Source organism: Pseudomonas sp. F-14 TE3482 (genome assembly GCF_053629455.1).
In genome coordinates, this window is the sequence record NZ_JBRJII010000001.1 from 663,741 (window position 1) to 721,411 (window position 57,671).

At 59.3% G+C, this 57,671-nt stretch carries 37 protein-coding genes and 2 pseudogenes (2 of these 39 cut by a window edge); 13 read left to right on the forward strand and 26 right to left on the reverse strand.

Features of this window, described 5'->3' with window-relative positions; all coding sequences use genetic code 11:
• Both AB7M26_RS02890 and AB7M26_RS02895 read right to left on the reverse strand, forming a co-directional pair.
• Positions 1 to 456, reverse strand: the 5' end (the start) of a protein-coding gene (locus AB7M26_RS02890; RefSeq protein ID WP_429387836.1) for an O-antigen ligase family protein. The gene continues 756 nt to the left of window position 1, outside the view; the window shows 456 of its 1,212 coding nt (coding positions 1–456); the start codon lies at positions 454 to 456; its stop codon lies beyond the left edge, outside the window.
• Positions 457 to 461: 5 nt separating this feature from the next.
• On the reverse strand, positions 462 to 1,574 hold the full coding sequence (locus tag AB7M26_RS02895) for a capsular polysaccharide export protein, LipB/KpsS family (protein WP_429375571.1): 1,113 nt from the start codon (positions 1,572 to 1,574) through the stop codon (positions 462 to 464).
• A 282-nt stretch (positions 1,575 to 1,856) separates the two neighbouring features.
• Here AB7M26_RS02895 and AB7M26_RS02900 point away from each other — a divergent pair, with 282 nt between their 5' ends.
• Positions 1,857 to 2,489: a BUD32 family EKC/KEOPS complex subunit gene (locus tag AB7M26_RS02900; protein WP_429375573.1), complete on the forward strand. Its 633-nt coding sequence runs from the start codon at positions 1,857 to 1,859 to the stop codon at positions 2,487 to 2,489.
• 18 nt (positions 2,490 to 2,507) lie between these two features.
• On the opposite strand, the gene AB7M26_RS02905 is transcribed toward AB7M26_RS02900, so the two are convergent.
• The 11 genes from AB7M26_RS02905 to glnE form a co-directional block, all read right to left on the reverse strand.
• Positions 2,508 to 3,725: a capsule biosynthesis protein gene (locus tag AB7M26_RS02905; protein ID WP_429387840.1), complete on the reverse strand. Its 1,218-nt coding sequence runs from the start codon at positions 3,723 to 3,725 to the stop codon at positions 2,508 to 2,510.
• A gap of 65 nt (positions 3,726 to 3,790) precedes the next feature.
• A complete protein-coding gene (locus AB7M26_RS02910; protein WP_185022223.1) occupies positions 3,791 to 4,702 on the reverse strand; it encodes a glycosyltransferase family 2 protein in 912 nt (303 codons plus the stop codon).
• Positions 4,689 to 6,443, reverse strand: coding sequence for a carbamoyltransferase family protein (locus AB7M26_RS02915; protein WP_429375577.1), 1,755 nt, complete (start codon positions 6,441 to 6,443; stop codon positions 4,689 to 4,691). The genes AB7M26_RS02910 and AB7M26_RS02915 overlap by 14 nt, the downstream gene beginning before the upstream one ends.
• A gap of 360 nt (positions 6,444 to 6,803) precedes the next feature.
• Positions 6,804 to 8,255, reverse strand: coding sequence for a lipopolysaccharide kinase InaA family protein (locus tag AB7M26_RS02920; RefSeq protein ID WP_123500074.1), 1,452 nt, complete (start codon positions 8,253 to 8,255; stop codon positions 6,804 to 6,806).
• Positions 8,255 to 9,007: a lipopolysaccharide kinase InaA family protein gene (locus tag AB7M26_RS02925; RefSeq protein WP_123500072.1), complete on the reverse strand. Its 753-nt coding sequence runs from the start codon at positions 9,005 to 9,007 to the stop codon at positions 8,255 to 8,257. The genes AB7M26_RS02920 and AB7M26_RS02925 overlap by 1 nt, the downstream gene beginning before the upstream one ends.
• Positions 9,004 to 9,738, reverse strand: coding sequence for a lipopolysaccharide kinase InaA family protein (locus AB7M26_RS02930; RefSeq protein WP_123500070.1), 735 nt, complete (start codon positions 9,736 to 9,738; stop codon positions 9,004 to 9,006). The genes AB7M26_RS02925 and AB7M26_RS02930 overlap by 4 nt, the downstream gene beginning before the upstream one ends.
• Positions 9,738 to 10,544 (reverse strand): lipopolysaccharide core heptose(I) kinase RfaP, encoded by an 807-nt coding sequence (gene rfaP / locus AB7M26_RS02935; RefSeq protein WP_429387845.1) that lies wholly within the window; start codon positions 10,542 to 10,544, stop codon positions 9,738 to 9,740. The genes AB7M26_RS02930 and rfaP overlap by 1 nt, the downstream gene beginning before the upstream one ends.
• Entirely contained in the window at positions 10,544 to 11,665 is a 1,122-nt protein-coding gene (locus AB7M26_RS02940; protein WP_123500066.1) for a glycosyltransferase family 4 protein, read from the reverse strand. Before AB7M26_RS02940 ends, rfaP begins: the two co-directional genes overlap by 1 nt.
• Positions 11,665 to 12,726 carry a lipopolysaccharide heptosyltransferase I gene (gene waaC, locus AB7M26_RS02945; protein ID WP_008074629.1) on the reverse strand — a complete coding sequence of 354 codons (1,062 nt, stop codon included), beginning with the start codon at positions 12,724 to 12,726 and terminating at the stop codon, positions 11,665 to 11,667. The genes AB7M26_RS02940 and waaC overlap by 1 nt, the downstream gene beginning before the upstream one ends.
• A 1-nt stretch (position 12,727) precedes the next feature.
• A complete protein-coding gene (gene waaF, locus AB7M26_RS02950) occupies positions 12,728 to 13,762 on the reverse strand; it encodes a lipopolysaccharide heptosyltransferase II (protein ID WP_218397135.1) in 1,035 nt (344 codons plus the stop codon).
• A 307-nt stretch (positions 13,763 to 14,069) separates the two neighbouring features.
• Positions 14,070 to 17,009, reverse strand: coding sequence for a bifunctional [glutamate--ammonia ligase]-adenylyl-L-tyrosine phosphorylase/[glutamate--ammonia-ligase] adenylyltransferase (glnE, locus tag AB7M26_RS02955; RefSeq protein WP_429387852.1), 2,940 nt, complete (start codon positions 17,007 to 17,009; stop codon positions 14,070 to 14,072).
• A gap of 384 nt (positions 17,010 to 17,393) precedes the next feature.
• Between glnE and aceE the strand changes: the two genes are divergently transcribed.
• The 5 genes from aceE to msrA all read left to right on the forward strand — a co-directional run bounded on the left by aceE (position 17,394) and on the right by msrA (position 27,314).
• On the forward strand, positions 17,394 to 20,039 hold the full coding sequence (aceE, locus tag AB7M26_RS02960; RefSeq protein WP_123500060.1) for a pyruvate dehydrogenase (acetyl-transferring), homodimeric type: 2,646 nt from the start codon (positions 17,394 to 17,396) through the stop codon (positions 20,037 to 20,039).
• An 11-nt stretch (positions 20,040 to 20,050) separates the two neighbouring features.
• Positions 20,051 to 21,955, forward strand: a complete 1,905-nt coding sequence (gene aceF, locus AB7M26_RS02965) for a dihydrolipoyllysine-residue acetyltransferase (protein ID WP_429387855.1) — start codon at positions 20,051 to 20,053, stop codon at positions 21,953 to 21,955.
• A 284-nt stretch (positions 21,956 to 22,239) separates the two neighbouring features.
• A complete protein-coding gene (locus tag AB7M26_RS02970; RefSeq protein WP_429387858.1) occupies positions 22,240 to 23,634 on the forward strand; it encodes an alkaline phosphatase D family protein in 1,395 nt (464 codons plus the stop codon).
• A gap of 237 nt (positions 23,635 to 23,871) precedes the next feature.
• A complete protein-coding gene (locus AB7M26_RS02975) occupies positions 23,872 to 26,565 on the forward strand; it encodes a putative bifunctional diguanylate cyclase/phosphodiesterase (protein WP_123500054.1) in 2,694 nt (897 codons plus the stop codon).
• Positions 26,566 to 26,666: 101 nt separating this feature from the next.
• A complete protein-coding gene (gene msrA / locus AB7M26_RS02980) occupies positions 26,667 to 27,314 on the forward strand; it encodes a peptide-methionine (S)-S-oxide reductase MsrA (RefSeq protein WP_192346052.1) in 648 nt (215 codons plus the stop codon).
• Between the two features lie 140 nt (positions 27,315 to 27,454).
• On the opposite strand, the gene AB7M26_RS02985 is transcribed toward msrA, so the two are convergent.
• The 9 genes from AB7M26_RS02985 to putP form a co-directional block, all read right to left on the reverse strand.
• The gene (locus AB7M26_RS02985) at positions 27,455 to 28,294 is read right to left on the reverse strand and encodes a 23S rRNA (adenine(2030)-N(6))-methyltransferase RlmJ (protein WP_123500052.1); all 840 of its coding nucleotides are present in this window, start codon (positions 28,292 to 28,294) and stop codon (positions 27,455 to 27,457) included.
• A gap of 323 nt (positions 28,295 to 28,617) precedes the next feature.
• Positions 28,618 to 28,941 carry a hypothetical protein gene (locus tag AB7M26_RS02990; protein WP_429387862.1) on the reverse strand — a complete coding sequence of 108 codons (324 nt, stop codon included), beginning with the start codon at positions 28,939 to 28,941 and terminating at the stop codon, positions 28,618 to 28,620.
• A gap of 396 nt (positions 28,942 to 29,337) precedes the next feature.
• The gene (locus tag AB7M26_RS02995; RefSeq protein WP_429387865.1) at positions 29,338 to 29,754 is read right to left on the reverse strand and encodes a hypothetical protein; all 417 of its coding nucleotides are present in this window, start codon (positions 29,752 to 29,754) and stop codon (positions 29,338 to 29,340) included.
• A complete protein-coding gene (locus AB7M26_RS03000) occupies positions 29,754 to 29,951 on the reverse strand; it encodes a hypothetical protein (protein WP_026331923.1) in 198 nt (65 codons plus the stop codon). Before AB7M26_RS03000 ends, AB7M26_RS02995 begins: the two co-directional genes overlap by 1 nt.
• Before the next feature lie 446 nt (positions 29,952 to 30,397).
• Positions 30,398 to 30,694 (reverse strand): contact-dependent growth inhibition system immunity protein, encoded by a 297-nt coding sequence (locus AB7M26_RS03005; RefSeq protein WP_429387868.1) that lies wholly within the window; start codon positions 30,692 to 30,694, stop codon positions 30,398 to 30,400.
• Positions 30,684 to 35,339 carry an RHS repeat-associated core domain-containing protein gene (locus tag AB7M26_RS03010; protein WP_429387871.1) on the reverse strand — a complete coding sequence of 1,552 codons (4,656 nt, stop codon included), beginning with the start codon at positions 35,337 to 35,339 and terminating at the stop codon, positions 30,684 to 30,686. Before AB7M26_RS03010 ends, AB7M26_RS03005 begins: the two co-directional genes overlap by 11 nt.
• Positions 35,339 to 36,076 (reverse strand): DUF4123 domain-containing protein, encoded by a 738-nt coding sequence (locus tag AB7M26_RS03015; RefSeq protein WP_429387874.1) that lies wholly within the window; start codon positions 36,074 to 36,076, stop codon positions 35,339 to 35,341. Before AB7M26_RS03015 ends, AB7M26_RS03010 begins: the two co-directional genes overlap by 1 nt.
• Entirely contained in the window at positions 36,066 to 38,084 is a 2,019-nt protein-coding gene (locus tag AB7M26_RS03020) for a type VI secretion system Vgr family protein (RefSeq protein WP_429387876.1), read from the reverse strand. Before AB7M26_RS03020 ends, AB7M26_RS03015 begins: the two co-directional genes overlap by 11 nt.
• A 375-nt stretch (positions 38,085 to 38,459) precedes the next feature.
• Entirely contained in the window at positions 38,460 to 39,944 is a 1,485-nt protein-coding gene (putP, locus tag AB7M26_RS03025; RefSeq protein WP_123499875.1) for a sodium/proline symporter PutP, read from the reverse strand.
• A 460-nt stretch (positions 39,945 to 40,404) separates the two neighbouring features.
• Between putP and putA the strand changes: the two genes are divergently transcribed.
• Positions 40,405 to 44,358 carry a trifunctional transcriptional regulator/proline dehydrogenase/L-glutamate gamma-semialdehyde dehydrogenase gene (putA, locus tag AB7M26_RS03030; protein WP_123499877.1) on the forward strand — a complete coding sequence of 1,318 codons (3,954 nt, stop codon included), beginning with the start codon at positions 40,405 to 40,407 and terminating at the stop codon, positions 44,356 to 44,358.
• Between the two features lie 258 nt (positions 44,359 to 44,616).
• Positions 44,617 to 46,419, forward strand: coding sequence for an acyl-CoA dehydrogenase (locus AB7M26_RS03035; protein ID WP_123499879.1), 1,803 nt, complete (start codon positions 44,617 to 44,619; stop codon positions 46,417 to 46,419).
• 146 nt (positions 46,420 to 46,565) lie between these two features.
• Here AB7M26_RS03035 and AB7M26_RS03040 read toward each other — a convergent pair whose 3' ends face one another.
• From AB7M26_RS03040 to AB7M26_RS03055, 4 genes and pseudogenes are all read right to left on the reverse strand, one after another.
• Positions 46,566 to 47,411, reverse strand: a complete 846-nt coding sequence (locus AB7M26_RS03040) for a methyl-accepting chemotaxis protein (RefSeq protein WP_429375977.1) — start codon at positions 47,409 to 47,411, stop codon at positions 46,566 to 46,568.
• Between the two features lie 21 nt (positions 47,412 to 47,432).
• Positions 47,433 to 48,560: pseudogene (locus AB7M26_RS03045) on the reverse strand (HAMP domain-containing protein); the annotation flags it as partial.
• 55 nt (positions 48,561 to 48,615) lie between these two features.
• Positions 48,616 to 48,918, reverse strand: coding sequence for a cell division protein ZapA (locus AB7M26_RS03050; protein ID WP_007903196.1), 303 nt, complete (start codon positions 48,916 to 48,918; stop codon positions 48,616 to 48,618).
• Positions 48,915 to 49,145 (reverse strand): hypothetical protein, encoded by a 231-nt coding sequence (locus AB7M26_RS03055; RefSeq protein ID WP_007903194.1) that lies wholly within the window; start codon positions 49,143 to 49,145, stop codon positions 48,915 to 48,917. Before AB7M26_RS03055 ends, AB7M26_RS03050 begins: the two co-directional genes overlap by 4 nt.
• Before the next feature lie 290 nt (positions 49,146 to 49,435).
• On the opposite strand from AB7M26_RS03055, the pseudogene AB7M26_RS03060 reads away from it, so the two are divergent.
• The 5 genes and pseudogenes from AB7M26_RS03060 to selO form a co-directional block, all read left to right on the forward strand.
• Positions 49,436 to 50,191: pseudogene (locus tag AB7M26_RS03060) on the forward strand (MCP four helix bundle domain-containing protein); the annotation flags it as partial.
• Positions 50,183 to 51,046: a methyl-accepting chemotaxis protein gene (locus AB7M26_RS03065; protein ID WP_429375978.1), complete on the forward strand. Its 864-nt coding sequence runs from the start codon at positions 50,183 to 50,185 to the stop codon at positions 51,044 to 51,046. The pseudogene AB7M26_RS03060 and the gene AB7M26_RS03065, both read left to right, overlap by 9 nt.
• Before the next feature lie 285 nt (positions 51,047 to 51,331).
• Positions 51,332 to 53,074, forward strand: coding sequence for a potassium/proton antiporter (locus AB7M26_RS03070; protein WP_123499885.1), 1,743 nt, complete (start codon positions 51,332 to 51,334; stop codon positions 53,072 to 53,074).
• A gap of 34 nt (positions 53,075 to 53,108) precedes the next feature.
• On the forward strand, positions 53,109 to 56,459 hold the full coding sequence (gene mscK, locus AB7M26_RS03075; RefSeq protein WP_123499887.1) for a mechanosensitive channel MscK: 3,351 nt from the start codon (positions 53,109 to 53,111) through the stop codon (positions 56,457 to 56,459).
• Between the two features lie 48 nt (positions 56,460 to 56,507).
• A protein-coding gene (gene selO / locus AB7M26_RS03080) for a protein adenylyltransferase SelO (RefSeq protein WP_123499889.1) crosses the window boundary here: on the forward strand, positions 56,508 to 57,671 show its 5' portion. The gene runs 300 nt beyond the window's last position; the window shows 1,164 of its 1,464 coding nt (coding positions 1–1,164); the start codon lies at positions 56,508 to 56,510; its stop codon lies beyond the right edge, outside the window.

Below are 57,671 nucleotides of genomic sequence, written 5' to 3' on the forward strand. Positions count from 1 at the left end.
GCCAATGGCAATCAGCCTGCCGCTAAACGGCTGAGCGGACGTTTCATAAAAGTAGACCCAGGAAGCCGCGGCAAAAAAACCGCCGATAATCGATGCGTACAACAACATGGATTCCAACCGCCACTTGCGGTTCTGGGCAGCCAGTAGCACGCCTAAGAGGGCAAGGGACACGTAGAGCGTCACCTTGCTTTTGCCGACGACGTTAGCGCCCCCCTCAACCATCAGCACCAATAATGTCCAAGCCACGAAAATGGCGAAGAGGATGCACTCCGGTTGCTTGAGCATCATCCGAAAATCCCGATGGAACAGCGCCAACATGGCGGGTAACCAGAGCAGGAAAATTATCATTTGGTGATAAAGCTTATTGTCCGGCAGTACCCATGCCCCGCACAGCAGCACGAGTAGACCGATAGACGCCCACGCCGCCAGGGCATTCCTATCGATCAGTTTTTTCAATCCTGTCAACACTCGGCTTTACCCAGCATTCGATTGGCGACCCGCTGCAACTGGGCCTTGTCGGCGTTCTTCCAGCCACCCTTGATACAGTAGTGTTCAGAGAGGTAATGGAGAAAATTACGCCGCAACCGTTCATCGAGTGGCCATTGCGGGAAAGCGCGTGCCAGTTCCACCACTTGCTCGGCGTTATCGGCATGCATTACCAGCCCCTCGATATTGAAAAACGCCTGACCCAGGGTCAGCACGGGCTTACCCAAGAGGAGGCTTTCCAGGCCAACCGTCGAGTTCAGCGTGACCACAAACTGACTGGACTCGATCAACTGCTGAGTGGCGTTGCCATTGGCGAACAACAGACGCTCGTGAGTACGCTCATGCAACTCAGGATACGTTTCGCGACTGGATGGATGCTCCTTGAACACCACTGTCAATCCAGTCTCTTTGGCCAAGCGCTCGCCCAAGGCGAACATCTCGCGCATGTTCTTGATCCAGGGAGAAAACAGCCGAACCTGACTATCGCGGTCGTCCTGGAACGGAATAAAGACGAACTGCTCCGGCAGCACAATCGGTGCCGGGCCACTGGCACGAGGCTGGCGTGGAATCAACACGGGCGCTGCCTGATTTTCAGGAACCGGATAAGGATAGTTGAGATAAAAACCGGCCTCGCGCGGAACGGCGTTCAGGTAGTTCACGCCCCGCGGATCAACGGTTGTGGTATCGGGCAACAAACCGTTCTCGAAAAAGAACGTCTTACAACCCGGCGGCGCCAAGGCCGTCAGCAATCGGCAGTAACGATGGGAACCATTCCAGAACACCAGCGCGTCGGGGCGCTCACGATCAAGCAAAGCCTGGGCACGCAGCGCCATCCAAATCAGCTCAAGACGTAACAACAGACGATACAAGCGACCATCGTTTTTGTTCTTGACGCGTCGCTCCTCGCATTTTTCTTCGATCAGGCTCAGCCAGTCGATTCGCGAAAGCACTCTGGAAGTCTGCGACAACCTTGGCCAAGGCATCTGTGGTGGGGTAACGACTTTACCTTGTAGCTCGGTCTCGTTGAGTAACCGATTGAAATAGAGGCCTTGATGCTTGGCCAAGGAAATGAACAGCATTGTCGTCATAGGGTGTCCAGAAAATAGGCCGCATCCACCCGCCAAAGCGCAATATAACCACGTGCGACAAGTCCGCAGACATCAACACCCTGTTATTCGCCCGTCCGCGTATGGAAGTATAAAACCAAGAATCAGAAGCAAGCACTCTGTGGTATTGCGCCAGGCAACCCCGTGAACGGGCAACTGCCTCTTAAAAAGTGCGGCGATTGTACCACAGCGGTTTTTTGCAGCATGCGCACTGCGGTAACATAGCCGGCTGACCATCCCATCAGGCCAAACCTTGGAGCCTTGATGCAAACGCTCGACCATACCGCTTATCTCAACATGCGCGAGGGCGCCGACGTTCTCGAGGCCGATGGTAAAGGGGATAAAGTTTTGTGCCTGGCCGATGGCTCGATGCTCAAGCTGTTTCGCCGCAAACGCCTGCTGACATCTGCGCTTTGGGCGCCTTACGCCCGGCGCTTCGCCGACAACTGCCGAGCACTGCGCGAACGCAATATCGAATGCCCAACGGTACGCCAGGTTTATCGCATCCCCAGCATCGAGCGCGATGCCGTGCATTACGATCCTCTGCCAGGTCGCACGCTGCGTCAGTTGCTAGGCACCGGTAACAACGAATTTCTCCGGGCACAACTGGGTGAGTTCATTGCACGCCTGCATGAAGACGGCATCTACTTTCGTTCCGCGCACCTGGGCAATGTGGTATTGACGCCTGAAAACACGTTGGGGCTGATAGATATCGCCGACCTGCGCGCCTATCGCAAGCCGCTGCGCAAAGGCCTGCGCCTGCGCAATTTCAAGCATATGTTGCGCTATCGCCAGGATCGCGAGTGGCTACTCAAGGACAACCAGTTCCTTGAGCATTACCTGAACCACCAACGTGTGTGCAATGGACGGGAACTGAGCCTGGCGCTCACCCCTTAACCCTTCAAGCCATCAGTGTCAGCCGGCGGCAGACAGCCTGAAGGTCTCGAAGTCACGCGCAGGGTCTGCGCCTCGCAACAAGTTATCAACCAGTTGAATGGTCTTTGCCAACCCCTGAGAACCGTACACCAGGTGGTAATCGGCAAAGCGTCGGGCTTGGGCCACATGCCCCGGATAATCCTGCTCAAGCGCTTGTAGCTGGCGGGAAAACTCATGTTCATCGCGCACTTGAGGCCCAAAAAACAGCGAGTGAGAGAAAATATCCACATCGCCGCCCGCATTCACATGGATTACCGGCCGGCCCGCCAGCCCTGCCTCGATACCCGCATTGGACATGATATTGACGACAACGCTGGCCTGCGCCAGAGCGTCCGCCAGTGAACACTTGCTATCCAGCAAGTCGATGTTGGCTAACTGCGCAGCGGCATCGCTCCAGAATTGCGCCTTGCTGCGCGGATGACGCTTGAACAGCACGCGATAATGCGGATGCTGCTCGGCCCAGTCGCGCAGTAACTGATAGGTGCGCTGGTAGCCCGACTCTTTTTCCCGATCAGGGCCAACCCCCAGAATCAACAACGTATGAAGAGCAGGATCGGCAACTGGCAGATCATAGGTTTCATCGGCGAGGTAAGAACCGATCAACACCACCGTCGACTCACCGAATCGCAATGTTCTTTCCTGCAAGGCAACCAGCGAACTATGGCCAAAGACACCGTAATAATCGTAATCGTTCATCCCCAGTCGCCGTGAAGATTCCAGCGTCGTGGCATGAGCCAGTTGCAGCAGCCGGGCACCACGCGCAGCCAATGCCAAGCGCAGGAACGGCGCATGAAGACTACCGTTGCGTTCGTTGATCAGTACCTTGGGCGAATACGTCGTCACCAGCCACTGGGCATGGGCGGCGTACACCAGATAACGCAGCGGCACAGACTGCGGCGGCGCCAGGAGCATGCGCTGGGCGCAGGCGTCCGACGGAGAACGTAACGCTGCTTCAGTCAGGTGGTGCCCGCGCTTGCGCAAGCCCTCGATCAGAATATTCTTGCGTTGCAGCGCCATGGACTTTGGTGCCGAATGCAACAACAGCACCTCACAGGGTGCAGCAACCACCGAAGCACTCAAGCACGCCTTGGCGCGTATCCCGACCGCCACATCCACCAGCACATCGCGAACCAGACGCAAAAGACTGCCACAGCGACCATGACGCTCGCGCAGCAGCTTCCAGCGGTAACGGTCCAATTCACGCGCTTTCTGTGCCCAGCATCCCGCAGCCTGGAACACACTTGCCTCAGACGGCGGCACGTTCACTTGAACAACAACCGGATGGCCTTGCGGGTATAGGACCAGCGCGTGAGCGAGCGCAGATCGGCGCGCACGGCGCGGGCGTAAAAAGCCTTGGCGTTGACATAATCGCCGGCACTGTAGCAATCGCGGAACAACGACAGGCAGCGCTGAGCCAGGAAAGCCTGGCGCAGATCCTGCAGTTCTTGAGGCATTCGGGCCGAGGAAAATACCTCGTCAACCATCCCCACGCCTGCCGCCAGGCTTTGCTTGAGGTCATGGCGCATGCTGTCGCCATGCTTGTAGATCAACGCCAGCGGCTGATCGAGCACACTGCACGGAAAACGCGCCAGCACCTGAGCAAACACCGGAATGTCTTCAACGTTGCGCAAGTGCTCAGGATAGTTGCCTGGCGCAAACACTTCGCGATGCATCGCGCAGGCGCCGTTGGACAGCGATACCGTCTTGTCCAGCAAGTAGCCACGCACACGCTGGCGCGGGGTGGCTGGCAAGGGTTTTACGGCGTGCTGGACACGACGACCGTCGTCGAACACCGACCAGTGACCGCCAATGATCAAACGGCTGCCCGGATTACTGGAGATATGCCGGGTCAACGCAGCCAACGCACCAGGCGCCATCTCATCATCGGCATCGAGGAAGATCAGGTATTGCCCCCGAGCCTCCTCGATCCCGCGATTACGCACCGAAGACAAACCGCCATTGGGTTTGCGCAGAGCTCTGAAGCACCCCGCATGTTCAGTCAGGAGCTGCTCCAGAACTTGCGGCGTCGCGTCAGTGGACCCGTCATCGATTACCAGCAACTCAGCCTGGGCATCACCCAACTGCGCCAACACCGAATTCACCGCACGCGGCAGGGTTTTGGCGTAGTTATAAGCAGGAATAACGACACTGATCAGCACGTCAGTCAACCGCATACTCGTCCGCACCTTCTTTGACCACCAGAATGTCTTCCATGATCAGGTACTGCAGGTCGGAACCGAAGAACATGTTCAAGGCGTCGGTCGGCGAGCAGATCATCGGCTCGCCACGACGGTTGAGCGAGGTGTTCAGCGACACGCCGTTACCGGTCAGCACTTCCAGCGCCTTCATCATGTCGTAGTAGCGCGGGTTGTATTCGCGCTTGAGCACTTGGGCCCGGGAGGTGCCGTCTTCGTGGACGACTTCCGGCACGCGGGTTTTCCACTCTTCAGCCACTTCGAAGGTGAAGGTCATGAACGGCGCGGGGTGATCGATCTTGATCATTTGCGGCGCAACGGTGTCGAGCATCGACGGGCAGAAAGGCCTCCAGCGCTCGCGGAACTTGATCTGGTGGTTGATGCGGTCAGCCACACCGGTCGCACTTGGGCAACCGATGATCGAACGACCGCCCAAGGCCCGCGGACCGAACTCCATGCGGCCCTGGAACCAGGCCACCGGGTTGCCGTCGACCATGATTTTGGCGATCTGCTCCGGCATGTTCTCAAGCTTGCGCCACGCAGGCTTGTTGGGGTGACGGGCACAGGCCGCGAGCACGTCTTCGTTGCTGTAGGACGGGCCGAGGTAGACATGTTCCATCTTCTCGACCGGCACGCCACGGGCGTGGGACACGTAAGCCGCCGCGCCAACCGCGGTACCGGCATCGCCGGACGCAGGCTGAACGAACAACTCTTTGATGTCGTCGCGGGCAATGATTTTCTGGTTCAACTTGACGTTCAACGCACAGCCACCGGCGAAGGCCAGCTTGCCGGTTTCCTTGAGCACATCGCCCAGGTAGTGGTCGATCATCTGCAACGCCAGTTTCTCGAACAGCGCCTGCATGCTCGCGGCGTAGTGGATGTACGGCTCGTCGGCGATGTCGCCTTCGCGCTTGGGCCCCAGCCACTCGATCAGCTTCGGCGAGAAGTAGAAACCTTTGCCCTTCTCTTTATAGCGGCGCAGGCCGATGACGTTGGCGTAGTCGGTGTTGATCACCAACTCGCCGTTTTCGAACGAGGCCAGACGCGAGAAATCGTATTTGCTGGCGTCGCCGTACGGCGCCATGCCCATGACCTTGAACTCACCGTCGAGCATCTCGAAACCGAGGAACTCGGTGATTGCGCCGTACAGGCCGCCGAGGGAGTCCGGATCGAAGAATTCCTTGATCTTGTGGATCTTGCCGTTTTCGCCATAACCGAAGAAAGTCGTGGCGTACTCACCCTTGCCATCAATCCCGAGGATCGCGGTTTTCTCTTTGAAACCGGAGCAGTGATAGGCACTGGAGGCGTGGGCAAGGTGGTGCTCGACCGGCTCGATCTTGATTTTCTTCGGATCGAAGCCCAGTTGCTCGAGGCACCAGACAATCTTGTTGCGATAGCGCTTGTAGCGACGGTTGCCCATCAGAATCGCGTCGAGGGCGCGGTCCGGGGCGTACCAGTAACGCTTGGCGTAGTGCCAGCGAGCCTTGCCGAACAGGCTGATCGGCGCGAATGGAATCGCTACCACATCAACGTCGGATGGCTTGATGCCCGCTTGTTCGAGGCAGAACTTCGCCGATTCGTAAGGCATGCGGTTCTTTGCATGTTTATCGCGCACGAAGCGCTCTTCTTCAGCCGCAGCGACCAGCTTGCCGTCGATATACAGGGCTGCGGAAGGATCATGGCTAAGGGCGCCGGACAGGCCAAGAATCGTCAATGCCACAGGGGTCTAGCCTCTTTAGTCTGCATGCAGGCGCAATGCGCCTCAAAAATTAATGTGCCCTCGCAAGGGGCGAGAGACAGCTAAAGGGCGGGATTATAGCGTAAACGTGCCGGGAATGACCCTGCCCTTATCAGCACCGCGAAGATGACGTCGAGCCCACGCGCTCGCCTTCGCTTATCCGCGACCCGGACGCCCGTAAATCCTGATATTGCCGTCGGTTGCCTGCCGGTTGGCTGACAGTTCCGGCCTCTTCGCGAGCAAGCCCGCTCCCACATTAGGTTTATGTTGAACACAAATTTTGTGTACGACCGAGAACCACTGTGGGAGCGGGCTTGCTCGCGAAAGGGGTGAAGCCCCGATTCAGGCAGCGCTAGAGATATCTTTGGGCAATCGCTGATCAATCACCCGATACAACGCACTACTCTCGGGCCAATTGCGCATGAACCGCGCCCGATCCCGCGCATACGCCGGGGCAAAGCTACTGACCGAGCTATGCTGACACATCGAATCCAGGTCGATCAGCGCCCAGCGATCCTGCTGCCAGAACAGGTTATGGCCCTTGAAATCGCCATGGCTGATGCGCTCGCGAATCAGCTCGGCGAACAGGTGATCCAGGGCCTGCAGCTCGGCTTGCGGCGCTTCGCCGCTTTCCACGTAGGGTGCGAAGCGCTCGATGATGTCCGGCCCCGGCAAATATTCGGTCACCAGGTACGCCCGGCTGCGCAGCCAGAGAAAACGCTTCTCCAACAATGCCAGTGGCTTGGGCGTGGCGATGCCCAGGAAGGCCAGGCGATTGCCTTCACGCCATGAGTGCCAGGCGCGGCTCGGGCGCCAGAAACGTTTGAGCCAATGGGCAAAGCCCTTGATGTTGTAGCGTTTGACCAGCAATGTGCGACCCGCCACTTCGACCTTGCCGACGCTCGCGGCGCCGCCGGTCTTGTACAGATGGCCGTGATCGAGCAAGGCATCGGCCTGCTCCAGCACCGGCAACATCGCCGCCTCTTCTTCACGGCGAATCGCCCGCAAGCCGAACGCCCCGCGCTGGACGCAGAACAACGTGCATTCGCGGCCGACCTTGATCAGGAAATCCTTCAAACGCCAGCGACGGACCTTGTCGATCTGCTTCTGCAACGCTTCCATGGGCAAGGCATGCTCGCCGTTTCCCAGCAGGTAATACACCAGCAATTCTTCGGTGAAGGGTTCCAGCGATTTGGGCAACTGGGCGAAAAACACCCCGAGGTTTTCCAGGACTTTGTGCTGTGACAGTGGCTTGCCAGCCGTCTCGGCACAGATGCCGGCGCCATCGATCAAATACAACTGACCGCCATGACGCAGCAGGTTGTCCAGATGCAGGTCTTCCTGCCACAGGCCTTTGCTGTGCAGATGAGCGATCGCACCCAACGCCTCGGCCAGCACGGCTGATTGTTCATCCGCCAGCACTGGCAAGTGTTCGACCTGTTTCCAGGCGTCCCCCAGGCTCTCGGCGCCCTCAAGGAAATCGAACAACAACCAGCCGCCCTCGCCGTCCTTCAGGCCATCCGCCAATAACAACGGCGTGGTCAACCCCTGAGCAGCGAGTAAACGCACACCGTCCAGTTCACGCTGAAAATGCCGCGCCGCTTTACCGCCGACCAGCAATTTGGCCAGCACCGGCCGGCCGCGCCAGACGCCGGCGCCCACATAACGCTGCCCCGGCAACACCCGCAGCAGGCTCAGCAGCTGTAACTCCGCAGACCCCGCGGCATCGGCCAGTGGAATGTTCAGCGGCAGGCTCGGGCTGCGGCCGGCGTTTTTCAGTTCGGACAAACGCATCAACGCGCCTCCTTGTGACTGCGCCGCGCACTCAGGCGCGATACCCAACTGTCCACCAGCGAACTGTTCAAGGGTTGATCCAGATAAGCCGCCAACAACTCGCGCAGTTGACTTTCGCTCCATTCCGACGCCCGACGCAGCAACGGCTCCAGGTCCTTGACCCGATCACGTTGGCCAAACAGCAATGGCCGGGTTTTTTCCAGGTCGATCAACTGAGCCTGGTAACCGTCACCGGTGGCCTGGAGAAAAATATGCTTGGGATAGAAGCACCCGTGCAGTTGACGCACCTCATGCAGGCGTCGCGCCAGTTGCCCACAGGCTTTCAGAATTGCCGTGTGCTGCACCGCGCTCAGGTCGGACCAGCGCTGCAACAGTGAATCCAGATCATCCCAACCGTCCAGCGCACGGGTCAGCAGAATCGCCCGGACTTCGCCGCCGACTTTGCGCTCACCGAAGAACGCCGCCTGCAACGCCGGAATGCCCAGCTTCTGATAACGCCTGATGGTGCGAAACTCACGGGCAAAACTCGGCTCACCAAAGGGAGAATGCAATGTACGCGTCAGGTAGTTGCACTGGCGCTTGAGGTAGTAACCATGACCTTCCAGCTCTAGCCGAAATACACTGCTCCAGCCACCACCGACGGTATTGGGTTCATCCACCGCCTCAAGCTGTTTGGCCCAGAGTGCGTCGAAGGTGCCGAGGCCATGACGCTCAAGCAGCGCACGGTCTTCAGCAGCCAGAAAATCAGTCATTCGCGGCCCTCGAAAAATCTCACCACGTGCCGAATCCGTTTCTTGTCGGCGGCATCGAGCCGGGTGCTTTGGCGGTATTGCAGATAGAAGCGCAGGCGCTGGGTGGCCGACAGATGATACTTGGCCACTTTGTCCAGACACGCCAGGTCCTTGGTGATCCGGTACTTGAGCCAGAAGCCGCGCCAGAAATCACCGTTGGGGCAGTCGATCAGAAACAGCCGCGCCTCATCGTCGATCAGCAGGTTGCGCCATTTCAAATCATTGTGGGTAAAACGATGATGGTGCATGGTCCGGGTATAGCCCGCCAGCTGCCGACTGATGTTGTCGACCCAGGCGCGGTCCGCCAGTTTCGGATCATGCCGACCTGCCAGGGCCGACAAGTCTTCGGTATTGGGCAGCTCGCGCGTGATCATCGCCCCACGGTCGTATGCCACGCCGCGCCGTTCCAGCCCCCAGGCCACTACTTCGGCGGTGGGAATGCCCCATTTGGCGAAACGCTTGAGGTTCTGCCACTCGGCCTTCACCCGTGGCTTGCCCAGGTAACGGCGCAGGCCTTTACCTGCACCTGTGTAGCGCTTGACGTAATAATTGACGCCATTGCGCTGGACGCGAATGACCTCGGACAGTGGATCACGGGTCAGTCGCTCGCCTTCGAGCGCGAACACCGCGTCAAGACTGCCGAAGTCTTCTGCCAGATTGCTGTAAGCAGGTTCCAGTGTCCAACCCGACATCAGAGCGCATCCCCGTATCGCTGCTTACGCTCGTAGAGCTTGTTGGCCTTGCCTTCGAGCCATGCCAGCAGTCCCGCTTCTTCAGCCAGAATCTGGCGCAGGGGCTGTTGGAAGTACCCCTTGAGGAAACGCAGTTTGTCGCGACGGGTCAGGCCAATGTCGAGCGCCGAAAAATACAGCGCCGCCAGGTCCTTGTTACGCCAGCGTTGGGTAATCGTCGGACGGGTCTGGGCACGGTGCAGATCGATCACCGACAGCTTGAAGTCGTCGGCTGTCACTGGCTTATCGGTGTGCAGCAGGAAGTGACAGATGTAGCAGTCGCGGTGGTTAACCCCGGCGCGGTGCATCATGCCGGTCATGCGCGCGACTTCGGCGATCAAGGCGCGCTTGAGTTTTGGCTCGGGCGGTTGCTTGACCCAGTCGACGCTGAAATCTTCGAGGCTGACGGTGGGCGCCAGCTCTTGCGTGACGATGAACGAATGCTGGTCCGCCGGATTGTTGCCTTTTTCGCCGTAAGCCACAGCGGTCATGGTCGGCACGCCAACTTCTTGCAGGCGCTGAATGGCCTTCCACTCCTGGCCCGCGCCAAGCACTGGCAGCTTGGCGGTCAGCAGGTTTTTGAAAATCTCGCCCCAGCCGATGCCACGGTGGATTTTCACGAAGAACCCGTGACCGTCCACTTCAGTTCGCAGTGTCCGGCGCGCTTCAAGCTCGCGGTACACCTCGCCCTTGAGGCCCTCGACTTCGGCGAACGGATCGCGCCCGGCCCAGAGGCTCTTGAACGGTTCAGCCAGCATCAACTTCATTAAGCGTGCTCCGCCAGAATCACATCGGCCGCGTGCTGCGGCATGCTGTAGAGGTCGGCCGTCTCGGCGAAAGCCAGACCGTTGCGGCTCCACGCCGCCCGTGCATTTGCGTCATTCAACATGCCGGTCAGGTATTGCGTCAGTTGCGCCTGATCGAAGGGTTCGTCCAGCACCAGGCCTGCGTCGGCCTCGGCGATGTAATGGGCATAGCCGCACACCGCGCTCACCAGCACCGGCAAGCCGGCCACCACCGCTTCAAGCAGCACAGTCCCGGTGTTTTCGTTGTACGCCGGGTGGATCAACAGATCGGCACCGAGCAGGAAACGCGGGATATCGCTGCGCCCCTTGAGGAACTGCACGTTGTCGCCGAGCCCCAATGTGGCGCTCTGCAACTGGAATACTTTGGGGTCGTCCTGGCCAATTACAAACAGCCGGGTGCGCTTTCTCAGTTCGGCGGGCAAGGCGGCCAGCGCCTTGAGACTGCGGTCCACGCCTTTGGTCTTGAACCCGGAGCCGATCTGCACCAGCAACAGTTCATCATCTTTCAGGTTGAATTCGCGACGAAACCCGGCACGGATCTCGGCGGCATTGGTCGGCGCGCGACGGTCCAGAGAAATACCCGGCGGCAGTAAATGGAAACGCGCAAGCGGCGTGTCGTAATGCTTGATGAACAGTGGCTGCTGGACTTCGGAAATCATCAGCACTTCGGTTTTGGCGTCCTTGGCGAACACCGCGCGCTCGTACTCGGCGAAGTGCCGGTAGCGGCCCCAACGACGGTACAGCGAGTTGCGCAGGGTTTGGGCCTTGTCTTCGAAGCAGCCGTCGGCAGCGTAGTAAACGTCCAGGCCGGGCATCTTGTTGAAGCCGATCAGGCGGTCCACCGGACGTTTGACCAGATCGGCCTCCATCCACTCAGTGAGCTTCTCGTTGCGTCGATGATTGAAGAACGCCTTGACCGGCGCCACCAACACTTCGAAACCTGGTGGAATGTCGCCTTCCCAGATCAGCGTATAGACGCGAATCTGATGGCCGCGTTGCTGACACTCCAGGGCGATGCGCATGAAGTCGCGCTGCAAACCGCCAAAGGGAAAGTACTTGTACAGGACAAATGCCAATTGCATCAGCGCAGCTCCTCAGCCAGTAACAACGTGCTCAGTCGGCTCGCGACACGCTCGGGATTCAGACGCGTGAAGCACAGGGGCCATTCGCGTTTCAGGTCGAACCGACGGGCATCGTCGGCCGTCGGTTGATAGGTGCATTTCTTTTGCAGGCACGGTGCGCAGGGGAAGTCGCTGGCCATGTGAATCTGCGACTTGCCGTACGCGCCGGTCAGGCCCGGGTTGGTCGGGCCGAACAGCGACAGGGTCGGCACGTCCAGCGCCGCAGCGAGGTGACCGAGACCGGTGTCCACCGCTACGCAGGCTTGCGCTCCGGCCAGGACTTTGCCGACACCCGCCAGGTTCAGTTTGGGCAGCACCTCGACATGCCTCATATCTTTGGCGATGCGCTCGGCGCGGGCCTTTTCGACCGGATTACCCCACGGCAGCTTCACCGCCACGCCGAGGTAACCCACCCGCTCGGCCAACTCACGCCAATAGGCTTCGGGCCAGTGCTTGGTGTCCCAAGTGGTGCCATGAAGAAACACCACGTACGGATTCTTGCGCGGCAATTCCACCAGTCGTTCGACGTTCAGGCCATAGTCGCCCAGCCCCTTAGGCAGGTCGTAACCCAGTGCCACTGCGAACAGCTGGCGCACTCGCTCTACCGCGTGCTGCCCACGGGCCACGGCCAGACGTCGGGAATAGAAGCGCGCAGCGATGGGTTCGCGGGCCGAGTTTTTGTCCAGCCCGGCCACTGGTGCTTTGGCGTAGCGAGTCAGCAACGCGCTTTTCAGCAAGCCCTGGGCATCGATCACCAAGTCATATTTGGTCGCGCGAATGCTTTGCTTGAAGCGCTTCCACTCGCCACTCTTGATGGTCTGCCAGATGTTCTTGCGCCAGCGACGGATCGCCACCGGAATCACCTTGCCCACGGCCGGGTGCCAGGTCGGAATCTCGGCGAAGCCTTCTTCCACCACCCAGTCGAACGTGATGCCGGGGATCGCCCGCGCCGCGTCGGTCAACGCTGGCAACGCGTGAATCACATCGCCCAGCGAAGAAGTCTTGATCAACAGTACCCGCAAACTATTTGACCTCGACCACAGTGCCCAGCAACCGCTGCAAGGCTTCATTCACCGCTTTGGGCATGAGTTGGCGCAAGCAATTGTAATGACCGAAACGGCAGGTGCGATCGAAGCACGGACTGCATTCGATGCCCAGGCGCACGATCTCGACGTGCTCGGCCAACGGTGGTGTGAAACCCGGCGACGTCGAGCCGTACACCGCCACCAACGGGCGGTTCAGCGCGGCAGCCACGTGCATCAGACCGGAGTCATTGGAGACCACCGCATCGGCGCAGGACAGCAGATCGATGGCCTCGGCCAGGGACGTGTCGCCACTGAGGTTCACCGACTCTTCACGCAAACCCGGAATCAGCCGCGCACGAATGTCTTCGCCCACCGCATGATCGTTTTTCGAGCCGAACAGCCAGACCTGCCAGCCTTCACGGATCTTCGCTTCGGCGACCTTGGCGTAGTGCTCGGACGGCCAGCGCTTGGACTCGCCGAACTCGGCGCCAGGGCACAGCGCCAACACCGGACGGTCGAGGGCCAGACCGAACTTGGCCAGCGCGCCGTCGCGGGTCACCGGGTCGATCTGCAGACTCGGCCGTGGATACGGTTTCGGCAACTCGACGCCGGGCTCAAAGGCCAGGGCCATGAAGCGTTCGATCATCAGCGGGTAACGTTCTTTGTCGAGCGTGCGCACGTCATTGAGCAGGCCGTAGCGGAATTCGCCACGCCAGCCGGTGCGTTTCGGGATACCGGCAAAAAAGGGCACCAGCGCCGACTTCAAGGAATTGGGCAGCAGGATGGCCTGGTCGTACTGACCGGCCAGGGATTTACCGATGCGCCGACGCGTCGCCAGCTCCAGCACGCCGTGGCCGAGCGGGAAGCTCAAGGCCTGGCGTACTTCGGGCATGCGCTCGAGAATCGGCCGGCTCCACTCGGGGGCCAGCACGTCGATTTCGCACTGCGGGTGGCGCTGCTTGAGACACTGAAAAAGTGTCTGCGCCATCACCATGTCACCGACCCAACTGGGCCCAACGATCAGAATTTTCATGTGGTTTCCAAAAACGAGCCGGGGAGGCATACGCCTCCCCGCCTCGAGAATCCAGCACCTTCGGGGTGAACCGTCAGGTCATTTGGACGAGCCGATTGGGGCTCGTCGGATCAATTTAATACACATTCATGTCAGTCAGCATAAACCTCTGTGGCGAGGGAGCTTGCTCCCGCTGGGCTGCGCAGCAGCCCCAAAACTTGCCACCGCATTCTCACTGACAGACCGCACAAGCTGGTTCGGGAGCGCTTCGCACTCCAGCAGGAGCAAGCTCCCTCGCCACAAAAGCCCGCATCCACAATTTCGTTGCTCAGCTTAACCCCAGTTCGCGCCAAATCCGCATTACCTGCTGTCGTTCATCCACGAACTGGTCGCCCGGTATTACACCGGCGTCCTTCTGCAAGGCCTCCCGGTGAGCGGCGGAGCGGAAGGCCTTATAGGCTTCACGCAACAGGCTGGCGTCTTCGGCGGGCATCAGCCCGACCTCCTCCAACCCTTCCAGAATGCGGATATTGTCGGTATAGCGCAGCAATGACGGATGCGCTTCAGACCATGCCAGAGCCGCGTATTGCACCATAAATTCAATATCGACGATACCTCCGGCATCCTGCTTGAGATCGAACGGCGCCGTGGCGTCAAAGGCATTTGCCGCGGTGCCCGCCGCCGTGCTCTTGCTGCCGAGATTATCGCGCATCTTGGCGCGCATTTCGCTGACCTCCTGGCGCAAGGTCGGCAGGTCCCGCGGCTTGGCCAATACTGCGGCGCGAACCTTCTCAAAGGCCTGGCCGACATCCTGACTGCCCACCAGCACCCGTGCCCGCACCAGCGCCTGGTGTTCCCAGGTCCAGGCTTCGTTTTCCTGATATCGGGCAAACGCCCCCAGGGAACTCACCAGCAAACCGGATGCACCGGACGGCCGCAGGCGCATGTCCACTTCATACAGCTGGCCGGAGTTGGTCTGCGCCGTCAGCAAATGAATGATGCGCTGCCCGAGCCGGGTAAAAAACTGTGCGCCGTCGATAGGCTTCGGCCCGTCGGTTTCCGCCTGCGGATCGCCGTCGTGGATGAACACCAGATCCAGGTCCGAACTATGCCCCAGCTCCAGACCGCCGACTTTCCCATAACCGACAATGATGAAACCAGGGTCGCACAAGCTGCCGTCGGTGCGCAGCGGCGTGCCGTACTTGGCCACGGTCTGACGCCAGGCCAGGGCCAGTACTTGCTCGAGGATCGCTTCGGCAAGCCAGGTCAGGTAATCACTGACCTTCATCAAGGGCAGGCTGCCGGCGATTTCCGAGGCGGCGACGCGCAAGCGGTGCGCCAGTTTGAAATGCCGCAGGGCTTCCATTTGTTGCTCGAGGTCATCTTCGGGAATCCGCGTCAGACGCTCGCGCAATTCAGCGGCCAATTCCGGCGCCAGCGGCGGCTTGAACAACCGGCCTTCGTTGAGCAATTCGTCGAGCAGCAGCGGAAAGCGCGTGATCTGCTCGGCAATCCATGGGCTCGCGGCACACAGCGTCAGCAGGCGGCGCAGGGCCCCGGGGTTCTCGGTCAACAACACCAGATAGGCGGAACGACGCGCGACAGCTTCCACCAGCGGCAGCACCCGCTCCAGCACCAGATCGGGATTGGCATGTTCCACAGCCTGAGCCAGCAAGCGCGGAATAAAAGCATCGAGGCGTTCCCGCCCCAGGCGCTGCATGGCGCGCAATTGAGGGCTGCCGCGCAGACTGGCCAAGGCTTTCAGCGCCTTGGAGGCGTCGGCGAAACCACCCTCTTCCAACTGACGGCACGCGGCCTCCTCATCCTGCGCCTCCTCCCACAGCGGCAGCCATTCCCCGCCGACCACCACTTCGCTCTCGGCGCCGTCCTCTTCATCAGGATCGGCGATCACCTGAGCAAAGTGCCAGGCCACCCGGCCACGCCAGTACATCAGCTGTTCATGGAACGCCGTCCAGTTGGCAAACCCGAGCATGAAGGCAATGCGCGCCTGATCCTGTTCGCCATCCGGCAGCATCTGGGTCTGGCGGTCGGCAATGGCCTGGATCGCGTGCTCGGTGTAACGCAGAAATTCGTAGGCTTCGCGCAATTCGCTGACCACCGCCGCTGGCAGGTAACCCTGACCTTCGAGGGTGCTCAGTACTTTTAATAGAGGACGCTGCTGCAGGCTCAGGTCGCGGCCACCGTGAATCAACTGGAAGGCCTGAGCGATAAATTCGACTTCACGAATGCCGCCGGAACCGAGTTTGATGTTGTCGGCCATGCCCTTACGCCGGACTTCCTGCTGAATCAGCTGCTTCATGGTGCGCAGCGCTTCGATCGCCGAGAAGTCCAGGTAACGCCGGTAAACGAACGGACGCAGCATCTCTTGCAGTTGCGCCCCTGCCACTTGATCGCCGGCCACCACGCGCGACTTGATCATCGCGTAGCGTTCCCAGTCGCGGCCCTGATCCTGGTAGTACTGTTCCAGCGCATTGAAGCTCAGCACCAGAGCGCCGGACGAACCGTAAGGCCGCAAACGCATGTCGACGCGGAACACGAAACCGTCGACGGTCATCGGGTCCAGGGCCTTGATCAGACGCTGGCCGAGGCGAATGAAAAATTCCTGGTTATCCAGCGACCGCTTCACACCCACGGTTTCGCCGCCCTCGGGGTAGGCGAAGATCAGGTCGATGTCCGACGACAGATTCAGCTCCACGGCACCGAGCTTGCCCATACCGAGGATGACCATCTGTTGCGGCTCGCCGCTGCGCCGCCCGGTAGGCGTGCCGAATTGCTGGCAATGGCGCTGATACAACCACCGATAGGCCTGATCGATGCTGGCATCGGCCATGTCCGAGAGGTCGCGGCAGGTCTGGATCAGATCAGCCTGGCGGGTCAGGTCGCGCCAGATGATCCGCACTTGGTGGCGTGCGCGCTGACGACGCAAGGCGCGGCCGAGCTGGTCGTCGGTTTCGGCAGCGCTCACTGCCGTCGCAATCTGTGCGCACAATTCGCCCGGCGCAAAGACGCGGTCCAGTTCGCCGGACTGCACCAGCTCCAGCAACATCAAAGGGTCACGCACACTCTGTTCGATGACAAAGTCGCTGGCCGCGGTGACGCGGGCAAATTGCGCCCAACGCTCAGGCGTCCAGGCAGACAGGCCATGATCGTCGGGAAGAAGCGCGACGGCCGTACGGAATGACTGCTCGGCACGGGTGACAAAGGGCAGGAGTACGCCGGGCAGTTCGGCAAGCGAAGGGAGGCTCATGGTCTATCCTTGATCGGCGTGTGAAGGGCTGCATGTAGTGATTTGTGCAAATGCGCTACCTGACCGACTGTCGAACAAAGGTTAGAAATAGCTGAAATTTGTTTATTTTTGGCAGCGATCATCAAGCCTTCACCTTTTCTGGTTGGCAAAAGACCAACCTTAACGATTATTCTCACAACGCAGCCGGAGGCCACAAGCCGATCTTCTGTAGTTTTACTACTCGTCTATACATTCGAAAGGCTGAAATGCCCGATGATTTGTAGTAAAACTACACGCCGCCGGAACATACCTCTCGGCAATCCAAGAATTTATATCGTCTGCCCACAAGGCCAGTCGCAAACTCAGGCAACCGATTCTGGAAGCCTTTCCGCCCTGGAGCAAGCCATGCAAGACCTCGATCCCGTCGAAACCCAGGAATGGCTGGACGCCCTGGAATCGGTTCTCGACAAAGAAGGCGAAGACCGTGCTCACTATCTGATGACCCGTATGGGCGAACTCGCGACCCGTAGCGGCTCGCAGCTCCCTTACGCCATCACCACGCCTTACCGCAACACGATCCCCGTTACCCACGAAGCACGCATGCCTGGCGACCTGTTCATGGAACGCCGCATTCGCTCGTTGGTACGCTGGAACGCGATGGCCATGGTAATGCGTACGAACCTGAAAGATTCTGACCTGGGTGGTCACATCTCCAGCTTCGCCTCCAGTGCGACCCTGTATGACATCGGCTTCAACTACTTCTTCCAGGCTCCGAGCGACGAACACGGCGGCGACCTGATCTACTTCCAGGGCCACACCTCGCCAGGCGTCTACGCCCGCGCATTCATGGAAGGCCGCATCACCGAAGACCAGATGAACAACTTCCGCCAGGAAGTCGACGGTCAGGGCCTGTCGTCCTACCCGCACCCTTGGCTGATGCCTGACTTCTGGCAGTTCCCGACCGTATCCATGGGTCTGGGTCCGATCCAGGCGATCTACCAGGCTCGCTTCATGAAGTACCTGGAACACCGTGGCTTCATCCAGCCGGGCAAACAGAAAGTCTGGTGCTTCCTGGGCGACGGCGAGTGCGACGAGCCGGAATCCCTGGGCGCGATCTCCCTGGCCGGCCGCGAGAAGCTGGACAACCTGATCTTCGTCATCAACTGCAACCTGCAGCGCCTCGACGGCCCGGTTCGCGGCAACGGCAAGATCATCCAGGAACTCGAAGGCGTGTTCCGCGGTGCTCAGTGGAACGTGACCAAAGTCATCTGGGGCCGTTTCTGGGACCCACTGCTGGCCAAAGACGTCGACGGTATCCTGCAACGCCGCATGGACGAAGTCATCGACGGCGAGTACCAGAACTACAAAGCCAAAGACGGCGCGTTCGTGCGTGAACACTTCTTCAACACGCCAGAACTCAAGGCGATGGTTGCAGACTTGTCCGACGACGAGATCTGGAAGCTCAACCGTGGCGGCCACGACCCGTACAAGGTCTACGCGGCGTACCACGAAGCGGTCAACCACAAAGAACAACCGACCGTCATCCTGGCCAAAACCATCAAGGGTTATGGCACCGGTGCCGGCGAAGCGAAAAACACTGCGCACAACACCAAGAAAGTCGATGTCGACAGCCTGAAGTTGTTCCGTGATCGTTTCGATATCCCGGTCAAAGACGACGAACTCGAAAACCTGCCGTTCTTCAAACCGGAAGAAGGCAGCGCCGAAGCCCGTTACCTGAGCGAGCGCCGTACCGCACTGGGCGGTTTCGTGCCTCAGCGTCGCGCCAAGAGCTTCAACATTCCGACCCCGCCACTGGACACCCTCAAGGCGATCCTGGACGGCTCGGGCGACCGTGAAATTTCCACCACCATGGCCTTCGTGCGGATCCTCGCGCAACTGGTCAAGGACAAGGAAATCGGTCCGCGCATCGTACCGATCATCCCGGACGAAGCCCGTACCTTCGGTATGGAAGGCATGTTCCGTCAGCTGGGCATCTACTCGTCCGTCGGCCAGCTCTACGAGCCAGTCGATAAAGACCAGGTGATGTTCTACAAGGAAGACCAGAAAGGTCAGATCCTCGAAGAAGGCATCAACGAAGCGGGCGCCATGAGTTCCTTCATCGCTGCCGGTACTTCGTACTCCAGCCACAACCAGCCAATGCTGCCGTTCTACATCTTCTACTCGATGTTCGGCTTCCAGCGTATCGGCGACCTGGCCTGGGCCGCTGGCGACAGCCGCACCCGTGGCTTCCTGATCGGCGGCACCGCCGGCCGGACCACGCTGAACGGCGAAGGCCTGCAACACGAAGACGGTCACAGCCACATCCTGGCTGCCACCATCCCGAACTGCCGCACCTACGATCCAACCTACGGCTACGAGCTGGCGGTGATCATTCAGGACGGCATGAAGAAGATGACCGAAGAGCAACAGGACGTCTTCTACTACATCACCGTAATGAACGAATCCTACCAGCAGCCCGCCATGCCGGCCGGTGCCGAAGAAGGCATCAAGAAAGGCATGTACCTGCTTGAGGAAGACACCCGCGAAGCGGCGCACCACGTTCAGCTGATGGGCTCCGGCACCATCCTGCGTGAAGTCCGTGAAGCGGCGAAGATCCTGCGTGAACAGTTCAACGTCGGCGCTGACGTGTGGAGCGTTACCAGCTTCAACGAACTGCGTCGCGATGGCCTGGCCGTTGAGCGCACCAACCGTCTGCACCCGGGCCAGAAGCCTAAGCTGAGCTATGTGGAAGAGTGCCTGAACGGCCGTAAAGGTCCGGTCATCGCCTCTACCGACTACATGAAGCTGTTCGCTGAGCAAATTCGTCAGTGGGTCCCGTCCAAGGAATTCAAAGTCCTGGGCACCGATGGTTTCGGCCGCAGTGACAGCCGCAAGAAGCTGCGTCACTTCTTCGAAGTCGACCGTCATTTCGTGGTGTTGGCAGCCCTGGAAGCCTTGGCTGACCGTGGCGATATCGAACCTAAAGTGGTGGCTGAAGCCATCGCCAAGTTCGGTATCAACCCGGAAAAACGCAACCCACTGGACTGCTGAGGAGACACTCTGTGAGCGAACTCATTCGCGTACCTGACATCGGCAGCGGTGAAGGTGAAGTAATTGAACTGTTTGTGAAGGTCGGCGACCGTATCGAAGCCGACCAGAGCATCCTGACACTTGAGTCGGACAAGGCGAGCATGGAAGTGCCTGCGCCGAAGGCCGGTATCATCAAGAGCCTGAAAGTGAAGCTGGGCGATCGCCTGAAAGAAGGCGACGAACTGCTGGAACTGGAAGTCGAAGGTGCCGCCGCGCCGGCTCCTGCGGCTGCCGCTGCGCCTGCTGCCAAGGCTGAAGCTGCGCCTGCTGCTGCCAAAGCGCCGGCCGCTCCAGCCGCAGCGCCTGCTGCTGCCAGCGTTCAGCAAGTGCACGTGCCGGACATCGGTTCGTCGGGCAAGGCCCAGATCATCGAGATCCAGGTCAAGGTCGGCGACACCGTCGCGGCTGATCAGTCGCTGATCACCCTGGAATCCGACAAGGCCAGCATGGAAATTCCATCGCCTGCCGCTGGCGTGGTCAAGGCCATCAGCGTCAAGCTCAACGACGAAGTCGGCACCGGCGACCTGATTCTGGATCTGGAAGTGGCGGGTGCTGCTGCACCGGCCGCTGCGGCTCCGGCGGCTCCGGTTGCCGACACCGTTCAGGACATTCACGTCCCGGACATCGGTTCGGCGGGCAAGGCCAAGATCATTGAAGTACTGGTCAAGGCTGGCGACACCGTCACTGCCGACCAGTCGCTGATCACCCTGGAATCCGACAAGGCGAGCATGGAAATTCCATCGCCTGCCGCTGGCGTGGTGGAAAGCGTTGCCATCAAGCTGGATGACGAAGTCGGTACCGGCGACCTGATCCTGAAGCTGAAAGTCAAAGGCGCGGCACCTGCTGCGGCTCCGGCTCCAACCGCTGCTGCTCCGAGCGCTCCTGCCGCCGCACCTGCTACTCAGGCCTCGGTCGCACCTGCTGCTGCGCCTGCCGCTGCTCCAGCCAAGCCTGGTGCAAAAGTTCACGCCGGCCCTGCCGTGCGTCAACTGGCCCGCGAATTCGGCGTCGAGCTGAGCGCCGTTGGCGCCAGCGGCCCGCACGGTCGCATCCTGAAAGAAGACGTGCAGGTTTACGTCAAGGCCATGATGCAGAAGGCCAAGGAAGCACCGGCCGCTGCTGCTGGCGCAACCGGCGGCGCGGGCATCCCGCCGATTCCGGTCGTGGACTTCAGCCGTTTCGGCGAAATCGAAGAAGTGCCGATGACTCGCCTGATGCAAATCGGCGCGTCGAGCCTGCATCGCAGCTGGCTGAACATTCCGCACGTGACTCAGTTCGATTCGGCTGATATCACCGAGCTGGAAGCGTTCCGTATCGCTCAGAAAGCCGTTGCAGAGAAGGCTGGCGTCAAGCTGACCATCCTGCCGCTGCTGCTCAAATCCTGCGCGCACCTGCTCAAGGAACTGCCGGACTTCAACAGTTCGCTGGCGCCAAGCGGCAAGGCGATCATCCGCAAGAAGTACGTGAACATCGGCTTCGCGGTCGACACCCCTGAAGGCCTGCTGGTACCGGTCATCAAGAACGTCGACCAGAAGAGCCTGTTGCAACTGGCAGCCGAAGCCGCTGCGCTGGCCGCCAAAGCCCGCGACAAAAAGCTCACCGCTGACGACATGCAAGGCGCCTGCTTCACCATTTCCAGCCTCGGCCACATTGGCGGCACCGGCTTCACGCCGATCGTCAACGCGCCGGAAGTGGCGATCCTCGGTGTTTCCAAGGCAACCATCCAGCCAGTCTGGGACGGCAAAGCCTTCCAGCCGAAACTGATGCTGCCGCTGTCACTGTCCTACGATCACCGTGTGATCAACGGCGCCGCTGCTGCACGCTTCACCAAGCGTCTGAGCGACCTGCTGGCGGACATCCGCACCATCCTGCTGTAACACCGGCCGGCCCTCCTTTACCGGAGGGCCTGTCGCGTTCCATGTTTTCCGAGCGCCACGCTCGTACCTCAACCCCGCCAATTTGGCGGGGCTTTTTTTGCCCTGAAGAAAGCCCTCCTCTGCACCTTATTCCTACATCCATGGCTTACGCCGCCTACAACTCGAGTCCACTTCCGCCCGATATTTTTTGCGAGCCAATAACTAGTCTTAGTTAGGAGAGTTTTATAATAGAAACTTCGATAACTTATTCCGCTTAGTTAGCATTACTTCGAATGGATTCGAACATGTTCAAACCGACTATTGGCCCTATTGTTGGCCACACTACAACTAATCACACCCGTATTTTCTTGCGCGGCGAATTGCAGAATGACGCCTTGGTATTTGCAGGTATTCGTTATCGACGCGCCGGTGAGGAACATTGGTCCAAGGGCGTATTTGCAAAACTGACCATCTTGCGCGACATGTCCGATGTGATTGCCCTCAACGATCTCATCACTGATACCGCCTATGAATACCAGGCGGGCTGGTTCAGCCCCATGAGCCCGGTGCATACCGTGGAGACGATCCAGGAACTGCCACTGCAATGGCCGCGGGAGATCTACCGCTTTCGCACGCAATCCAGCAAAACCACCACGCCACGGGCCTATATCGCAGGCTCATGTCGTTACCTGCGAATGACCGCCGGCATTGCGTTCGCTCCACATTTGGGCGATCGGATCTTTGCCTCGATCACAAGCCTGGCGGAACGCGCCGAGCCGCCGATCAGCGCCATGCTGATGACTGGCGACCAAATCTACGTTGATGACCTGAACCTCGTGGCCCCCGACCGGGAATACAAGGACATCCTCAGCAAATACCGTACGGCTTTTTCTCAACCGCATATCTCCAGGTTAATGTCCGGCGTACCGACTTACATGATCCTCGACGACCATGAAATTGAAGACAACTGGCCCGCCAATGAAAGCAAGGCCGATGCCTACTTATACGAAAACGCCATGGCGGCGTATGAGTTATATCAAGCCAGCCACAGCCCTGCTTATGAGTTGCTTGCCAACGGGCAAGTAAGCAAGAAACTGAAACAGTATTGGTATCAATTCTCCGATGGCGATATCGAATGGTTTATCACCGACAGCCGAACCCGACGCAATCTGTCGGCCAGCGACCGGCGCATCCTTGATGAAGAACAGGAACAGGCGCTGCTCAAATGGCTGACCAACAGCACGGCCCGGGTCAAATTCGTGGTCACCAGCGTCATGTTCTACCCCGACCGCAAACTTAACGGCGATGACGCCTGGAAAGCCTTCCCGGAACAACGACTACGGCTGCTGGAGACGATTCGTACACGCGGCATCAAAAACGTCTTGTTCATTTCCGGCGATGTCCACGGCTCACTGACCAGTCGCCTGACTCACAGCGCCGCCCCGGATTTTGAAGTTCACACCATCGTGTCTTCACCGCTGTGCAACAGCAAACTGCTGCCGTATGCCAAGGCATCGACCTTCATCCTCGACCAGGCGTTGGCCCGAACGGCCGCGGGAGATTATCGACATGAGCTTACAAGTGAAGTGATCAGCCAGGATAACTTCGCGCATCTGGTCGTCGATGCTGAACAGGTCCGCGTCAATTATCACGATCGGGATGGCAAGCAACTGCAGTCGATAACCATAAAATTGCGTTGATTGCGGAAAAGATCGCAGCCCTGCAGGAGCTGCCGAAGGCTGCGATCTTTTGACTCACAACATTACTTTTAGGCCCCTCGCTGGAGAAATCTTCGCGCCTGCCGACATATTCTTATAGCACTTGGCCTTCATGTCTCTTGTCAGTCGGTGTCGCAATGATGCAACCTTGCCGTAGACAACAGTAAAGAGGGCGAGAGCCCGGCGCGATCAGCATATTCGAAGCGAGTTTCCCTCCATATGAAGAGCCAACCCGATGCCGCCAGCCGTATGGTGGCCGAGGTAGTGACGCAGTTGCCAGTGCCCTCGCGGCTCGGCATGCTGCGTTTCGAACGGCTGAATGAACCGAGCTGGGCGCTGCTGTTTCTCGACCCTAATTGCGAACGACAGTTCGGCTTGCCGGCAGTGGAGCTCTGCGCCCTGGTCGGCTCGCCTTACGCCAGCCTGATGGAGCCCGAAGCGCGCTATCAACTGCATGACACGATCCAGCAGCAACTCACCGAAAGCCCGCATTACCTGATCCGCTACACTTTGCACACCGCCGCAGGCGTACTCAGCCTGCTGGAACTGGGCGAAGCTTACAAACAACACAATCGACACCTGCTGCGCGGCTATCTGATGGTCGTGGACGGCCTGTTCATCGATGAGCCGCTGCTGCCGGTACTGGATCTGGAAACCCAGAACTCACGCCTGCAAATCGCCCTGGAACTCAATCAGCGCGCCCAGCAGGAACAACTGCAGCACCTGGACCGGGTGCGTGCCCAGCAAGATCTGATTCTGCTGCTGACCCGCCAGCGCTACAGCACCAACAATTCCCTGCAAGAAGCCGCCGAGCTGATCACCCGCAGCGCCTGCGACATCTATGAAATCGACTGCGCCAGCCTGTGGAACCTCGATGGCTCACTACTGACGCCGATTTCAGCCTATCACCGCGCCACTCGCAATCACCGACTGCCGGAGCCGATCGATGCCAGTGGTTTCCCCGATTACCTCGAAGCCTTGCACACCGGCCGTGCCATCGACGCCCACAACGCCATGCGCGACCCGCGCACCCGGGAAATAGCCGAAAGCCTGCGCCCGCGCGACGTCAATGCCATGCTCGACGCCAGTATCCGCGTCGATGGCCAAGTGGTCGGCGTGCTCTGCCTGGAGCAGATCGGTGCGACGCGCGCCTGGCAGTCGGACGAAATCGCCTTTGCCGGTGAGCTGGCCGATCAGTTCGCCCAGGTCATCAATAACCACAACCGCCGCACCGCCACCAGCGCCCTGCACCTGTTCCAACGTGCGGTAGAGCAAAGCGCCAACGCCTTTCTGCTGGTCAATTGCGACGGCGTGGTGGAATACGTCAACCCGAGCTTCACGGCGATCACCCAGTACACCACCGAGGAAGTCCACGGCCAGCGGCTGTCGGAACTGCCGGCGCTGGAAAACCTCAGCGAACTGTTGTTCGACGCGCCGTCGGCGCTGGCCAAGAGCAACAGCTGGCAGGGCGAGTTCAAGAGCCGACGCAAAAACCTCGAACCCTACTGGGGCCAGCTGTCGATTTCCAAGGTCTACGGCGACAACCGTGAGCTGACGCACTACATCGGCATCTACGAAGACATCACCCAGACCAAGCTCGCCCAGCAGCGCATCGAGCGCCTGGCTTACACCGACAATCTGACCAACCTCGGCAACCGCCCGGCGTTCATCCGCAACCTTGATGAACGCTTCGCCCGAGACAGCGACACGCCGATCAGCCTGCTGCTGGTGGACATCGACAACTTCAAACGCATCAACGACAGCCTCGGCCACCAGACCGGCGACAAACTGCTGATCAGCCTGGCCCGGCGCCTACGCAACAGCCTGAGCCCGAGCGGCAGTCTGGCGCGTTTCGCCAGCAACGAATTCGCAGTGCTGCTGGACGACACTGACCTCTTGGCTGGCCAACAGGTCGCCAACCAATTGCTGGCGACCCTCGACAAACCGATGTTCGTCGATAACCAGCTGATCAGCGTCACCGGCTCCGTGGGCCTGGCCTGCGCGCCGCTGCACGGCCGTGATCCCCAGACGCTGATGCGCAACGCCGGCCTGGCGCTGCACAAGGCCAAGGCCAACGGCAAACATCAGGTGCAAGTGTTCACCGAAGCGCTGAATGCCGAGGCCAGCTACAAGCTGTTCGTCGAGAACAACCTGCGCCGCGCCCTGACCCAGAACGAGCTGGATGTGTTCTACCAGCCCAAGCTGTGCCTGCGCAGCGGTCGCTTGCTGGGCATGGAAGCGCTGCTGCGCTGGAACCATCCGGAAAAAGGCATGATCCGCCCGGACCAGTTCATCAGCGTTGCCGAAGAAACCGGGCTGATCATCCCGATCGGCAAATGGATCGCCCGCCAGGCCTGCCGCATGAGCAAAGACCTGACCGCCGCCGGCCTCGGCAACCTGCAAGTGGCGATCAACCTGTCGCCCAAACAGTTCTCCGACCCGGACCTGGTGGCGTCCATCGCCAACATCCTCAAGGAAGAAGAACTGCCGGCGAATTTGCTGGAACTGGAGCTGACCGAAGGCCTGCTGCTGGAAGCCACCGAAGACACCCACTTGCAGCTCGATCAGCTCAAGCGTCTGGGCCTGACCCTGGCCATGGACGACTTCGGCACCGGTTACTCGTCGCTCAGTTACTTGAAAAAATTCCCGATCGACATCATCAAGATCGATCGAAGCTTCATCCACGAAATCCCGGACAACCAGGACGACATGGAAATCACCTCCGCGGTGATCGCCATGGCCCACAACCTGAAACTCAAGGTCGTGGCTGAAGGCATCGAGACGGCCGAGCAGTTGGCCTTCCTGCGCCGCCACCGCTGCGACGTCGGCCAGGGCTACCTGTTCGACCGACCGATCCCCGGTTCCGAGCTGATCGAAAAGCTCAAACGTTACCCGCGCGGCCCGATCGCCTGACAGCACACCGCTCCCACATTTTGGGTAGTGATTAACTTGGCATCATTGGGCACACTGGCAGTCTGTTTATTTACATCTCAACCTGACTGAGAGGACTGATCATGGTTCTGCGCTCGGAAATCCTGGTGAACAAAAACGTGCTCCCAACTAAAGAACAAGCTCTGCCTGGCCGCGAAACCCCAATGACCGTGCCGGAAAAACACTTCGTCCACGACGCCCCGCTGCTGGGCCCGTTCGCAATGGACGTGGATTTCGCGATCTTCGGCCTGGGCTGCTTCTGGGGCGCGGAGCGCAAGTTCTGGCAGCGCGAAGGCGTGGTCAGTACAGCGGTGGGTTACGCCGGCGGCTTTACCCCGAACCCGACGTATGAAGAGGTCTGTTCGGGCCTGACCGGCCACAGCGAAGTGGTACTGGTGGTCTACGAGCCGGCAAAAGTCAGCTACGAAGCGTTGCTGAAGATGTTCTGGGAACTGCACAACCCGACCCAGGGCATGCGCCAGGGCAACGACATCGGCACCCAGTACCGCTCGGTGATCTATGCCACCAACCCGGCACAATTGGCCGCCGCCAAGCACAGCGAGCAAGTGTTCCAGGCCGAGTTGACCAAGGCTGGCAAAGGCACCATCACCACCGAAATCGAAGAAGCGCCGACGTTCTACTTCGCCGAGGCGTATCACCAGCAGTACCTGGCGAAAAACCCTGAAGGGTATTGCGGGATTGGCGGTACAGGCGTGACCTGCCCGATCTGATTTTCGGGCCCTAAAAGCATCGCGGGCAAGCCCGCTCCCACAGGTTTTATGTTTGACCACATTTTTGTGATCGACATTAATCCCTGTGGGAGCGGGCTTGCCCGCGATGGCGTCCTGTCAGACGCCACTTATGCAATTGATTAACTCTCGGCAATCAACCAATCCATCTGCCACCCACCCTGGGTCTGCCCAAGCTTCTTGGACAACCACGGCAGCAACTCGCGTAATTCCTCTTCAAGCCCCCACGGCGGATTGGCAATCGCCAACCCCGAACCATTCAGGCTATTGGGCGTATCCAGCGGATGCACCAACAACTCAACTCGCAACAACTTCGGCGCGCCCGTACCCGCCAAATCCTGATAGAACCGACGCAACATGCGCTGATCCTTCACCGGGTACCAGATCGCCGCCACCGTCTGGCGCATCCGGCCAATCGCCTCTTTCAGCGACGCCGCACAGCGCTGCATCTCATCAAGCTGCTCGAACGGCGGATCAATCAACATCACCGCCCGCTTCTCCTGCACCGGCAACATCGCACGCGGCACATGCCAGCCTTCGCCCAAATGCACCTTCACCCGACGGTCACCGGCCATGTTGTCCTTGAGCAGCAAGCCATCTTCGGGGTGCTTCTCATTGAGCATCACCCGATCCTGCGGCCGCGTCAGCCGCCGCGCCAACTCCGGCGACCCCGGGTAATAGCGCAACTGGCCATCCGGGTTCATGTCATGCAGCACCTTCATGTAATCGGCAGTCAACGCCGGCAAATCCGGCTGATCCCACAACCGCGCGATCCCTTCCAGGTACTCGCCGGTACGACTGGCCTGATCGCCCTGCAGGTCATACAGACCAATACCGGCGTGAGTGTCGAGATAGGCAAACGGCTGCTCCTTGCGCGACATCAAGGCGATGAGGCGGGTCAAAGTCAGGTGTTTGAACACATCGGCGTGATTGCCGGCATGGAAGGCGTGACGATAATTCATGATTGCTCCTGCGAAGGCCGGGAAGTTTACCTTGTACCGAGGCGAACGTCAGGGCTTCGCAGCCGAGCGGACAATCTGCGCGGCAATCATCCCAACGCAAGAGCAAGGACGTGATCACACCCCCTGTAGGAGCTGCCGAAGGCTGCGATCTTTTGATCTTGCTCTTGCTCTTGCTCTTGTGGCGGGGGGCTCGCCCCCGTTCGACTGCGCAGCAGTCGCCAAACCAAACACCGCGGTCTGTCTGGCAAAACCGGATCGCAGGTTCTGGGGCCGCTCCGCAGCCCAACGGGAGCAAGCTCCCACGCCACAAAAGCCGCTCGGCTCTAGTCCGAAGGCCGAGCCCGCAACCGCCGCCCAATCACATCCAGCACATCACACCCATCCCGCAACGGAATGGCACACAGCAACGCAAAATCACTGAGAATGAAGGATTCGCACTCGACTGAACCGCGCATCGACATGTTCTCCAGCACCTGCGTGACGGCGCGAATTCGATAGTTGGCAGCGTCGTATAAAACATCGAGCGGCGCGTGGGTATCGACGAACAGCGTGGGCATGTCGGTGCAGTTGCTGGTGAGCGCCATGAAGCGGCTGTTGGGGTGGGGGATTGGTTTTTCGTAGGGAGGATCGGGGTGAAGTGTTTTCATTTTCAAATTCCAGAGGCAGTAAATAGGAACTGCCATCAGCCTTCCTACAGGCTGGGGTGGCAGCTATGCGCGGGGTAGGAATATCGAGGCCTTTGGAAAACTCGACCACGCCGAAGCGTGCCCGCGCACAACCGCCGCAACTGATCTTACGGACGCACGTTAACGGCCGCAAACCAAGCTTCGACGCCAATACATTTCCAACGACTTTGAAGGGTTCCTACACCCTGCCACTGAGTTTTCAGTGACTGCCAAAGACTATCGTTGGAAAACATCTCGCACCAGTTCATGGAAACCGATACGAGTTGAAGGAAACTTCCGACGACCTTGCCCAGAAATTTCGCAGCCGTAACCATCATGCCCGACCCAGACAATCTATTAGCGACTTTATGCTAGCTTTCACCAAGTTAAAAAATCCTCCAGACTTGCTTTATACAGATCATCAACCCACGCTTCGGATAACTTGAGGTACACATCTTCAAAAAACGCCCTAGGATTTTCCATTTCATCCCACCCAGGAGGGAGCGAGGAGGGAGACATCGGATCATGTTCCAAAATTTCAGAAAAAACACTCGAGTCACCCTCAAGAGCCTCTCCCAACACAAAGAACAAAACAAACTTGTGCCGATAACTCAACGCAGCGAAGCGCTTGACAATAAACCGGGATATTAAAAACTCCCTATCTGAAGGACACTCAGGATCGTACGCCGACAACTCAACCCCAAGACTCTCCTCGCGATCATATATATCGAATCCACCGAGAAAGTGCTCTACACTCGGATTATATGGAACGTTAAGATACGGATGCATCAGCATTAGATTTTCTCTATCGGATAAAGCGCTATAGGCTTCAATGTCTCAAAATCGAATTTCATCTCAAAGGCATTCATCTGAGGAATGAAACGCGGATTTTCTGGGTCTAAAGGATTAGGTTCATATCCTTGACCTACATTTTCAGCCTCCATTCTTACTACCAAATTTCCTTTACTATCCTCCCCAGTAAAACGAGACATTTTTCTAGCCTCCCTTGTCATCGCTTCATTATAAGCATTCAGCTGTGCTCTATGGCTTATAAACCTAGAGCTTGGAACGGCTCTCCAACTCTTACTTTCACCACGAAGTTCGCAGCTAGTGGTTTGTTGCTGAACAGCAGAACCCGAATTCTCGGCCCGACTCTTATACGCAGCTCGCACTATAGCGATACACTTTCCAATAACTATAAATAATGTCATTTTTCAAAACCGACCATAACGAAATACAATGAAGTTGTAAAACATTAACAAACTCACTTACTCCCTTTTCTTTCACCCCAATGAGAGAAAAGCATAAAGGGACGGAGTTTTTTTGTTACTCAAACCCCCTTCAAACAGCGACAACCCTCGAAAATTGGAAAATATAAGTCCACCCCCTTTGCTCAATGAAAGTACACAGTAAAAAACCGTGCGCCTTGGGATATTTTTTACTCATCAAAAATATCAACAAGGTGACTCAACCATACCTCTCCCGAATCCCATTCGTGCCAGTAGCAGTAGCAGCAGCTCATCTTTTTGAGCAGAAACTCTCGCAACTCTATCTCGGTCATATGCCTCTCGAGCAGAGCAGCAATTTCATTTTCCACAACCGAAATTGTTTCGGCTGTTGAGTCAGACAGAAAAGATCTAACAACATCATCCGCCGTGTGAAATTCACACATCCAGTCCTCATGAAAATAGGCTCCCAAGAACTGGTAGAGCTGCGAAAACGAATTATCGATCACTTGCATACCCCGTAAATATAATGTAGCCGGACGGCGATTCGTTAGTTCTCTTAAGTATTAATTTTACAACAGATAAAGACTCAAGTTCTCCACTGCGCCGAACAACTCCAACACCTACCGGCGCCGACATTGGTTGTGTAATAACGAGCCTGCGCGCATTACCTCTCATAAAATCATCTATTAGTTCTTTATTTCTATCCATGACGCTTGAAACTGTGGCCTCTGCGACAGTTTGATTAGGAAATGTCGATGCGATTGGTATATGTGGCTCTGCCTCGAGCCTTTCTCGCAACTGGGCTTCGGTCCGACCAATATGTTTCTCCATGAGATGACCTCCCTGAGCTTCGTGTGCAGCCAAACCACCGCCCGGAACAATTACGCTAAACGGTCCTTCAGGATCACCGGGGCAAGGTAGACACGCCAACCCCAACGGATCAACCCATCCCGTCGGATTTGGCGTGTACTGGTACTGATTCAGCCCACCCGCCAATTTGATCGGGTCCGGCGTCAGGTACCGCCCAACCTCCGGATCATAGTACCGATGCCGGTTGTAATGCAGACCGCTCTCCGTATCAAAGTACTGCCCCTGAAACCGCAACGGCTGCTCAAGTTGCTCGCCCCCGCCGAACGCCAGGTGCGTGACTTTTCCGTAGGCGTTGTACTTCGCTGACCACACAATCTCGCCACCAAAATCGGTCAGTTCCTGCGGCGTGCCGAGGTGGTCGAGTTGGTAGTAGAACGGACAGGCTTTACGCGGGCCCTTGCCATCGAGCATGGCCAACGGGCGGAAGGTGCCAGGCTCATAGACGTAGCTGCGGTAATGCTCGCGGCTGCTTTCGGCAACGAGGTTGTCGCCCTGCCAGAAGAATTCGGTGGTTTTGCCGTCGACGGTTTTGGCGAAGCGGCGGCCGAAGGCGTCGTAACGGTAAGTTGAAAAACGACCGTCCGGCGTCGTGATGCCGACCAAGCGATGCTGACAGTCGTAGCGATACTCGGTGACGAGTTTTTGCGCAGTACCACGGCGTTCGCGAATCAGGTTGCCGAAGGCGTCGTAGTCGTAATGCCGGTCGCCCTGCATCAGCAGGCGATTGCCCTTGATGGTTGCCGCGCCGGGGCGGTCCTGCATCAGCAGGTTGCCCGCCGGGTCGTGGGCGAAGCTTTCCGGTGGATCGTCGCGGGTGTGGCGGACGCGGGTCAGGCGGTTGAGGGCGTCATAAAGGTAGCTGCGCTGGCCGTGGCGGGTGTCGGCGATGTGGTCGAGGTTTCCGTTGGCGCGGTAGGTATAATCGCGGCGATACAGCGGTTGTTGCTGTTGGCTGACGGAATGAGCCTTCAGACGTCCTTGTTCATCGTAGGCATATTCGCTGAGCAGCAGACCTTGTTGGCGCTGTTGCTCACGACCGAATTGGAATTGGTGAGCGGTGAGCCGCGCGCCGTTGAGGTCGATGGCCGTCAGCGCACCGCCCTTGGCGTGGTGGTAGTCGAGTTTGCTGTTGTCCGGCAGGCGCAGGCGTTTGAGTTGGCCGCAGGCGTCGTAGCTGTAGCGCAAGGTGCCCCAGCCCTGGTGCTCAGAGATCAACCGGTCCTGGTTGTCGTACTCGAACTCCAGTGGATGGTCGTGGCCATCATCGACGGAAAGCAATCGGCCAAGGCTGTCGTAGCGATACTCGACTTTGACGCCGTCGGGCAGGGTTTTGGCCAACAGGCGCCCGGCCGAATCCCGCTCGTAACCGGTAACCAGTTTCGAGCCGTCATCACCGAACTCGGTTTTCTCCAGCAGTTGTCCGTTCAGGTCATAGGCATACGCCGTGCGTTGGCCGTCAAAGCCGGTTTCCTGTCGGATCAATCCATTGGCGGTGTAGTCCAGCTGATATTGTTCGCCGGATTCGTTTTCAATTTCTGTCAGCAGAAGCTGCGGGTTGTCGTAGCGGTACTTGAGCTGCGTGCCGTCGGGATTGATCCGGCGGCTGACCAGGTGCAGGTCGTCGGCGTATTCGTAGCGGGTGATGCGGCCGAGCTCATCCTGTTCGGCAGTGACTTGGCCGTAGGCGTTGTAACTAAACGCGCGGGTGGCGCCTGTAGGAAGTGTCGTCTGGATCAGTCGGCCAACAGCGTCCCACTGGTAACGTGTGACGGCACCGTATTCGTCCTGGCTGGTAATCCGCCGGCCCATGACGTCGTAGGAAAACTGTCGCCGACCACCCTGCGGCAAGGTTTCTTCGACCAATTGCCCCAAACCATTCCAGACAAACACATACCGACTGGTGTCCGGGTAGCGGATCGACAGCAATCGCCCCTGGGCGTCGTAGTGGTAATGGGTGACTTGGCCGTCCGGGTCGACGGCCTCGGTGATATCGCCTTGGGCATTGCGCCGATAAGTCCATACCGCCTTACCGCGATACCGCGCATGCAGGAAACCGTTGCGGTACTCGTAGGCCGTTGGCTCGTCTTCCGGCGGAATCAGCGCCACCAGGCGTCCGACTTCGTCATAGCGATATTCGGTAACAGCGCCTAGCGGGTCCTGCTCGGCAATCAGCCGGCCGTTGTCGTCGTAGGCCTTGAGGTGTTCGCCACCGTCCAACTCGACCTTGCGCACCAACCGCGCCCGATCATCGTGGACATAAACCTCTTCGCTGCCATCGAGGTTCTGGACGGTGACGCTGCCCTGGTCATCCCAGACATAACGCGTGTCCATCTGCGAAAACGACGCCCAGTGCCGGATGCAGCGCGCCGCTTTGCCGGACCTTTCCCACTCCCAAAAGAAACTCGCCCCACCGGCCAGTTGCCGCTGCAAAATCACGTGCTGATCGTCGTAGTCGTAGCGTTCGCTCTCGCCGGCGGCGTTGCTCGCCTCGATCAGTTGAGCGCATTCGTCGTAGCGGTAACTGACCAGCGTTTGCTCGGTATGCCAGGCCTCATCGAGGGTCTGCGCCGGGACAAACACCTGATAGTCGACGGCGATCAGATGGCTGCGCTCATAGCGCAACAGCAAGGCACGACCGGCGCCGTTGTCGAGGCGCTGGATGCGCTGCTGGCGGTCGCGGGTGATGCGCAAGCGGTTGTCGTACGCGTCGCTGATCGTGGTCAGAAAACCGTTACGAAAGTGGTAGAAACGGGTTTCTTCGCCGGCCTGGGCGAGGATCAGTTCCTCGGGGTCAGCACCGAGATAAATCGCCGCGCGCGAGAGGCTGTTGTGGATCGCCGGGCGCTCAATGGATGGCAGCGGGAAGGTGGTGCGACGGTTTTCGTGGTCGATCCAGATGACCGTGTCGCCGTCGATTTCCAGGCGATGGGATAACGAATGGCTCCAGCCGAAACCCAGGCCACCATCGATCTCGGCGGCGCTGGTGCGGTAGAGCCGGGTGAAGTCGAACGGCAGGATTCCGTCCAGCGACCCGTCGGTGAGGGTCAGCAGTTCTTCGCCGGTGACCATCGACACCGGGCAGCCATTTTTGCAGGTGGACGGCGCGCAAGTGGCGCTGTCGCCGTTGGGGTTTTTTGCTTGGTCCGGGGAGTCGTCGTGGTGTTCGTCTTTCTTCAGCGCAGCGTTGCGCTTGGCATCCCAGCGCAGTTGCATCCGGCCTTTTTTCAAGCCCGCCGCGATGCCACGCGCAGCGACTTTTTTGTAGCGGTCGATGTAGCTGATGAAGTTATTGATGATCGTGAAAATCGCCTTCACGAGACGCAGAACAGCACTGAGTAACTGCGCGAATCGATCAGCCAAACGCATCGTCAAATAGGCGATGCCAGCGCCCGCCCCGGCGAACGTCAGGACGATGCCAATCAGGATGTCGATCAACAGCTGCACCACCACCATCGACACCGCCTCGGCGGTTTTTCCAGCGATCTCGCTCGGTGGCAGCATGTCCAACCACAGGCTGGCGCTGCGCACCAGCAAACACAGCGCCGCTTCGTCACTGGCTAGCAACTGGGCTTTTTCCATGACATCCGGTGCGGTTTTGGCGAGCTTCTCCAGCGCTGCGGCGCTTTCACCCAACCGCTCTGCGAACTTCGCCGGATCCTTGAGAATGTCCGAGAGCAGGCCGATGCCGTCCCACACACCTTCAATTGCCGCCCAACTTCCCGCGAGCAATCCATTGCCTACAGCAACCGAAGAGGATTCCGACCACTTCGGCTTGAACGTCTGCCATTCATCACGCAGCCATTTCTCAAGTTCCTTCGTCAGGCCGTTGTAGGAAGAGAAAAGATCTTCAACGTGCTGCGGTGTGACTTCGTGGTGGACGTGAATGCGGTAGAACTTGCCCTCGTCCCCTCGGAACGTCCCCTTTCCGTTTTTATCGAGCGTGACCGGCGTCGACATCCCGCTCTCTTGCGCAACCACATCGACCTGAATATTGCCGACTGGAATGTCATAAACCGATTCAAACTTGCTTTCGATCTCGAGCTTTCCACCTTTCGGGCACTGCACGACGGTGGAGAAAAAGTCGTCATCGCCACTGCTCACGACGGTGCTGGCATTGCCAAACCGGATGATCCGCTCCATGCCCATCAGCGAAGGCAAATCGGCGGCATGACTGGCCTTATCCGCCACCCGACTGAACCAGTGTTTGAGCTGTTCGCGGTAGAGCGTCAGGGTGTCTGGAAAACTGTCGAGCTCCTGCTCGATGCGCACAATCTGATCCATCAGTTCAGCTCCGCCATCAGGTAATCCACCAACGCTTGTTTCGGTGCTTGGGGCAGGTCCGGCGCCTCAAGAAAACTCGCGGCCTTGCGCCGCAAAATACTTTCGGAAAACGCCTCATAAAGATCAGGGCGGTCCTCGCTCAACCACTTCAGCAAGTTGTTGATGCGAGTGGTGGCGGACTCAGTGGCGAGGTGTTTGAGCAGCGGCTCGGAAACTTCCCACCACGGAAAATCCCTGGCGGTTTTCAATGCACTGCCGCCGATATCGAGCGGTTGCCCATTGATCAAACAACGGTCAATGACAGGCATTAACTGCGTGGCGTTAACCTCGGCAGACCGAAGAGTCGACAACAAATAACGCCCATCCCAGAAACGGAAAAACACCGCGTTGCCGTTGGGCAAAAGAACTTGAGTGAGGCTGCGCAAATGCTCGACCAGCACTTCTTGAGAGGCAGAAGAAACCGCCAGCCAACCCCAATCGCGGGACTCGGTCGTAGCGACCCACTCCAAAAACTCACCGCCGACAGCGACGATTCCGACATAGGGCATCACCGCTTCCCACTCGGCATACGCGGTATCAGCCCAAATCGGGCTCGGCGCTTGAGCGGTGATCGAGCGTTGCCAGGCTTTGAACGGTTCCGCGGCACTGGCACTGCTGAAAATCGCGAACAGTTGCTCTGCCGGTTGCAGCGGCTGGCGCTCCAGCCAGGTGTGAGGTGACAAGGCATCAGGCGGCACAGACACCGTCCTTGCAGCGCTCACACTCTTCACAAAACGGCGCGTCACTTTGCAGGCTAAGGATCTGTGCTGCACTGAGCAGCGCCGCCGGGGCGGCGGCGAGTTTCAACGGAACATCCGGCAAGCTCGGTGCAGCGGCCATGGCCGCCATCGGTGCACCACCGACCACAATCGGCACGCTACTGAAAATCCCGCCAGGGCCGATGTTGATCCACTGCCCGCCCGCCTGAATGGTCGCGCTGGCGCCGCCATCGATGACCACTTGCTGGCCGGCGCTGACGTGGAATTGCTGGCTGGCGTTGAGGGCCTGACTGGTCACGCGAATGTGCCGGTCGCCGACCACCACCAAATGATCATCAAGTCGCACCTCAGTCTGGCGCTGACCGTGGGTGATGCGTTTTTCGTCAGCCTTCAGCTCATGGCGGGCGGTGCCGGTGACGACGATGCTGCGCTGGTTGTCGACCTGCACCTGCTGATCATTCAGTACATGCTGAGTCCAGTTTCGCTGGGCACGCAGGTAGATTTCCTCGGCGCCTTTGCGATCCTCGATGCGCAATTCGTTGTAACCACCGCCACCGGGACTACTTTGGCTACGGAGAATGCTGCGGGTCTTGTCCGCCGGCAGATCGAGCGGCACCGGGGTCGCGGCGTTGGGCAGGCACCCCATGACCAACGGTTTGTCGGCATCGGCGTCGACGAATCCCACCAGCACTTCCATGCCGACGCGCGGAATCATCACGCTGCCATAGCGGTCGTGCGCCCAGCCAGTGGCGACACGCAGCCAGCAACTGGAATGCTCATTGAGCTGACCGTCACGGTCCCAGGCCAGTTGAACCTTGACCCGACCGTACTCGTCACAATGGATTTCGCTGGCAGTCGGGCCGGTGACCACGGCAGGTTGATAGCCGAGCATGCGTGGCTTTTCCGGCCCCAGCGCGGGGCGAAAAGCAACGTCCCACGGCGTCGCCAGAAAGGAATTGCGATAACCCTGAAAATCATCCGGGCTGTCGCTGGTGGCCGACTCTTCAAGGACCTGCGGCTGCCGACCACGGTGTTCAATTTCAGTGATCAACCACAGGTCATTCCACGTCTGACGCGGGTGTTCGGCGAGGTGTAGGAAATGCCCACTGACCAAAGCAGATTCGTCGCCGCGACCTTCGGCCTGGCGGTAATCTGCGCCGTGGCGCTCCAAGGCCCGTTGCGCCAGACGTTTGCCGTGTTCGCGGTCGGTGAATTGGCCAGGGAAGTGGTAGTCCTCAAGCACCGGTCGCTGTTCGCTGTCGAGGCGGCTTTCGAGTTGCAGACGTGGTTTGCGGAAGTCGTAGTCCCGGCGAGTGACCGCTGTGGTCCTGGTTTCCAGGCGCACGTTGAACCGCTTGATCGCTGGCGCATCCGCTGCCATCCCGCTGCCTGGCAAGTACAGCGTCGGCTCGGGTAGCCGGCGGAAAACCGTCTGGTCATCGCCGAATACCAGCAAGTGCCCGTCGGGGCTGTGCTGGAAATGGTAATGAATGCCTACCTCGGCACACAGACGCTGAATGAATGCCAGATCGCTTTCGGCGTACTGAACGCAGTACTCGCGCTCGGGGTAGTCGCTGCCGAGCCGGAACTCGAAGGCGTCACGCTGGATGCCGTGGTCTTTGAGGATTTGCGTGACGATGGTCGGCACGCTTTTGTGCTGGAAAATCCGCTGATTAATACGCTGGCCGAGGTACGCCAGACGCGGTACGAGACTGATTTGATAGCCCGTCAGACGTTGGCCGGAATCGCTCTGGCCGACGCGAAAAATCTGACCATGAATACCGGAACCTTGCGCATCGAAACTCAGAAACGCCTGACGATGCAGCAGGCTTTCGAGGTCAATGTCGGGCCGTTCGCTGACCAGTTCCAGGTCAAAGCGATAGGGTTGGCTGATGGCTTCCTTGCCCGTGAACTCAAGTACCTTGAGCTCATTCTGGACGCCGTCGAGGGTCAACGTGAAACGCGGTTGATTGGCAGGCGCGAACATCCGATGTGTCTCTGCAGAATGAAGGCGGGCGATTCTGCATGAGCGACAAGGGGTGTTGACGGAGGGACAAGGAAATCAGATTCGCCCTACTTTTTTAGGGATTTTTCCTTCAAAAATCGGGATAAAGCACTACAGACATTCCTGTCAGAAGCATCACTGAACAACTGTGGGAGCGGGCTTGCCCGCGATAGCGGTGGGTCAGGCAATATATGTGTGACTGACAGGACCCTATCGCGGGCAAGCCCGCTCCCACAATGGAACTTCGATGCTTCACGCCCTGCGCCAGACGTAAAAGCGCAAAAAAAACGGCCCGCCTCCAAAAGGAAGCGGGCCGTTTTCATGTAGCCGAAAGATCAGAGCATCAGCTCATCCCAATCACTTGTTCAGGCGGAAATCTGCCTCGGCAGCCGCAAAGCGCTGAAGCATGCCGTGAGTCGGCGTGCCCAGCTTGCTGACGATGTAGATCGCCAGGCTGGCGAAGATGAAACCAGGGATGATTTCGTACAGGCCCAGCAGTTCGAAGTGTTTCCAGACGATCACGGTGATCGCGCCGACCAGGATGCCGGCCAGTGCACCGTTGCGGGTCATGTCTTTCCAGATCACGGAGATCAGGACAACCGGACCGAACGCAGCACCGAAACCGGCCCAAGCGTAGCTGACCAGACCCAGTACGCGGTTTTCCGGGTTAGCCGCCATCGCAATGGCGATCAGGGCAACCAGCAGCACCATGGCGCGACCGACCCAGACCAGTTCAACCTGGGAAGCGCTTTTACGCAGGAAGGTTTTGTAGAAGTCTTCGGTCAGGGCGCTCGAGCACACCAGCAGCTGGCAGCTCAGGGTACTCATCACCGCTGCCAGAATGGCCGACAGCAGTACACCGGCAACCCACGGGTTGAACAGGATTTTTGCCAGTTCGATGAACACACGCTCGTGGTTTTCACTCACTGGCATCGCTACGGCAGGGTTTGCCGAGAAGTAAGCGATGCCGAAGAAACCTACAGCAACGGTGCCGCCCAGGCACAGGATCATCCAGGTCATGGAGATGCGACGAGCGTTAGCGATCGACTTGACCGAATCCGCCGCCATGAAACGCGCCAGGATGTGCGGTTGGCCGAAGTAGCCCAGCCCCCAGCCCATCAGCGAGATGATGCCGATGAAGGTGGTGTTTTTCAGCATGTCGAAGTTGCTTGGATCTTGTGCTTCGATCGCCAGGAACGTGGTGTCGATGCCGCCAGTCGCCAGCAGCACGATGATCGGCGTCAGCAACAGGGCGAAGATCATCAACGTGGCTTGTACGGTGTCCGTCCAGCTCACTGCCAGGAAACCACCGACGAAGGTGTAGGCAATCGTCGCCGCAGCACCGGCCCACAGCGCTGTCTCGTAGGACATGCCGAAGGTACTTTCGAACAGACGGGCGCCGGCCACGATGCCGGAAGCGCAGTAGATGGTGAAGAACACCAGGATCACGACCGCAGAGATGATCCGCAGCAGGCCGCTTTTATCTTCAAAACGGCTGGAGAAGTAGTCCGGCAGGGTCAGTGCATCGCCGTTGTGCTCGGTCTGCACACGCAGACGGCCGGCAACGAACAGCCAGTTCAGGTAAGCACCGATGATCAGGCCGATGGCGATCCAGCTTTCGGAAAGACCGGACATGTAAATAGCGCCCGGCAGGCCCATCAACAACCAGCCGCTCATGTCGGAAGCACCAGCGGAGAGTGCGGTCACGACGCTGCCCAGGCTACGACCGCCCAGAATGTAGTCAGAAAGGTTGTTGGTGGAGCGATAGGCCATGAAGCCGATCAGCACCATTGCTGCGATGTAGATCACGAACGTGATCAGGGTTGGATTGCTTACGCTCATTGAGTTACGCCCTGGCATTGTTTTTATGTAGCAGCGGCTGGTGAACCGCTCGCAAACGACGACGTTTGACGGACGATTCGGGGTCCCGCGCATTTATGACTGATGTTTCCCCAGGAAAGCCATCAGCCGGCACACCGACTTTTTGACCGGTTGCACCTTGGCCGCGAATGCTATTCAACAAAGCAAATAAGGTGCAACCAGTTTCGTGCGAATAAGTTGCACCTAGTCGGATTTTCCTGAAAAGGGTCGGTTTTTGCTCCTTTTTAGGGCGTTTTCCGGGTTGCGCTAGAAGCAAAAGCACCAAGCAGGCGCGGGAGGGATGTACCAGAATCAGTTTCCTGACGAGCTGCTTATTATTCCGACAAAAAAAGGGTTGCACCCGGTTGCACCTCGACTGACGCACAGCTAATCTTGCCGCCAGCTGATGCCACGCGGTCGTGGCAAACATGAGGATAAAAATATGGCTACCACCACTCTTGGGGTCAAACTTGACGACCCGACCCGCGAACGCCTCAAGGCCGCCGCGACCTCGATTGATCGCACGCCGCACTGGCTGATCAAGCAGGCAATTTTCAATTACCTGGAAAAACTCGAGGGTGGTGCAACCCTGTCCGAGCTGAACGGTTTGAACGGCAAGGAAGTTGACGAAGCGGGCGAGATCCACGTTGATCACGCCCATCAGTGCTTCCTGGAATTCGCCGAAAGCATCCTGCCGCAATCAGTGCTGCGCGCCTCTATTACTGCCGCCTACCGTCGCCCGGAACCTGAAGTGGTGCCGATGCTGATCGAGCAGGCGCGCCTGCCGGCAGCGATGGCGGAAGCCACCAACAAGCTCGCCGCCTCGATTGCCGAGAAACTGCGCAATCAGAAAAGCGCCGGCGGCCGTGCCGGGATTGTTCAGGGCCTGTTGCAGGAATTTTCCTTGTCGTCCCAGGAAGGCGTAGCGCTGATGTGCCTGGCCGAAGCGCTGTTGCGTATTCCGGACAAAGGCACCCGTGACGCGCTGATCCGCGACAAAATCAGCACCGGCAACTGGCACCCGCACCTGGGTAATAGCCCGTCGCTGTTCGTCAACGCCGCCACCTGGGGCTTGCTGCTGACCGGCAAACTGGTCGCCACCCACAACGAAGCCGGCCTGACCTCGTCCCTGAGCCGCATCATCGGCAAGAGCGGTGAGCCGATGATCCGCAAGGGCGTCGACATGGCCATGCGCCTGATGGGCGAGCAGTTCGTCACCGGCGAAACCATCGCCGAAGCCCTGGCCAATGCCAGCAAGTTCGAAGCCAAGGGCTTCCGCTATTCCTACGACATGTTGGGTGAAGCCGCACTCACCGAGCATGACGCCCAGAAATACCTGGCCTCGTACGAACAAGCCATTCACTCGATCGGCAAAGCCTCCCACGGTCGTGGGATTTATGAAGGCCCGGGCATTTCGATCAAGCTGTCCGCACTGCACCCGCGTTACAGCCGCGCCCAGTACGAGCGCGTGATGGAAGAGCTGTACCCGCGCTTGCTGTCGCTGACCCTGCTGGCCAAGCAATACGACATCGGCCTGAACATCGACGCCGAAGAAGCCGACCGCCTCGAACTGTCGCTGGATCTGCTGGAGCGCCTGTGCTTCGAGCCGCAACTGACCGGCTGGAACGGCATCGGCTTCGTGATCCAGGCTTACCAGAAGCGTTGCCCGTATGTGATCGACTACGTGATCGACCTGGCTCGTCGCAGCCGTCATCGCCTGATGATCCGTCTGGTGAAAGGCGCGTACTGGGACAGCGAAATCAAACGCGCCCAAGTCGAAGGCCTGGAAGGCTATCCGGTCTACACCCGCAAGGTGTACACCGACGTGTCCTACATCGCTTGTGCACGCAAACTGCTGTCGGTGCCGGAAGTCATTTATCCGCAGTTCGCCACGCACAACGCCCATACCCTGTCGGCCATTTACCACATTGCCGGCCAGAACTATTACCCGGGTCAGTACGAGTTCCAGTGCCTGCACGGCATGGGCGAACCGCTGTACGAACAGGTTGTAGGAAAGGTTTCCGAAGGCAAGCTGAATCGTCCCTGCCGCGTGTACGCTCCGGTTGGCACGCACGAAACACTGCTGGCGTACCTGGTGCGTCGCCTGCTGGAAAACGGCGCGAACACTTCGTTCGTCAACCGCATCGCCGACCAGTCCATTTCGATTCAGGAGCTGGTGGCCGATCCAGTGGCCAGCATCGAGCAGATGGCTACGCTGGAAGGCGGCTTCGGCCTGCCGCACCCGCGCATCCCGCTGCCGCGTGATCTTTATGGTGCCGAGCGCGCCAACTCCAGCGGCATCGACATGGCCAACGAACATCGTCTGGCTTCGCTGTCGTGTGCTTTGCTGGCCACCGCTCATAACAACTGGAAAGCGGCGCCGATGCTCGGCTGCGCGTCCAGCAGCGAAACCCCTGCGCCAGTCCTGAACCCGTCCGATCTGCGTGACGTGGTGGGTCACGTGCAAGAAGCCACTGTCCAAGACGTCGACAACGCAATTCAGTGCGCCCTAAACGCTGCACCGATCTGGCAGGCCACACCGCCGGCCGAGCGCGCCGCGATCCTGGAGCGTGCCGCCGATTTGATGGAAGGCGAGATCCAGCCGCTGATGGGCCTGTTGGCTCGCGAAGCCGGCAAGACCTTCGCCAACGCCATCGCCGAAGTGCGTGAAGCCGTGGACTTCCTGCGTTATTACGCGGTGCAGGCGCGCAACGATTTCACCAACGATGCCCACCGTCCATTGGGTCCGGTGGTTTGCATCAGCCCGTGGAACTTCCCGTTGGCCATCTTCAGCGGCCAAGTCGCTGCGGCATTGGCTGCCGGTAACCCGGTACTGGCCAAACCTGCGGAACAAACCCCGCTGGTGGCGGCTCAAGCCGTGCGTTTGCTGATCGAAGCCGGTATCCCGGAAGGCGTGCTGCAACTGCTGCCGGGCCGTGGCGAAACCGTCGGCGCCCGTCTGGTCGGCGACGATCGGGTCAAAGGCGTGATGTTCACCGGTTCCACCGAAGTCGCTCGTTTGCTGCAACGCAACGTCGCCGGTCGTCTGGACGCTCAGGGTCGTCCGATTCCGCTGATCGCCGAAACCGGTGGCCAGAACGCGATGATCGTCGACTCCTCGGCGCTGACCGAACAGGTGGTGATCGACGTGGTGTCCTCGGCCTTCGACAGCGCCGGTCAGCGTTGCTCGGCGCTGCGGGTTCTGTGCCTGCAGGAAGATTCCGCTGACCGTGTCATCGAAATGCTCAAGGGCGCCATGGCTGAATGCCGTCTTGGCAACCCTGAGCGCCTGTCCGTGGACATTGGCCCGGTGATCGACGCCGAAGCCAAGGCGGGCATCGAGAAGCACATCCAGGCCATGCGCGACAAAGGTCGCAACGTGTACCAGGTGGCCATCGCCAACAGCGAAGAAGTCAAACGCGGCACCTTCGTGATGCCGACCCTGATCGAGCTGGAAAGCTTCGACGAGCTGCAACGGGAGATCTTCGGCCCGGTGCTGCACGTGGTTCGCTACAAGCGCAAAGAGATCGATCAACTGATCGGCCAGATCAACGCGTCCGGCTACGGCTTGACCCTGGGCGTACACACTCGCATCGACGAGACCATCGCCAAGGTGATCGACAACGTCAACGCCGGTAACGTCTACGTGAACCGCAACATCGTCGGTGCTGTGGTTGGCGTGCAGCCGTTCGGCGGTGAAGGCCTGTCGGGTACTGGCCCGAAAGCCGGTGGTCCGTTGTACCTGTACCGCTTGCTGTCGACACGTCCTACCGACGCGATCGAACAATCCTTCGCTCGCGGCGATGCCATCGTAGCACCGGACGTTCGTCTGCGTGATGCCATGAGCAAACCGCTGACTGCGCTGAAAGCCTGGGCCGATAGCAACAAGTTCGCGGACTTGAGCAGCCTGTGCGTACAGTTCGCGGCGCAATCGCAAAGCGGGATCACCCGTGTTCTGGCGGGCCCGACCGGCGAGCGCAACAGCTATGCCATCCTGCCGCGCGAACACGTGCTGTGCCTGGCCGACGTCGAAGGCGATCTGCTGACCCAATTGGCTGCGGTATTGGCCGTGGGCGGCTCGGCGGTATGGCCGGACGCTGAACCGGGCAAGGCACTGTTCGCACGCCTGCCGAAAGAAATTCAGGCGAGGATCAAGCGGGTTGCCGACTGGACCAAGGACGAAGTGGTGATTGATGCGGTTCTGCATCATGGCCATTCCGACCAGTTGCGTGCGGTCTGCCAGCAAGTGGCCAAGCGTGCCGGAGCGATTGTTGGGGTTCATGGTTTGTCGCAAGGTGAGACCAACATTGCGTTGGAGCGCCTGGTGATCGAGCGGGCGTTGAGCGTTAACACTGCTGCGGCGGGTGGTAATGCCAGTTTGATGACGATCGGCTAAATCGCAATAAGACCGGGTACCTGCAATGGGTGCCTGGTTTGCAAAATCCCTGTGGGAGCGGGCTTGCTCGCGATAGCGATGTATCAGGCACTAATGATGTTGGCTGGTATGGCGCCATCGCGGGCAAGCCCGCTCCCACAGTTGCTTGTGTCGCCCGCTAAGTCGCTGCTCTGCTCCACCATCACCCATATCAATCATCCTGTTCAGTCTCTATTCCCACGCCTAGACTCGGTCCATTCCCAAAAAAGGTAGGCCGCCATGTCCGAGACGTTGCTCAGTTCCCGCAATCTGGCTTTTGAGCTGTATGAAGTCCTCGATGCCGAGAGCCTGACCCAGCGTGAGCGGTTCGCCGAGCACAACCGCGAGACCTTCGATGCGGCTATCGGCACCGCCCGCAGCATCGCCGAGAAGTTCTTCGCCCCGCACAACCGCAAGGGCGACGAGAACGAACCGCGCTATGAGGACGGTCAGGCAATTCTGATTCCGGAAGTGAAACCGGCGGTGGATGCGTTCCTCGAAGCCGGTTTCCTCAACGCCGCGCGCAGTTTCGACGCCGGCGGCATGCAACTTCCTACGTTGCTGTCGCAAGCGTGCTTTGCGCACTTTCAGTCGGCCAACGCGGCGTCGACCTCCTACCCGTTCCTGACCATGGGCGCGGCGAACCTGATTGAAAGCTTCGGCACCGATGAGCAGAAGCAGCGCTTCCTGCAACCAATGATCGACGGTCGTTTCTTCGGCACCATGGCTCTCACCGAGCCCCATGCCGGCTCGTCGTTGTCGGATATTCGTACCCGCGCCGAGCCTGCATCCGACGGCACCTATCGACTCAAGGGCAACAAGATCTTCATCTCCGGCGGCGATCACCCGCTGTCGGAAAACATCGTGCACATGGTGCTGGGCAAACTGCCGGACGCGCCAGCCGGGGTGAAAGGTATTTCGCTGTTTATCGTGCCCAAATTCCTGGTCAACGATGACGGCAGCCTGGGCAAACGCAACGACGTGTTGCTGGCCGGGTTGTTCCACAAGATGGGCTGGCGCGGCACCACGTCTACCGCGCTGAACTTCGGCGACAACGGCGAATGTGTCGGCTATCTGGTGGGCAAGCCGCACCACGGTTTGAGCTACATGTTCCAGATGATGAATGAGGCGCGGATCGGCGTCGGTATGGGCGCGGTAATGCTGGGTTACGCCGGGTATCTGTACTCCCTGGAGTACGCTCGCGAGCGTCCGCAAGGTCGCGTGCCCGACAGTAAAGATCCGACCACCGCCCCCGTGGCGATCATTCAGCATGCCGACGTCAAACGCATGCTGCTGACCCAGAAGGCTTATGTAGAAGGCGCGTTCGACCTCGGGTTGTATGCGGCGCGACTGTTCGACGACACCACGACACTTGAGAGCGAAGCCGAGCGCAAACAGGCTCATGAGCTATTGGACTTGCTGACACCGATCGTCAAATCCTGGCCATCGGAGTTTTGCCTGAAAGCCAACGAACTGGCGATCCAGATTCTCGGCGGCCACGGTTACACCCGTGAGTACCCGGTGGAGCAGTATTACCGCGACAACCGTCTGAACCCGATTCATGAAGGCACTCACGGCATTCAGTCGCTGGACTTGCTGGGTCGCAAACTGGCGCAGAACGGTGGTGCGGGGCTCAAGCAATTGATCCGTCTGATTGCCGATACCGCCGAGCGCGCTCAAGTATATGAATCGTTAACCGCGCTGCGTGAGCCGTTGGAGAAACTGATGGCGCGCCTGCAAACCGTGACCATTGGCTTGCTGACCGATCTGGCCCAAGGCAAGGTCAATAGCAGCCTGGCGAACTCGGCGCTGTACCTGAAAGTGTTCGGGCACACGGTGATTGGCTGGCGCTGGCTGGAACAGGCGATTCGTGCCGAAGAAGGGTTGGCCAAGGGCAATACGGCGGATGTGAGCTTCTATAAAGGCAAGCTGCAAGCAGCGCGATATTTCCTGACGTGGGAAGTGCCGGGTTGTCACCATGAACTGGCGATTCTCGAGGCGCGGGATGATGTGTGCCTGGGCATGCAGGATGAGTGGTTCTGATTAGAACCCTGTGGCGTAGCTGAAATCCAATCGCGGGCAAGCCCGCTCCCACAGGGATCTCTGTTGTTCACAGATAACGTGTCCAACACACAAATCCTGTGGGAGCGGGCTTGCCCGCGATGGCGTCGGCACAGCCAACACAATTTTTAGCTGAGTTTGAAACTGCCCATCTGCCGCGCCAAATCATCCGCCAACCGCTGCAACATCTGACAATCCTCACGGCAAGCCCTGACTTCCCCCGCCGTAGCCCGGGCCAAATCAGAAATCCCCTGGACGTTGCGGTTGATCTCTTCCGTCACCGCCGACTGCTCTTCCGTCGCCGTGGCCACCTGATGGTTCATGTCGCTGATGCGCTCGACCTGCCCGGTTATCGCCGTCAACGACGCCCCGGTGCGCTGGCTCGACTCAACACCGGTGCCGGTCGCCGCTTGCCCGGCGTGCATGGAAGACACTGCATTCTCCGCACCCTGCTTGAGGCTGCCGATCATCTGCTGAATCTCGTCGGTGGACGACTGAGTCCGCCGCGCCAATGTCCGCACTTCATCGGCCACCACCGCAAACCCGCGCCCCATATCCCCGGCCCGCGCCGCTTCGATAGCCGCGTTCAAAGCCAAAAGGTTGGTTTGCTCGGAAATCCCGCGAATCACCGCCAACACCTGATCGATGGACGCTACTTGATGGGCCAACTCGCCCACCGCACCGGCAGCAATACCAATCTCGTCGGACATGCTTTCGATATGCCGAATCGACCCACCCACCACTACCCGCGCCTGAAGTGCTTCATCCCGCGCGGTTTGCGAAGCGACGGCTGCATTGCCAGCGTTCTGCGCGATCTCCTGTACGGTCAGGCCCATCTCGTGGACAGCGGTGGCGACCATGTCGGTCATTTCCTGCTGACGGCCCGAGCGTTCGGCCGTGTTATCCACCACCCGCGCCACTTGGCCGACCGCCGTGCGCAAGCGCTCACTGGTGGCCAGGACTTCGCCGATCATGTCGCGCTGACTCTCCAGGAACCGATTGAAGCCGCGAGCGAGGTCACCGAGTTCATCGGCGCGGCTGGAATCTAACCTGTGGGTCAAATCTCCACCACCGCTACCGATGGCTACCAGCGCCGCTGTTACCTGACGAATCGGCCGTACCAATCCACGGGCCAGCAACACCACCAGCATCAGGCAAACCAGTGCCACTGCCAAACCGATGCCGCTGCTCATCCACATCGCGCGGCGGGCTTCGGCGTAGATCTGCGACTGCGGCACTTCGGCCACCAGGGTCCAGCCCAGATCACGCAGCGGCAGGCTCAATGCCAGAAAATCTTCGCCATCGCGGACAAAATTGCTGGTGGCGAACGCGGTGGAGGTAGAGAGCTGCCCCATGACCGCTTGCGCCGCCGTGGCGCCGATCTGCTCGACCAGCGTGCGTTTGCCACTGAACTGCGTCTCGGGGTGAATCTGGATCAAACCGTCGGCGCGCACGAGATAGACCTTGCCGCGTTCACCAAAGTTGAAATTGTGGATCAGCTCCGACAGCTCTTTCATGCTCAGGCCCAGCCCGGCGACGCCCACGACTTTGCCGGCCTGCTCGACCTTGAGGTCGATGAACAGCGCCAACTCACCGGTGGCGGTGTCATTGTCGATATTGAGGGTGCGCGGCTGGTTGCTGTCGAGGAACGAATAGAACCAGGCGTCATTGGGATTGCAACGCCTGAGTGTCCGGTCCAGACCTTTTTCAGTGAAGTAATGGCTTGAAGCGGCCCCGATAATCAGCGCGGTAAAGGCTTTGTGCTCGGCGCGGATGCCTTCCAGATACGTCACGAAGGTGTCGGTCTGGGCGCTGTTCTCGCCCCCGGCCAACCAGTCGCGCACCATGCTGTTACTGGCGATGTCTTTCGCGGCGGTAAGAGGTTGAACGAGGATTCGTTCGATGTCGTTGCGCATCGCCTCGATGCTCGACGGCAGCGCTTGTTCGACCAGATAGCGCTGGGCGAGGCGGTTGACCACGAGGGTATAAACGCCAACCACGATCAGAATACTGACCAGCAGGGCGGTGCCCATGCTCAGGATCAACTGCCATTGAATACTGCGTCGCCAGAACTGCATGGAGCACCCCCAAAGAATAAGAGGCTGAAACACTGCAACAGCCATGCCGATTGTATACAACTCAAACGACAATTTATTCTTTGGTTGTGCGCAAAGCTGATCAGGCCTGATTGATTGTCTTGGCGATCACTTCAACCGTGGCGCTGACTTGCTCTTGGTAACGGTCGAGTTCTTGCTGGTGACGCTTTTGCATTTCGATCTGCTGCGAGCACAGATTCATCGCCGCCAGCACCAGCAAGCGGTCACCGATCAGCGTCGGGTATTTCTTTTTGGTCTCGGCCAGGGCGGCCTTCAACATTAATGCGGCGTCCAGCAGGGTCTGCTCTTCCCCGGCTGGCGCCTTGATCGAATAGTCTTCCCCCAGAATCGAGACGACTTTTACCCCTGCGGCGCCGTAACTCATGCGCTGACAGGACCGGCGCTGACGCGCTCAACCAAGGCCTGAATGCGTGCGGCGGTGGCGCCTTGCTTCTCTTCCTGTTCCATCAGGCTCAGTTGCAGGCTTTCGTTTTCATCCTTGACCTGGGCCAGTTCCGCACTCAGGGATTGATTGGTGCCGAGCAGGGTCTGGTTCTGCTGCACCAGGTCGCTGACCAGTTGTTCCAATTGGCTTAGGGATGCTTCCAACATTTTGATTTTCCGGGCATTTTCAAAGGGCGCGTACGATAAAGAAAAGTCACCATTGACGCCAGGGTTATTCGGGCGCAAGGCCTTGATTTTGCTGGCGGGCGACCGTCCTCGCGAGTCTTAAAGACTGTGTTTGGCGGCTCTGGTTCCTGCACTTCGTCGCCGCGGTCCTTCTGCGACAAAAGCGCGCAGCGTCTCAAGACTTTAGTCGTATGACCGATAAGCCATGCATACAGCAGTCTCAGCCCCGCACGGATGCGCTCTTTTCGGTGAACACCATGTCTTTACGAAATATGAATATCGCACCGCGGGCGTTCCTCGGTTTTGCCTTGATTGGCAGCTTGATGCTGGTTCTGGGAGTGTTCGCGCTGAACCAGATGAGCAAGATTCGCGGCGCCGCCGAGGAAATCACCTCGAACAGCGTACCGAGCATCAAAAGCCTCGACGAGTTCACTCAGCTGACCCTGCGCCTGCGCGTGCTGTCTTACCGCCTGTTGGTCAATCGTGAGCCGGACGTCCAGCAGAAGACCATGGACCTGCTGGAAACCCGTAATCAGCAGATTCGAGCCGCTCAAGCCATCTACGAAAAACTGATCGCCAGCCCGCAGGAACGTGCGGCCTATGATCAGTATGTGCAGCTGCTGGGGCAGTATCGCCAGATCGAAGACCGGATGAAGAGCCTGTCGCGCAACAATCAGATCGACGAACTGCGTACGCTGCTCAATACCGATTTGCTGACGAACTCTGAAGCCGTCAACTCCGTGCTCAACCGTTTGCTGGAGATCAACACTCAGCAGACCCTCGACACCAATCAGCAAGCCGTCGACCAATACGCCTCGGCCTTCAACCTGACGGTGACCCTGCTGGTCATCGCCACCGGCCTGACCCTGCTGTTCGCCTGGTTGCTGACCAACAGCATCACCAAGCCAATCGCCAACGCCCTGAGCGCTGCCGAAGAAATCGCCGAAGGCAACCTGACGCGCCCGATCACGGTCGACGGTAAAGATGAAGCCGGTCGCCTGCTGGCCGCGATGGCGAAGATGCAGGACAAACTGCGCGACACCCTGCAACAGATTTCCGGTTCGGCCACGCAATTGGCGTCCGCCGCGGAAGAGCTCAACAGCGTCACCGACGAAAGCGCCCGTGGCCTGACCCAGCAGAACAACGAAATCGAACAGGCCGCTACCGCCGTCAATGAAATGACCAGCGCCGTGGAAGAAGTCGCGCGCAACGCCGTGAGCACCTCCGAAGCCTCGAAAAATGCCACCACGTCGGCGGGTGACGGTCGTGACCTGGTACAGGAAACCGTGAGTGCCATCGAGCGCATGAGCGCCGACGTACAGAGCACCGCCACCCTGATCGGTGATCTGGCCAATGAGTCGCGAGACATCGGCAAAGTGCTGGACGTGATTCGCGGCTTGGCCGACCAGACCAACCTGCTGGCGTTGAACGCAGCCATCGAAGCAGCCCGTGCCGGTGAAGCCGGTCGTGGTTTCGCAGTCGTTGCCGACGAAGTGCGTGCCCTGGCCCATCGCACCCAGCAGTCGACCAGCGAAATCGAACGCATGATCGGCAGCATCCAGAGCGGCACCGAACACGCCGTGGATTCGATGCGCAACAGCACCGAACGCGCCGAGTCGACCTTGAATATTGCCCGTGGTGCAGGCATGTCGCTGGACACTATTAATAGCGCCATCGTCGAAATCAACGAACGCAACCTGGTGATCGCCAGCGCGGCCGAAGAGCAGGCACAGGTGGCCCGTGAAGTGGACCGCAATCTGGTGAACATTCGTGACCTGTCGGTGCAATCGGCCACGGGCGCCAACCAGACGAGCGCGGCCAGCAACGAGCTGTCGCGCCTGGCGCTGGACCTGAACAACATGGTTGGGCGGTTTAGCCTGTAACGGCTACACCACCTCTGTGGCGAGGGAGCTTGCTCCCGCTCGGCTGCGAAGCAGTCGCAATGAACCCACGCGCTGAACCTGACGCACCGCAGCGTCGGTTTGGGGCCGCTACGCGACCCAGCGGGAGCAAGCTCCCTCGCCACAGTGATCTCACCCGGCTCAAGCGGGTGTGCATGATGCTGTCAAAAGCTTTTTGACAGCATCACATTTCAACAGGTTAGAATCGCTGGCACGCAGACTGCATGGTCAGTTTGTGCCCGCCTTTAGCTTTCTGGAGTATTGCCTTTGAATGCGACGACCATCAACAGCCTGTTCTTGATCGGCGCGTTGCTGGTAGGTGCGAGCATTCTGGTGAGCTCACTTTCATCGCGCCTCGGTATCCCGATTCTGGTGATCATCCTCGCGGTGGGCATGTCGGCCGGTGTCGACGGTGCCGGCATTATTTTCGATAACTATCCAACGGCTTATCTGGTCGGCAACCTCGCCCTGGCAGTGATCCTGCTCGACGGCGGCTTGCGCACCCGGGTGGCGAGTTTCCGCGTGGCGTTATGGCCGGCGCTGTCGCTGGCCACGGTCGGGGTGTTGATTACCACCGGACTGACCGGAATGGCGGCGGCGTGGTTGTTCGACCTCAATATGATTCAGGGCCTGCTGATCGGCGCCATCGTCGGCTCCACCGACGCCGCGGCCGTGTTCTCGCTGCTGGGCGGCAAGGGCCTGAACGAACGGGTGAGCGCGAGCCTGGAAATCGAATCCGGCAGCAACGATCCGATGGCGGTGTTCCTCACCGTGACCCTGATCGACATGCTCGCCAGCGGCGAAACCGGCCTGCACTGGAGTCTGCTGGGGCATTTGGTGCGTGAGTTCGGCATCGGCGGCGTGATCGGCCTCGGTGGTGGCTGGCTGATGCTGCAACTGGTCAACCGTATCAATCTGGCCACCGGCCTTTATCCGATTCTGGTGATTGCTGGCGGTCTGGTGGTGTTTGCCCTGACCAACGCCCTGCACGGCAGCGGCTTTTTGGCGGTGTACCTGTGTGGCCTGGTGATCGGCAACCGCCCGGTGCGCAGTCGCCACGGCATGTTGCATATGCTCGACGGCATGGCCTGGCTGGCGCAGATCGGCATGTTCCTGGTGCTGGGGCTGTTGGTTACGCCCCATGACCTGCTGCCGATTGCCTTGCCTGCACTGGGCCTGGCGCTGTGGATGATTCTGTTTGCCCGCCCGCTGTCAGTGCTGGTCGGCCTGTTGCCCTTCAAGGCGTTCCATGGCCGCGAAAAGGCATTCATTTCCTGGGTTGGCCTGCGCGGTGCCGTACCGATCATTCTGGCGGTGTTCCCGCTGATGGCGGGGCTACCCAATGCTCAGCTCTACTTCAATCTGGCGTTCTTTATCGTCCTGGTGTCGCTGCTGGTGCAAGGCACAAGCCTGCCCTGGGTTGCCAAGCTTTTGAAAGTGACCGTCCCGCCAGAGCCTTTGCCGATCTCCCGATCGGCGCTGGAAGTGCATGTCACCAGCGAGTGGGAGCTGTTCGTGTATCGCCTCGGTGCCGAGAAATGGTGCATTGGATCCCCTCTTCGCGAGCTGAAAATGCCCGAAGGTACCCGTATCGCGGCCCTGTTTCGTGGCCAACAACTGCTCCATCCGTCGGGTAGTACGGTGCTCGAAGTCGATGATTTGCTCTGCGTCATCGGCCATGAACACAACCTTCCGGCCCTTGGAAAACTCTTCAGTCAGGCTCCGCAACGGGGGCTGGATTTGCGCTTCTTCGGCGACTTCGTACTCGAAGGAGACGCCCAGCTGGGCGCGGTTGCGGCCCTGTACGGGTTGAAAGTCGAAGGCATCGATCCGAACATGTCCCTGGGCCACTTCATTGCCCAGAAAGTAGGCGGTGCGCCGGTAGTTGGTGACCAGGTGGAATGGAACAACACCCTCTGGACCGTCGCTGTCATGGAAGGGAACAAGATTGGTAAGGTAGGCGTCAGATTCCCCGAAGGAAGTCGCCCCGGCCCCGGCCTGTTCCTCTAAACTCCACACTTCGTCTCGTTTTCGATCGGTCTTTATGTCAACTCTGCGCACCTTTTTCATCATGGCCCTGCTGGGCTTGAGTCTTTCCATCAGCACGCTGCAAGCCGCCGAACCGCCCTCCAGCGAAGCCGTGCAGGCGAGCCTGAACAAGATCGCCGACCGCAAACTGCCGGAAGCCGATCAAAAGGCCCTGCAAGCGGTCTTGCAGAGCACGCTCACCCAGCTCAACAACCAGCGCGATTACGATCAGAAGCTGATTGATCTCAAGCAGCAGCTGACCAATGCGCCAAAGCAGAACATCGAGAACCAGCGCGAACTGACCCGCCTCAAGGCCACCAAAGTGGTGCCGGTGGCGCAACGCTATACCAAAGAAACCATTCAGCAGCTTGAGCAATTGCTAACCGAGCGCTCCACCCAGCAAAGCGATCTGCAGAAAGCCCTGGCCGAAGCGAACAGCCTGATCATCACCGCCCAGACTCGCCCCGAGCGCGCCCAGGCCGAAATATCTGCCAGCCAGACACGCATTCAGCAAATCAACAACATCCTCAAGCTCGGCAAGGACAGCGGCAAGACCTTGACCGCCGAGCAACGCGATCAGCTCAACGCCGAACTCGCGGCGCTGAACGCCTTGATCCCGCTGCGTCGCCAGGAACTGGCCGGCAACAGCCTGTTGCAGGATTTGGGCAACAGCCAGCATGACCTGCTCACGGAAAAATCCAATCGCCTGGATCAGGAGATCCAGGAGCTGCAAACCCTGATCAACCAGAAGCGCCTGGCCCAGTCTCAAGAGACCGTCACTCAGCAGTCCATCGAAGCGCAGAAGGCCGGCGGCAGCAGCCTGCTGGCCACCGAAAGCGCGGCCAACCTGAAGCTCTCCGACTACCTGCTCAAAAGCACCGACCGCCTCAATGAAGTCACCCAACAGAACCTGCAGACCAAGCAGCAACTGGACAGCGTGACCCAGAGCGACTCGGCGCTGGACGAACAGATCAACGTGCTCAAGGGCAGCCTGCTACTCTCCAAGATTCTGTACAAACAGAAACAGGCCCTGCCGCGTCTCAAGCTCGACCGCGATCTGGCGGATCAGATTGCCGACATTCGCCTGTACCAGTTTGAGGTCAGCCAGCAGCGGGAACTGCTCAGCAACCCGACAACCTATGTCGACAACTTGCTGGCGACTCAACCGCCCGAGCAAGTCACCCCGCAACTGCACAAGAGCCTGCTGGAACTGGCCACCACCCGCGCGGACCTGCTGGAGCGCTTGAATCGCGAATTGAGCGCGGTGCTCAACGAATCCATCACGTTGCAACTCAATCAGAAACAACTGCTCAGCACCGCGCAAAGTCTAAGGGCGACGCTGGATGAACAAATGTTCTGGATTCCCAGCAACAAGCCACTGGATCTTGAGTGGATACACGCCGTGCCGGAACGCCTGGAACGTCAGGTCACTACCCTGCCGTGGGCCTCGAGCCTGAGTGAGCTGACCGATGGCCTGACCCAGCGGCCGCTGCTGTTCCTGCCGCTGGCCTTTCTGATCGGGGCGCTGCTGTGGCGCCGAAAAAATCTGTATGCCCGCCTGAACAAAGTTCACCTGGACATCGGCCATTTCAAGCGCGACAGCCAGTGGCACACACCGCAAGCGATTCTGATCAACATCCTGCTGGCGATGCCGGTATCCCTGGGTTTGGCCTTGTGCGGCCTGGCGCTGCAGATCGACGCCCGCGGGCAGAACGCCAATATGGGCGCGGCGCTGCTGCAAATGGCCCAGGCCTGGCTGGTGTTCTACACCGCCTACCGCATCCTCGCGCCTGGCGGCGTGGCCGAACTGCATTTCCGCTGGGAAAAACCTCAGGTCGAATTCCTTCAAGGCTGGATACGCCGACTCGGCCTGGTAGTGATGGCCCTGGTGGCGGTGGTGGCGGTCGCCGAGTTGCAACCGGCGATACTGGCCGATGACGTGCTCGGCATGCCGGTGGTGCTGACTTGCTACGCCTTGATGGCCTGGCTACTCAGTCGCCTGCTGGTCAGCAGCCCGACTCACCAGAACGCTTCACTGTTCCGCAAGGCCGTGGGTGTTCTGTTCACAGCCCTGCCAATCGCGTTGTTCGTCGCCGTGTGCTTTGGCTACTACTACACCGCACTGAAGCTCAGCGACCGGTTGATCAACACGCTGTACTTGCTGATGTTCTGGCTGGTGATCGAAGCGACCTTCGTCCGTGGTCTCAGCGTTGCCGCACGACGCCTGGCCTATCAACGCGCACTGGCCAAACGTCAGGCTGCGAAAGAGGCTGGTGACGGCGAAGCGGTGATCGAAGAGCCGACTCTGGACATCGAGAAGGTCAACGAGCAGTCCCTGCGCCTGATCCGCCTGGCCCTGCTCGGCGGGTTCATCGCGGCGCTGTATTGGGTCTGGTCGGACCTGATCTCGGTGTTCTCGTACCTGGACAACATCACCCTCTACGAATACACCAGCGGCACCGGCGCCAACATGAGCATGGTGCCGATCAGCATCGGCGACATGCTCGGCGCGTTGATCATCATCGGCATCACCTTTGCGCTGGCGCGCAACCTGCCGGGCTTGCTGGAAGTGTTTGTGCTGTCGAAGCTGAACCTGGCCCAAGGCAGTTCCTACGCCACGACCACGCTGCTGTCCTATGTGATTGCCGGCGTCGGCTTCGTCTCGACCCTGTCCACGCTCGGCGTGAGTTGGGACAAGTTGCAATGGCTGGTGGCCGCACTGTCGGTCGGCCTCGGTTTCGGGATGCAGGAGATCTTCGCCAACTTCATCTCCGGCATCATGATCCTGTTCGAACGCCCGGTGCGGATCGGAGACACCATCACCATCGGCAACCTGTCGGGCACGGTGAGCAAGATCCGCATCCGCGCCACGACCATCACCGACTTCGACCGCAAGGACATCATCGTCCCCAACAAGACGTTCATCACCGGGCAACTGATCAACTGGTCCCTGACCGACACCATCACCCGGGTAACCCTCAAGCTCGGCGTCGACTACGGCTCGGACCTGGACCTGGTGAAAGAGCTGCTGCTCAAGGCTGCCCGGGATAACCCGCGCGTGCTGAAGGATCCGGAACCCCACGTGTACTTCCTGAACTTCGGCGAAAGCACCCTCGATCACGAGCTGCGTATGCATGTGCGCGACCTCGGCGACCGCAACCCGGTGCTCGATGAGGTCAACCGCTTCATCAATCGCGAGTTCAAGAAGCAGCACATCAACATCTCGTTCCGGCAGATGGAGGTCTACCTCAAGAACCTTCACGGCCAGGAATACAAGATGGTGCCGATCGAGCCGGAAGCCAAAACCATCGTGCCGGTGGTCGACAGCAAACCGCGGCGCGAACCGCCACCTGTCGAACTCGACTAACCGCGCTATCCCTAGCAGAATGCTCGGACATTCTGCTGGAGATGGCCGTTGAAAGCCCTCGACGAACTGACCTTCGACAATCGCTTCGCCCGCCTGGGCGATGCGTTCTCAACCCATGTGCTGCCCGAGCCCATCGCCGCTCCGCGACTGGTGGTCGCCAGCCCCGCGGCCATGGCGTTGCTGGACCTGGACCCGGCCGCGGCCGAAACGCCGGTATTCGCCGAACTGTTCGGCGGCCACAAGCTCTGGGCAGAGGCCGAGCCGCGGGCGATGGTCTATTCCGGGCATCAGTTCGGCTCTTACAATCCACAGTTGGGCGACGGTCGTGGCCTGTTACTGGGCGAGGTCTATAACGACGCTGGCGAGCATTGGGACCTGCACCTCAAGGGCGCCGGTCAGACGCCTTACTCGCGCATGGGCGATGGACGGGCGGTGCTGCGTTCGTCGATCCGCGAGTTTCTCGCCTCCGAAGCCCTGCATGCCCTGAACATTCCCACTACTCGCGCGCTGTGCGTGATCGGCTCCGACACGCCGGTCTGGCGTGAGAAACAGGAGCGCGCGGCCATGGTCCTGCGCCTGGCGCCGAGCCATGTACGTTTCGGGCATTTCGAATTTTTCTACTACACCAAGCGCCCCGAGCAACAGAAAGAACTCGGCGAGCACGTGCTGGCCATGCATTTCCCGCACTGCCTGGAACAGCCGGAACCGTATCTGGCGATGTTCCGCGAAATCGTCGAGCGCAACGCCGAGCTGATCGCCAAATGGCAGGCCTATGGGTTCTGCCACGGCGTGATGAACACTGACAACATGTCGATCCTGGGCATCACCTTCGACTTCGGCCCGTTCGCCTTCCTCGACGACTTCGACGCCCACTTCATCTGCAACCACTCCGATGACCAAGGCCGTTACTCCTTCAGCAATCAGGTGCCGATCGGCCAGTGGAACCTCAGCGCCCTCGCCCAGGCCTTGACGCCGTTCATCAGCGTCGAAGCTCTGCGCGAAACCCTCGGCCTGTACCTGCCACTGTTCCAGGCCCACTACCTGGACCTGATGCGCCGCCGTCTCGGTCTAACCACTGCCGAAGACGACGACCAGAAACTGCTGGAACACCTGCTGCAACTGATGCAGAACAGCGGCGTCGACTACAGCCTGTTCTTCCGCCGCCTCGGCGACGAATCACCGGAGCAGGCCCTCGCCCATTTACGCGATGAC

Coding starts and splice junctions, on each gene's coding strand:
- AB7M26_RS02920 (WP_123500074.1), bottom strand. CDS start 8,255: ATGCGTTTGTCCGAACTGAAAAACGCCGGCCGCAGCCCGAGCCTGCCG.
- aceE (WP_123500060.1), top strand. CDS start 17,394: ATGCAAGACCTCGATCCCGTCGAAACCCAGGAATGGCTGGACGCCCTG.
- AB7M26_RS02930 (WP_123500070.1), bottom strand. CDS start 9,738: ATGTCGGGTTGGACACTGGAACCTGCTTACAGCAATCTGGCAGAAGAC.
- AB7M26_RS03040 (WP_429375977.1), bottom strand. CDS start 47,411: ATGATCGGCGAAGTCCTGGCCACCAGTGAGCGCTTGCGCACGGCGGTC.
- waaF (WP_218397135.1), bottom strand. CDS start 13,762: ATGAAAATTCTGATCGTTGGGCCCAGTTGGGTCGGTGACATGGTGATG.
- putP (WP_123499875.1), bottom strand. CDS start 39,944: ATGAGCGTAAGCAATCCAACCCTGATCACGTTCGTGATCTACATCGCA.
- AB7M26_RS02985 (WP_123500052.1), bottom strand. CDS start 28,294: ATGAATTATCGTCACGCCTTCCATGCCGGCAATCACGCCGATGTGTTC.
- AB7M26_RS03020 (WP_429387876.1), bottom strand. CDS start 38,084: ATGTTCGCGCCTGCCAATCAACCGCGTTTCACGTTGACCCTCGACGGC.
- AB7M26_RS03055 (WP_007903194.1), bottom strand. CDS start 49,145: ATGTTGGAAGCATCCCTAAGCCAATTGGAACAACTGGTCAGCGACCTG.
- mscK (WP_123499887.1), top strand. CDS start 53,109: ATGTCAACTCTGCGCACCTTTTTCATCATGGCCCTGCTGGGCTTGAGT.
- AB7M26_RS02970 (WP_429387858.1), top strand. CDS start 22,240: ATGTTCAAACCGACTATTGGCCCTATTGTTGGCCACACTACAACTAAT.
- AB7M26_RS03010 (WP_429387871.1), bottom strand. CDS start 35,339: ATGGATCAGATTGTGCGCATCGAGCAGGAGCTCGACAGTTTTCCAGAC.
- AB7M26_RS03050 (WP_007903196.1), bottom strand. CDS start 48,918: ATGAGTTACGGCGCCGCAGGGGTAAAAGTCGTCTCGATTCTGGGGGAA.
- AB7M26_RS03065 (WP_429375978.1), top strand. CDS start 50,183: ATGCAGGACAAACTGCGCGACACCCTGCAACAGATTTCCGGTTCGGCC.
- AB7M26_RS02995 (WP_429387865.1), bottom strand. CDS start 29,754: ATGCTGATGCATCCGTATCTTAACGTTCCATATAATCCGAGTGTAGAG.
- AB7M26_RS02940 (WP_123500066.1), bottom strand. CDS start 11,665: ATGCAATTGGCATTTGTCCTGTACAAGTACTTTCCCTTTGGCGGTTTG.
- AB7M26_RS02925 (WP_123500072.1), bottom strand. CDS start 9,007: ATGACTGATTTTCTGGCTGCTGAAGACCGTGCGCTGCTTGAGCGTCAT.
- rfaP (WP_429387845.1), bottom strand. CDS start 10,544: ATGAAGTTGATGCTGGCTGAACCGTTCAAGAGCCTCTGGGCCGGGCGC.
- AB7M26_RS03000 (WP_026331923.1), bottom strand. CDS start 29,951: ATGTCTCGTTTTACTGGGGAGGATAGTAAAGGAAATTTGGTAGTAAGA.
- AB7M26_RS03035 (WP_123499879.1), top strand. CDS start 44,617: ATGTCCGAGACGTTGCTCAGTTCCCGCAATCTGGCTTTTGAGCTGTAT.
- glnE (WP_429387852.1), bottom strand. CDS start 17,009: ATGAGCCTCCCTTCGCTTGCCGAACTGCCCGGCGTACTCCTGCCCTTT.
- msrA (WP_192346052.1), top strand. CDS start 26,667: ATGGTTCTGCGCTCGGAAATCCTGGTGAACAAAAACGTGCTCCCAACT.
- AB7M26_RS02990 (WP_429387862.1), bottom strand. CDS start 28,941: ATGAAAACACTTCACCCCGATCCTCCCTACGAAAAACCAATCCCCCAC.
- putA (WP_123499877.1), top strand. CDS start 40,405: ATGGCTACCACCACTCTTGGGGTCAAACTTGACGACCCGACCCGCGAA.
- AB7M26_RS02900 (WP_429375573.1), top strand. CDS start 1,857: ATGCAAACGCTCGACCATACCGCTTATCTCAACATGCGCGAGGGCGCC.
- AB7M26_RS02895 (WP_429375571.1), bottom strand. CDS start 1,574: ATGACGACAATGCTGTTCATTTCCTTGGCCAAGCATCAAGGCCTCTAT.
- AB7M26_RS02910 (WP_185022223.1), bottom strand. CDS start 4,702: ATGCGGTTGACTGACGTGCTGATCAGTGTCGTTATTCCTGCTTATAAC.
- AB7M26_RS02975 (WP_123500054.1), top strand. CDS start 23,872: ATGAAGAGCCAACCCGATGCCGCCAGCCGTATGGTGGCCGAGGTAGTG.